Source organism: Saccharothrix sp. HUAS TT1 (assembly GCF_040744945.1).
Taxonomy (GTDB): domain Bacteria; phylum Actinomycetota; class Actinomycetes; order Mycobacteriales; family Pseudonocardiaceae; genus Actinosynnema.
In genome coordinates this window covers 4,081,627-4,139,297 of record NZ_CP160453.1, presented here as the reverse complement: position 1 = coordinate 4,139,297, position 57,671 = coordinate 4,081,627, and the positions used below count along the sequence as shown (strand labels likewise).

The following is a 57,671-nucleotide window of genomic DNA, read 5'->3' as shown; positions in this document are numbered from 1 at the left end:
CAGCAGGTCCGCCGCGGCCCGCTCGCCCATCCGGTCCAGCCGCCGCACCAGCACCGCGCTCACCACCAGCACGCCGACCAGCGCCAGCGGTTCCGCGCCGAACGGCAGCCAGCCGGTGGCGCGGTAGAGCACCGCGGCGAGGTCGATCCGCTGCGCCGTCAGCGAGTCCACCGCGCCGTACGCGGTCCGGCCGGCGTGCTCGACGTTCGCCGCGAGCACGTCCAGGAACGGCCCGACCCCGCCGTCGCGGACGACCAGCGGCACCACCACGACCAGGCTCGCCACCGCCGCGACCGCCGTGCCGACCAGCGCCACCTGCCGCGAGCCGCGCACGAACAGCAGCACCGCCAGCGGCAGGCCGAACTGCGGCTTGAGCCACGCCAGCGCCAGCGCGACCGACGCCCACTTGGGCGCGTCGTGCCGGGCCAGCAGCGCGCCCGCCGCGCCGACCGCGATCAGCGGGTTCACCTGGCCGACGTACAGCTGGGCCTTGCCGACCTGGCTGAGCACCAGCAGCGTCGCGATCACCGCCGTGCCGAGCGCCAACGGCACGTGCGGGCGCAGCCGACCCGCCGCGAGCACCGCCAGCGCGAACAGCAGCACCAGCGACGCGAGCGCGAACGCCACCGCGCCCACCCGGTAGCCGGGCAGCGCGAACGGCGCGTGCAGCAGCAGGTGGTAGGGCTGGTAGAGGTTGAAGCTCTGGCGCACCGGCCAGTGCTCGAACATCGTCGCGGGCAGGTAGGGGTCGCCGCCCGCCAGGAACTCGCGGATCGGGAAGTACAGCGCGTCCCGGAAGTCCTGCATCCGCTCCTCGGCCGCCGTCGCCGCAGTCGGGAGCGGCGCCTGCCACGAGGGCCGCAACGCGCGCCACGCCGCCACCGCGCCCACCACCGCCACCAAGGCGGCGAGCAGCCGGGTCCGGTCCTTCAACGCCGCGGTCCTCAGCACGTCACCACCGCCACCACGGTCGAGGTGGGCGGCAGCGCGCCGACCACGGTCGCCAGCTCGTCCTGCCGCGCGCCCGCCGTCGGCACGAGCGCGATCACCGCGTCGCCGTCGGCGGGCTCACCGGTCTTGTCCGGCAGCTCGGCGGCCAGCTCCTCGGCGCGCTCGGCCAGCTCCGGCGCCACCGCCACCACCCGGGCGGGCCGGGCCGACGCCTCGCACAGCACCGCCAGCCGCCGCGCCAACCCGGGGTCGTCGCCCGGCAGCACGGCCACCGGGTGCCACACGCCGCCGGCGGCGAGCGCGGCCCTGGTCCGGTCGCGGAACCTGGTCCGCCGCAGGTGGTGCGCGGCGTAGGCGACCAGCCCGGCCACCACCCCGCCGACCAGGGCCAGTCCCCATCCCAGCGGCCGGTCGGGCGCGACCCGCGTCGTCTCGGGCCGGTCCAGCAGCCGCAGCCGGGCGACCGGGGCGAGCAGGTCGGAGTCCACCACGGTCCGCGCGATCCGGGTCGCGGCCTGCGCGGCCCGGTCGGCGGTGTCGGCCCGGACCGACAGCCGGGCCAGCCCGGAGGCGGGCACCAGCTCCACCGACACGCGGCGGGCCAGGTCGTCGGTCGTGACGCCCAGCTCGTCGGCCGCGGCGCGCAGCGCCGTCGGGGTGCGCGCCACCTCCACCAGCGCGGGCAGCGACAGGGCGACGACCTCGCCGAACCCGGCCTGCGCGGTCTCGACCGGCTCGCCGGGCACCGCGAGCAGGCCGACGCGGCTCTCGTACTCGTCGCCGGTCAGCTCGACCGCGAGCACCACCGTCGACGCGACCAGCAGCGCCACGCCGACGCTCACCGGCAACGGCCGCAGCAGCACCCGCGGGTCCCAGCCCTTCAGGGTGCTCCAGGGCTTCAGGGCGCTCCAGGACTTCATGACGCTCCGATCGCGGTGCGCAGCAGTTCGTCGTAGGACCGCATCAGCAGGCGCGGGTCGTGCTCGCGCCGCACGGCCGCGCGGCCCGCCTCGGCCAGCTCCGCCCGTGCCGCGGGGTCGAGCAGCAGCGACCGCAGCGCGTCGGCCGTCGCCGCCGGGTCGCGGCGGGGCACCACCACGCCGCCACCGCCGGACAGCGCCTGCCGCACGCCGTCCACGTCGGTCGCGACCACCGGTCGGCCGGCGGCCAGCGACTCCAGCACCGCGACCGGCATGCCCTCCCAGTCGCTGGTGAGCACGGTGACGTCGGCGGCGGCCAGCAGGTCGGGCACGTCGCAGCGGTTGCCGAGGAACCGGACCCGGTGCTGGACGCCCAGTTCGGCGGCGCGCAGGCGCAGCACGTCCCGCAGGCTGCCGTCGCCCGCCAGCCACAGCACCGCGTCGCCGCCCAGCCGGGCCCACGCCTCCAGCAGCACGTCGTGCCGCTTCTGCGGTTCCAGCCGGGCCGGGCACAGCGCGACCGGCACGTCCGGCGCAACGCCGTGCACCGCGCGGACCGCGTTCCGGTTCACCCGCTCGGGCTGCGGGAACACCGCGTTCGGGATCACCACCGGGTCGTGGACGCCGGCGGCGCGCAGCCGGTCGGCGGTGGCGTCGGCGACCGCGACGACCGTGCGCGAGGTGCGCCGCAGGATGCGGGCCGCGCCGCTGTAGTCGGTCTCGGCCACGCCGTGGAAGACGGTCAGCAGCGGCAGCCGGCGCGGCAGCACGGCGAGCCGGGCGACCAGGCTGGCCGACACGTTGTGCGCCAGCACGACCTCCGGCTGGAAGCTGCGGATCGCGGCCTTGGTGGCCGTGGTGGCGCGCAGCACGCCGGTGGGCCGGCGCTGGGCCACCGGCACGGTGAACGTCGGCACGCCGAGGGCGCGCAACGCCTCCGCCCGGTGCCCGCCGCCGCTGGCCACGGCCGACTGCCAGCCGAACTGCGCGCCCGACCGGGCCATCCCGGCGACGAGGGCTTCGGCGCCGCCGGTACCCATCTCACTGATCACGTGGAGCACACGCAAGGTCGCTCGTCCTCCTCAAGCGCAGGTCGGCCGCTGCCACGACGGCGACCAGCGACCACAACGGCAGGTAGTACTGCTCGGACAGGAAGGTGGACGCCACCACGACCGCGATCAGCGCCGCCTGCACCGCGACCACGGGCAGCGGGTCGTCGGTGGCGCGGCGGACGCGTTCGCTGGTGGCGGCGGTGAGCACGAGGAGGGCGGCGAACAGCGCGAAGCCGGGCAGGCCCAGCTCGGCGGCCACCTCCAGGTACATGTTGTGCGCCACGGGGGTCTGCTCGTCGATCTCGGCGTTGTGCGAGGCGGCGGGGTACCCGGCCCGGAAACCGCCTGGGCCGACCCCGAGGGCCGGGTGGTCGGCGACCATCCGGGCGGCGGCCTGCCAGCGCAGCTCACGGGTGTCCACATTGGTCTCGGCGATGTAGACCTTCTCCCGCAGCGCGCGGTCCAGGACGGGCCCGGCGAACAACGCCACCGCTCCCCCGAGGACAACCAGCGCCACCACACCACCGACCAACGCCCTCAACGGCAACGCCCGCCGGAACAACAACCACGCCACCGCCGCGCCAAGGGCGAGCCCCCCACCCCTGGACAACGTCGCCGCCGCACCCGCCGCGAGGACCACGGTGGCGACACCGATCGCCACCGCCTCCACCCGGCGCCGACCAACCGACCCCGAGCACCACGCGGCGACAGATCCCGGCCTGCTCAAGAAAAGCGACCTCGGTCGGCGCAAGGCAGCAGATCCCGGCTGACGCGAAGCGACCGACCGCGACCAGCGCGACGCGACCGACCGCGACCGGTGTGGAGCGGCCGGACCCGACTGCTCGGGATCGGCCGGCGCCGGCTGGTGCGGAGCGGCGAACCCCGACCGGTGCAGAACGGCCGATCCTGACTCGTGCGGAGCGGTCAGACCCGGCCCGTGCGGAGCGGTCGGGCCCGGCCAGTGCGAGGAGCCGGGTCCTGGCCAACGAGAGGTGGCCGGTCCTGGCCAGTGCGAGGTGACCGGCCTCGACTGGCGTGGAGCGGTTGGTCGGGAGCGGCGGAGGGCGGTCAGGAGGGGGAGGGCGGCGACCAGGAAGTAGGCCAGGTCGTTCGGGTCCTCCAGGGGTCCGGAGGCGCGGGTGCCGCCTTCCGCCACCATGGTGTGCAGCGCCCCCGCCGCCGCCACCACCGCGCCGGCGACGGTGGCCGTGAGCACCGCCCGGATCGGCACCTCGCGCGCCACGACGTCCACCAGCACCGCCGTCACCAGCAAGAACGGCAGCCAGCGCAGCGCGTACTCGGCCGTGTGCACCCCGCCCGCGTGCACCGCGGAAGTTATCAGCAGCACGATTGCTAGCAGCGCTAGGATTCCGAGCGCTGAATGCACGACCGGCGCCCGGCGCTGCCGCACCCGCGCCACCACCCACGCACCCACCAGCAACGCGGGCGGCAGCTTGGCCAGCTGGCCGTGCGCCTGGAGCAGGTAGCCCTCCAGCGGCGCGGCGAACACCGTCGCGCACGTCAGGGCGCGCAGCAGCCAGGTCATCCGCCGCACCGCGCCAGCATCCCGGTGTCGTGCTCGCGCAACCCCGCTTCGAGCCGGGCGACGTGCGCGCCGGTGCCGACGACGTCGAAGTGCGCCCGCAGCGCGCCGAGCACCCACCCCAGGAACTCGACCTTCCGCGCGCCCGGCACCGCCATGCCGGGGAAGAACTCCATCCCGGGCGCCTCGGCCGCGCCCAGCACGTCGGTCGGGTGCAACAACAACGACGGCTGCACACCGCGCGCCCGGCACAACCGCAGCGCCGCCGTGAAGTAACCACGCGCCAAGCGCGGCGACACCTGGTGCAGTTGCAGCAAGTAGGAACCGTGGATCGGCACGCGCAGCAGCGGCATCGTGGTGACCGGCAGCTCGACCAGGCCCGTGCCGACGCGCCAGCGGTAGGCGGCGTTGGGCGCGCGGACCCGGGAGAAGCCGCCGAACAGGTCGCGGTCGCCGCCGGTCGGCGCGGTGCGGTTGTGGTAGGCGCGGGCGAGCGGGCCGATCCAGGTGGGCAGCGTGCTGGCGTCGTAGCGGTAACCGCGTTCGGCGAGCAGTTCCAGCAGGTCGTGGGTGACGCTGTAGCCGGGGCCGCGGAACCCGGTCGGCCGCGGCGCGCCGGCGGCGGTGATGGCGTCCTCGGTGCGGGCCAGCTCGGCTTCGAGCCGGTCGCGGGTGTAGCGGTGCAGCCAGGGCTCGTGGCCGTAGGAGTGGTTGGCGACCTCGTGCCCGGCGGCGGTGATGGCGGCGACGGCCCGCGCGCCGTCCTCACGCTCGACGTCCGCGCCGACGACGAACACGGTCGTGGTGAGGCCGTGCGCGCCGAACGCCTCCAGCAGCCGGGGCACGGCGGTGGGCAGGAAGCTGGGCCGGCGCTCCCACTCGGGGTCGCCGTGCGTCTTGAGGTACGCCCAGAGGTTGTCCAGGTCGAGGGAGACGCTGGCGGTGGTCATCGGGTCACCCGGTCGGCGCTCTTCACGAACCGGTCGCCGTAGCCGAGCAGCAGCACGCCGGACACGACGAGCGCGACGCCGAGCGCCACCCACCACTCGCGGCCGGGGGTGATCCGGTCGCCCAGCGCGGCGATGCCGATGACCGAGGTGAGCACGACGGTGGTGGCGTCCATGGTGGCCACGGTCGAGGTGGCCGAGCCGCGGCGCAGGGCCAGGGCGAGGTAGGACTGGCCGACCAGCGCGGCGACGACCATCAACCACGCCAGCGGGTACAGCGGCAGGCCGGTCAGCGGCTCGTCGGCCAGCGTGCGGCTGGTCATGGCGACCACGGCGAACGCCAGGCCGGCCGCCGCGGCCAGCGGCACCACGCCGCCGACCCGCCGCTGCACCAGCACGAGCGCGACCACCGGCAGTCCGAACAGGACGATGCCGAGGCCCTGCGGCACGTCGTGCGCGGTCGACGGCGTGGCCGCCGCGACCAGCAGCACCAGCCCGGTGGCCATCACCGCGAGCACCACGACCTCGATCGTGCGGACCCGCCAGCCGAGCACGGCGATGCCGAACAGCGTGGCCAGCCCGACCGCGCACGAGGAACCGGCCTGCACCAGGTAGAGCGGCAGCCGGGCGCGGGCCAGGAACGCCAGCGCGAACCCGCCGACCTGGCCCGCGAACCCCAGCAGGTACAGCCGGTCGCGGGCGAGCCTGGCGAGCAGCCCGAGCCCGCCGCCGCCCTCGTCGGCGCGCCGGGAGGCGACCGACTGGGCCACGATGCCCAGCGCGTACAGCACCGCGGACGCGGCGAGTTCGAGGTAACCAGTCACGCGACTCTTCCCCTGGAGGCACCCGGCGCGCGGCGGCGGTCGGTGTGATCCCGATATCGGAAGGGCAGCGTAGAACCCCGGTGGTCCCGACTCTTTCGAGCGATAGGCGACTACACGATCGAGGGATTCTTCTGACTACGCAACGAGTTCATCGGTCGGCGTCGGCGATCGCGAGGCCGATCCTGGTCAACTGCTCCTCGGTCAGCGGCAGGGTCGCGCGCCCCGCGCCGGTGCGGTCGAACGACGAGTCCTCCTCCCGGTACCGGAAGTCGGGGCTGCCGAAGTTCCGCAGGGTGATCGCGTAGATCGCGCCCGACGGCGTGTAGACGCGCAGCTCCTGCAACAGCGACTGGAACGGCTCGCTCGCCCGCACCGGGTAGAACTGGAGCACCGTCCGGTCCGGGCGGACCAACCGGCGCGGGGGCGCGCAGTTGCCCTCGGCGAACGCCTCGTCGTCGGCGGCCGCGACCGGGGTGGCGGCGGTGCTGCGGCCGACCTCCAAGGCGACGCTGCCGGTGCCGAGGTCGTCGGTGACGTCGATCCACTGGAGGTGCGCGTCGACCTGGTCGGGCCCCTTGGCCTTGTTCGCCGGGATCACCCGGGTGTGCGGCCCGCTCACCTGTGCGGGTGACGCGACCTGCGCGACCGCCGTCGCCCACGCGCCCATCAGGGACTCATCGGGGCGGGGCGAGAGCCAGGTGGTGAACGAGCTGCCGCTGCCCAGGTCGCACTGCGGGATCGACCGGATCTCCCGGCCGGGCGGCGGTGGCGCGGTCCACGCCGGGGTGAACGTGGCGTAGGGGGTGCGCGTCGGCAGGTCCACCACCGTCCACTCCGGACTCACGGACGCGGGCGCGGGCGCCGTCGTCACCGCCGGACCGTCGGGGTCGCCGTCGGAGTTGCCGGCGGCGGGGGGCGAGTGGGGCGCGGCGAGGTCGCCGAGCGCGACCGTGCCGAACCCGATGGCACCGACGACCGCCAGGACCCCGGCGGTCGCGCCCGCGCGGCGGGCCAGCAACCGGCGACGGCCGCGCTTCAGCACGTCCGCCAGGTCCGTGCGCGCGGCGGGCGCGGGCCCGTCCACCTCGGACTTCAACGCGCCGCTCAGCTCCTGCTCGTCTCGCCACATCACGCGCTCCCCGGTGTCACCGCGCCGCGATAGGCGTCGCGGAGCGTCTGCAAGCCTCGGGCGGTCTGGCTCTTGACCGTGCCGGTCGAGCACCGCAGCGCCTCCGCCACCTGCTCGACCGACAGGTCGTGCGCGTACCGCAGCACCAGCACGGCCCGCTGCCGCGGTGGGACGTGCTGCAGCGCGGCCAGCAGCGGCTGGCGCTCGTCGGCGCCGGCGGTGTCCGGCTCGACGGCGGACTCCGGCGGCGAGGCCACCACCTGCTCGCGCCGCCTGCCCCGGCGGCGCGAGTCGAGGAAGATCCTGGTCACGACCGTGCGCAGGTACGCCTCCGCGCTGTCGCGGCGCACCTTGGGCCAGTGGGCGTACATGCGGACGAATGCGTGCTGCGCGATCTCCTCCGCCTCAAGCCAATTCCCGCACAGCGCGTGCGCCGTGCGTCGAGCCTGGTCGAACCGGCTCGCGAAGAACTGGGCGAACTCGTCGTCGCGTCCCACCCGTCGCCCTCCCCCGATGTCCTGCGGTCACCACCACTACGCACTTGTGCCGCCGGGGGTTGCACCGGCGCCCGAGTTGCCGGATCGGCAACTTTGTTTGCCACTTGTGCCGGGTTGTCCGCACCATCGAGGCATGGAGACCGCAGAAGAGTACTGGGAGACGTTCTACCGCGACCGCGGCCAAGTCTGGACCGGCAAGGTCAACGAGCTGCTGGCCCGCGAGGTCGCGCACCTGGCGCCCGGCGCCGCGCTGGACCTCGGTTGCGGCGAGGGCGGTGACGCGCTGTGGCTGGCCGGGCGCGGCTGGCGGGTGACCGCGGTCGACGTGTCGGCGACCGCGATGGCCAGGGGCGCGGCGCAGGCCGCCGAGGCCGGGCTGGCCGACCGGATCGACTGGCAGCGGCACGACCTGGGCAGCTCGTTCCCGAGCGGGGAGTTCGACCTGGTCTCGGCGCAGTTCTTGCACTCGACGGTGGCGCCGGAGGGCGAGCGGGAGGGCATCCTGGCGCGGGCGGCGAAGGCGGTGGCGCCCGGCGGCGTGCTGCTGGTCGTCGGGCACGCCGCCGGGCCGAGCTGGGCGGACCACCAGGAGCTCGCCGACTTCCGGTTCCCGACCAACGCCGACGTGCTGGCCGCGGTCGACCCCGGCCCGGAGTGGGTGGTCGAGGTGGACGAGCTGGTCGAGCGGGAGATGACCGGACCGCACGGCGAGCACGGCACCCGCTCCGACTGCGTGCTGCGGCTGCGCCGGGGCTAGAGCCGGTCGAGCAGGTCGGTCAGGGCCCGGCCCAGCGGCAGGTCGACGCGGACGGTCGCGTGGACGTCGCCCCTGGTCTCGCCCTGGTTGACGATCAGCACGGGCGTGCCGGCGGTCGCGGCGCGGCGGACGAAGCGCAGGCCGGACATGACCGTCAGCGACGAGCCGAGCACCAGCAGCGCGTCGGCGGAGTCGACCAGGTCGTAGCACCGCTCGACGCGCGCCCGGGGCACGTTCTCGCCGAAGAACACCACGTCCGGCTTCAGCACGCCGTCGCCGCAGTCGGCGCACCCGACCAGCCGGAACGACCGCACCTCGGACTCGGGCAGGTCCACGTCGCCGTCGGGGTTGACCCGGTCGGAGGTCGCCTCGAACGAGGGGTTGGCGGCGCGGAACCGGCGGTCGAGGGCTTCCCGGGCGCTCACCGCGCCGCAGTCCAGGCACACCACCCGGTCCAGGCCGCCGTGCAGCTCGACCACGTCGGGCGTGCCGGCGGCCTGGTGCAGGCCGTCGACGTTCTGCGTGATGACGCCGGACAGGTGGCCGCGGGCGTGCAGCCGCGCCACCGCGTGGTGGCCGGTGTTGGGCGCGGCGCGGGCGATGGTCCGCCAGCCGAGGTGGCTGCGCGCCCAGTACCGCCGCCTGCCCTCGACGTCGCCCACGAACTCCTCGTAGGTCATCGGGGTGTGCTTGCGCAGGCTGCCCGCCGCGCCCCGGTAGTCCGGGATGCCGGACTCGGTGGACAGGCCGGCGCCGCTGAGCACCAGCACCCGGCCCCGGGCGAGCACCGGCGCCACCTCGTCCAGGCTGGTCGTGCGCGGCAGCGGTGCGCCGGTCGGCGTCCAGCTCAACGTCGGCCGTGTGCGCATGGCGTCCACTTTACCCGCGTCCGGCGACCTTCCGGCTGGTCAGCGGACCGGTGGACTCGCGGACGACCAGCTCGGGCGGTACGACTACGAGCCCGCGCGGCCGACGGCGCTGCCGGTGGAGGAGACCTGGGACACCCGCGCGTACCTGCGGCACGTGCCCGGTGTGTTCGAGGCGGTGCGGCTGGGCAAGGCGCTGGAGTCGTACGACCTGTTCTGGCTGGAGGACGCCACGCCCGGCGAGGTGTTCAACTCGATCCACGACCACAGGACCTGGCGGTGCACAACTTCGGCGTCCAGGAGCATGCCGCACACCGCCGACGAGCGGTCCCCTACCGCGCCGCGCGCCTGCCGGTGAACCGGCCGGCGGAAGGCACCCTGCACGACTGTGAGCGCGCCCGCGTGCTCGGCGGTCAGAGCTCGAAGGTGGCGCGGACCAGGGCGGCGTCGTAGGGGCGGTTGCCGGACTGGACCGGCATCGCGTCGGGCGGGCGCGGGCCGACCAGGGCCGCCGCCTCGGCGGGCAGGCCGATCCAGTGGTCGGTCACCGCGACGCCCAGCCGGGCGCCGGGGTCGAGGTCGCAGGTGATGTCCCGGCTCAGCGTCCCGTACAGCTCCAGCTTCGAGCCGGGCAGGTCCGCGTCGCCGAACCGGCAGCCTCGCCGCCCGTCCTCGGACAGCGTCACCTGGGTCCGCCAGGCCCGGTCGGTCGGCGTGACGCGGAACGTGACGGTCCGCGCGTCGCCGTCGGCTGACGCCACCACGGCGGCGGTCGGGGCGGGCAGGGCCAGGTCGGGCGCGTCGGCGCGCATCAGCGGCTCGTCCAGCGCCGGGTGGGTGTCGGTCAGCGTCACCCGTTCCGGGTCCTGCCCCAGCACCCGCGACGTCCACGCGTCGGGCGCGGGGTCGGCGGACAGCCAGCTCGCCTCGTTCGCGCCGGTGTCCAGCAGGTAGATCAGCGAGTCGGGGCGCGGCTCGGTCGGCGCGAAGCCGAACCGGACCAGGCCCACGGCCAGCAGCGCCACCGCGACCGCGGCCACGCCCGCCGCCGTCGGGCCGAGCCCCGGCAGCGCGCCCAGCAGCGGCAGCAGCAGCACGCCCGCCAGCGCCGCGAACACCACCGCGACCGCGCTCAGCGGCATGCCCAGCGCCACCGTCATCGTGCCGACCAGCGGTGGGTAGACCGCCGCGGCCACCAGGGCGGGCAGGAACGCCAGCCGCGTCGCCCACAGGGCGGGCAGGCCGAGCAGCAGCGTCCACTGGAACAGGAAACCGGCGCCCGGCACCACCACCGTCACCGCCGCCAGCAGCACGGCCGTCAGCACCAGCACGCCGGCCACCACCTCGGCCGACGACCACCGCCGCGCCACCCGGGCCGCCGCGACCAGCACCGCCAGCCCCAGCACCGCGAACCCGGCGACGAACCAGCCCCGCTCCGGAGGTTCGGACAGCGCCAGGAAGGCCAGTTCCGGCCGCACCGCCGCCACCAGCGCCCACGCCGCGAACGCCAGCGCGCCCGCCACGACCACCGCGCCGACCGCCACCCCGGCGACCGCGAGCACCGCCCGCCACCGCAACCGTCCACTTCGGACGCCCAGGACCAGCAGGACCGCCAGCGCGAGCACCGTCGCCGCGGCGAGCGCCACCGCGAACCACGTCGGGTAGCTCACCAGCACCCGGGAGAACAGGTCGAAGTAGACCGCGTCCGGGCCACCCGCCCGCAGGTCGCGGTCGCCCAGCTCCCGGACCAGCCCCACCATCGTCTCGCCGTGGTGCTGGAGGCTGCCCCGGTCCAGCCGCTCCACGTCGTCGTAGGGCGAGTGGTAGTCGCCGACGTGCTCGATGAAGGCGCTGTTCAGCCCCCGCGCGCCGGCCCGCTGGAACACGGTGAAGTCGCTGTAGTTCGGCATCCGCCGGTACACCTCGTAGGCGAACGAGTTCGCGATGGGCCTGCTGCTCGCCTCGCCGAACGCCGACACCAGCGGACCGTTGGCCGCGCCCGTCTCGAACATCCACACCGGCCCGCCGCTGCCGCGCGCCTCCCAGTTCAGCACCGCGCCGATCCCGTCGACGCCGTGGCGCCGCACGTACGCCTCCGCGCCGAGCGTCCCGACCTCCTCGCCGTCGGTGAACACGAACACGACGTCGTTGCGCACACCACTGGTGCTCAGCGCGCGCATCGTCTCCAGCATCGCCGCGACCGCCGCGCCGTCGTCGGCCGCTCCGGGCCCGGTCGGCACCGAGTCGTAGTGCGCGACCAGCAGCAGCGCCTTGCCGCCGCTCACCGACGGGTCCGAGCCCCGGACGCGGGCGACGACGTTGTGCGCCGTGGCGATCCTGGTCACGTCCCGCCAACCGTGCAGGACGTCGTCGGACTCCACCTCGACCTCGGCCCCGAACCCGCGGGCGGTGTCGGCGACGTAGCCGCGGACCCGCTCGTTGTCCGCCGAGCCGATGGGGTGCGGGCGCTGGGCGACCTCCCGCAGGTGCCGCTCGGCGCGGCCGGCCGCGAACCCGTCCGCCGGCGCGTCCGCCACCGGCGCGGGCGGCCGGAACGCCAGCACCGCGAGCACACCCACCGCGGCGACCACCGCGAGCAGGACCGCCACCCACACCCGCCGGACGCCCTCGATCACCCGCAGCACCCTAGTCGCGGGGAAACCCGTTCGACAGGCTTGCCGTCCGCGCGCACCATGTCCGCCATGAACGCCCTCCCCGCCGGTCACACCGCCCGGTCACCACGCCCGGACGACGCCGAGGCGATCCTCGGCCTGGTGCAGGACTACACCACGGCGGTGATCGGGTTCGCCGACTACACGCTGGAGGACATGCGGGACGAGCTGGCCCGGCCGGGGCTCGACCTGGAGCGCGACGCGTGGCTGGTGCTCGACGCGGCGGGCGCGCCGGCCGGGTACGCGACGACCGACGCCAACGGCGGCAGCGGCCTGGTCGACCTGGACGTCGTGGCGCGCGACCCGGCGCTGGCCGACTGGCTGTTCGCGCGGGCGCTCGACCGGGCCCGCGCGATGGCGCGCGAGCACGGGCTGGACGGCGTGACCACCAGCCACGGCGTGTACCGGGACGACGTGGCGCTGGCGGCGCGGGTGGCCGCGCTGGGGATGGAGGTCGCCACCACGTTCCACCGGATGCGGGTCGACCACGTCGGCGACGTGCCGCCGCCCGAGCCGGCCCCTGGGCTGGTGCTGCGGCAGGCGGTGGACGAGGACGCGCGGCGGGTCGCGCACGAGGTGTGGACCGCGTCGTTCGCCTCGCACTTCGGCTTCATGCCGACCACGTACGAGGAGTGGCACGAGAAGCAGGACCGGAAGTCGATCTTCGACTGGTCCGGGCTGTGGCTGGCGGAGCTGGACGGGCGGCCGGTGGGGTTCCTGGAGCGCACCGACCAGTTCGCGGACGAGGGCCGCGGCTACGTCGGCCACCTCGGCGTGCTCGCCGAGGCGCGGGGCCGGGGCGTGGCCAAGCACCTGCTGCGGCACGCGTTCCACCTGGACGCGGCCGACGGGCGGGTGGGCACGGTCCTGCACGTCGACTCGAACAACCGGACGCCCGCGCTCGGCCTCTACGAGTCGGTGGGCATGCGGCCGGTGCTGGTGATCGACGTGTGGCGGGGCCGGCTCGACTGACCGGCCCCGGCCGGGCCGGCACGCGCCGGCCCGGCCCTCCGCTCCCGGCTACGCCCCGTTCTGGGTGTCGATCGCCCACTGGCCGTTGACCTTGACCAGCGTGTAGACGTGCTGCTCGGACTGGGTGCCGCCGGACTTGAACGTGTACGACACCGTCGCCGACACCGTCTCCGGGCCGACGGCCTGCACGTTGCTGACGTTCACCGCGCTCATCTGGCCCCACCAGCCCTGGTAGTCGGCGAAGGTGGGCGTCCGGGACGCCTTGAAGCGGTCGGTCAGCCGGCCGTAGGCGGTTTCCAGGTTGTTCGGCAGCAGGCCGTAGTACTCGCTCAACGCCCGGTCGGCGCTGACGTCGGCGGGCGGCTGGGGCTGCTCCGGGCTCTCGGTCGTCGGTTCCGCCGTGGTGGTGGTCGTGGTCTCGGCAGCGGCGGTGGTGGTCTGCTCCTGCTCCGCGCTGGTTCGGGGCGGCTGGGCGTCGGTGGTCGGCTGCTGGGTCGTGGTGGTCACGTCCGGACCGGCCGAGGGTGAGCCGTCGTCCCGGTTGAGCAGGTAGACCACCGAGACGACGGCGATCAGGGCGACGATCGCGAGCGCGACGAGAGCCTTGCGGTCGCCTCGCTTCTCCTCGCCGGCGGGCGGCGACCCGGAGCCACCGGACCGGCCGGCCGGCGGCGGGGCGGGGTGCTCGGACCGGGCGGCGGCGGGCGGCGGGGTGGTCGTGGGCGGGCGCTCGGCCGCGGACCCGCCGGGAACCGGCGACTCGTACCGGGTCGGCGCCGGGGTGGGTGCGGGGGTGGGCGTCGGAGCCGGGGTGGGCGTCGGAGCCGGTGTCGGGGTGGGTGCGGGCTTCGGTTCGGGTTTCGGTTCGGGGTCGGGCACCGGGTCCAGCGGCGAGGCCAGGAGCGCGGTCGGGGTCGGCGGCGGCGGGACCGGGGTCGGGGCGCCGTCGAACCGCACGGTCCGCAGCATCCGCTCGGCCTCGGGCATGGTCGGCCGGGTCTCCGGGTTGGGGTCGAGCAGGCGCATCAGCACCGGCGCCAGCGGACCGGCGTTGCGCGGCGGCGGGAACCGGCCGTCGGCGACCCGGTGCAGCAGGGCGATGGTGTTGCCGTCCACGCCGAACGGCGGCGTGCCCTCGGTCGCCGCGTAGAGGGTCGCGCCCAGCGCGAACACGTCCGCCGGGAACCCGCCCGCGCCGCCCCGCGCCACCTCCGGCGCCAGGTAGGCGGGCGTGCCGACGAGCATCCCGGACGCGGTGACGGTCGCCTCGTCGGTCGCGCGCGAGGTGCCGAAGTCGGTGACCTTGACCGTGCCGAACTCGGTGACCAGCACGTTGCCCGGCTTGACGTCCCGGTGCACGACACCGGCCGTGTGCGCGGCGGACAGCCCGGCCGCCAGCTGCACGCCGAGCCGGACCACCTCTTCGGGCGACAGGGTGCCGCGCTCGGTCATCACCGTGGCCAGGCTGCGCGACGGCAGGTACTCCATGATCAGCCACGGGTGGCCGTCCTGCTCGACCACGTCGTACAGCGCGATCACGTTGGGGTGGGTCAACCGGGCCGCGATGCGCCCCTCGCGGACCGCGCGGTCGATCGACTCCTGGTCGAACCCGGTGCGGGACAGCAGTTCCTTGACCGCGACGATGCGGCGCAGCCGCTGGTCCTCGGCCCGCCACACCACCCCCATCCCACCCGCGCCGATCCTCTCGGTCAGCCGGTACCGGCCTGCGATTGTGCGGTCCTCCACCCGTGCTCCCAACGTCGCTCGCACGTCCGGCGACGGGGGTACCCGATCGGGTCAGCCCTCGAACGTGCGTTTCAGTGGTAACACTCCCACCAGCCCCTTGTCCGCTCACCACGCGGGCCGATCTTCACCTGAGTCGCGCCCCACCGGGTCACGTCCTTTGTGGACCGGGGGCGCCGGGCGGGTCGGATCAGCCGATCACCGGCGGTCAGGTGAGCCATCGCGGCTCGTCGGAGCCCCAGGTGGTCGGCGGGTGGTCCCACGTGCCGCCGAGCGGTGGGCGGGCGTGGTGGAGGAGGCCGTGCGGTGACGGGGTCTCGACCAGCCACGGTTCGGGGTCGTAGTGGCCCTCGGTCGGAGTGGCCCCGACGTCGTGCAGCAGCCAGGACGCGGTGCCGGCCAGCGACAGCCGGACGTGCCGGCCGCCCGGTTCGGCGAGACCGCGCAGCACGGCGGCGGCGAGCAGGTAGCCGGTGCCGTGGTCGAGGGCCTGCGCGGGCAGGGCGCCGGGTGTGCCGCCGGCGCCCTCGACGGCCGCGATGCCGGTGGCGGCCTGGACGAGGCTGTCGAAGCCGCGCCGGTCCGCCCACCCGCCGGTGTGGCCCCAGGCGGAGAGCTGGGCGACGACCAGGTCGGGGCGCCGGTCGCGCAGGGCGTCGGGCGACAGGCCGTGGCGGTCCAGCGCGCCCGGCCGGTAGCCGGTGACGACGACGTCGGCCCGGTCCAGCAGGTCGTCGAACGCGCGCCGGTCGTGCCGGTCGGCGAGGTCGAGCAGCGTGGAGCGCTTGCCCGGACCGGTGTCCGCGTGGACGTCGGGGTCCTCGGGCAGGTGCGGCGGGTCGACGCGCAGGACGTCGGCGCCGAGGGCGGCCAGGGTGCGGGTGGCGACCGGGCCGGCGATCACCCTGGTCAGGTCGAGGACGCGGACGCCGTCGGCCGGGCGGTCGGACGGCGGGAGGACGCGCTTCCCGGCCCCGGTCGGACGGGTCTCGACCAGCGGGCGCCTGGTCGGGTCCGGCTCGGTCGCCACGGCGACGGCCAGGCCGCCCGCCCGGTGGACGGTCTCCTGGACGTCGACGGCCCGGCGGGTCGCCAGCTCGCGCTCCAGCGACGCCCGGTCGGTGACGCCCAGGGCGTCCAGCAGGCGGGCGCGGTGGTGCGGGTAGTTGGCGTGGGTGCGGACCCAGCCGTCGGCGGTGCGCCAGAAGCCGGACAGCGGCGCGAACCCGGCGCCCCGCCGCCCGTCGACGCGCAGGTGGCGTTCGCTGACGAACGCGGTGGCGACGGCGGCTTCGTGCACGGTGACCGGTCGCACCGGGACGCCGTTGCGGATCGCGGACAGCTCGGCCGCCGCGAGCGCGCAGGCGCCGACGGTGGCGCGGGCCATCTCCCGGACGGGCAGGCGGGCGCTCAGCACCTCACCCGCCGGGGTGTAGGTCACGGTCGTCGGTCCGGGTCGGCCGCCGAGGGCCGCCCAGGCGTGCGCTGTCACCGGGTCCACGGTCGCAGTGTGCGCTCCTCCGGCCCGTCGTCGGCTATAAGGTCGATCACCATGGACTACCCGATCGCGCGCCGTCCCGGGTTCGACCCGCCGGCCGAGTTCGCGTCGTTGCGGGCGCGCGCGCCGGTGTCCCCGGTGTCGTTGCGGCACGGTCAGCAGGCGCACCTGGTGACCAGGTACGACGACGTGCGCGCGGTGCTGCGCGACCACGGGCGGTTCTCGTCGGACCCGAGCAGGCCGGGCTTCCCGCAGCTGCGGCCGGTGGTGGACCGCGAGGCCGCGCCCGGCAGCTTCCTGGTCACCGACCCGCCCGAGCACACCCGGTACCGGCGGCTGCTGACCGGCGAGTTCACCGTGCGGCGGATGACCGCGCTGCGGCCCGAGGTGGAGCGGATCGCGCGGGAGCGGCTGGCGGCGATGCGCTCGGGCCCCCGGCCCGCGGACCTGGTGACGGCGTTCGCGCTGCCCGTGCCGTCGGACGTGATCTGCCTGCTGCTCGGCGTGCCGGCGGCCGACCAGGACTTCTTCTCCACCCGCAGCCGGGCGCACCTCGACCGGTCGCTGTCGGCGGAGCGGGTGCGGGCCGCGCTGGACGAGCTGCACGGGTACCTGGCCGACCTCGTCCGGGCCCGACGGGCGGAGCCGCGCGACGACCTGGTCAGCCGGTTGGTCGCCGAGCCGGGGCTGACCGACGAGGAGGCGGTCGGGATGACCGTGCTGCTGCTCGTCGGCGGGCACGAGACGACGGCGAACTCGATCGCGCTGTCGGTGCTGGCGCTGCAGCGGGAGCGGTCGTGGTGGGAGGCGCTGGTCGCGTCGCCGGACCTGGTCGACAACGCGGTGGAGGAGCTGCTGCGCTACCTCAGCCCCGTGCACCACGGGGTGGTGCGGGCGGTGGTCGGTGAGGCGGCGGTCGGCGGGACGGTGCTCGGCGCGGGCGAGGGCGTGATCGCGTCGCTGTTCGCGGCCAACCGCGACCCGGCGGCGTTCCCCGAACCGGACCGCCTCGACCTGCGGCGGGACGCGCGGGCGCACCTCGCGTTCGGCAGCGGCGTGCACCAGTGCGTCGGGCACCTGCTGGCGCGGCTGGAGATGCGCGTGGCGCTGCGGGTGCTGCCGGCGGAACTGCCGGACCTGCGCCTGGCCGTGCCGTTCGAGGAGGTCGGGTTCAAGTTCGACGCCCCGATCTACGGCCTGCGCGCGCTGCCGGTCACCTGGTAGGCCCGAGGGCCGGGCAGGCGGGGAAGTCCCGCCCACGGGTCGCGCGACCCGTGGGCGGAGGCGTCACTCCCCCGTGCTGAACGCGGCGTCGAACGAGGCGGCGGGCGGGTCGAACAGGTGCCGCCGGATGAACCCGACCGCCTCCTCCGCGCCGCGCAGCCGGTCCATCCCGGCGTCCTCCCACTCGACCGAGATCGGCCCGCTGTAGCCGATCGCGTTCAACGCCCGGAACGACTCCTCCCACGGCACGTCGCCGTGCCCGGTGGACACGAAGTCCCAGCCGCGCCGCGGGTCGGCCCACGCCAGGTGCGAGCCGAGCCGGCCGTTGCGGCCGTCGAAGCGCTTCTTCGTGTCCTTGCAGTCCACGTGGTAGATCCGGTCGGCGAAGTCGAGGATGAACCCGACCGGGTCCAGGTCCTGCCAGACGAAGTGCGACGGGTCCCAGTTCAGCCCGAACGCGGGCCGGTTGCCCACCGCGTCCAGCGCCTTGCGGGTCGTCCAGTAGTCGTAGGCGATCTCGGACGGGTGGACTTCGTGCGCGAACCGCACGCCCACCTCGTCGAAGACGTCCAGGATCGGGTTCCAGCGCCGGGCGAAGTCGGCGTAGCCCTCGTCGATCACGGCCTGCGACACGGGCGGGAACATCGCCACGTACTTCCAGGTGGAGGACCCGGTGAAGCCGACGACGGTGTCCACGCCGAGCCGGGCCGCCGCCCGCGCCGTGTCGGCCATCTCGGCCGCCGCGCGCTCGCGCACGCCCTCCTCCGACCCGTCGCCCCAGATCCGGGACGGCAGGATCGCCTGGTGCCGGAAGTCGATCGGGTCGTCGCACACGGCCTGGCCGACGAGGTGGTTGGAGATCGTCCACACGTCCAGCCCATACTTCTCGAGCAAGGCGCGCTTCGCGGGCACGTAGTCGTCGTCCGCCAACGCCTTGTCCACCTCGAAGTGGTCGCCGGCGCAGGCGATCTCCAACCCGTCGTAGCCCCACCCGGAGGCGAGCCGGCACACCTCCTCTAACGGCAGGTCGGCCCACTGTCCGGTGAACAGCGTGACAGGTCGGCTCATCGCGTCTCTCCAATCGTGGTCCACGTCGACTGCTGCCCGGCACTCTCCTCCACCGCCGCCAGCACCCGCTGCACCCGCAACCCGTCGGCGAAGCTCGGCGCCGGGTCGACGCCCTCGCCGATGGCGGTCAGGAAGTCCGCCGCCTCGTGGGTGAACGTGTGCTCGTAGCCGATGACGTGCCCCGGCGGCCACCACGCGCCGACGTAGGGGTGGTCGGCCTCGGTCACCAGCACCCGCCGGAACCCGGCCGACGAGCCGTCGTCGGCCGAGAACACCGACAGCTCGTTCATCGACTCGAAGTCGAACGCCAGGCTGCCGCGGGTGCCGTTGACCTCCAGCCGCATCGCGTTCTTGCGCCCCAGGGCGTACCTGGTCGCCTCGAACGTGCCCAGCGCGCCGGACGAGAAGCGGGCCAGGAACACCGCCGCGTCGTCCACGGTCACCTCGCCGCGCCCGTCGCCGTCGGGCCGGGAGCGGACGAACGTCTCGGTGGTGGCGCTGACGCCGGTGATCAGGTCGCCGGTGACGTACTGGGCCGCGTCCACGATGTGCGCGCCGAGGTCGCCCAGCGCGCCGGAACCGGCCTTCTCCCGCCGCAGCCGCCACGTCATCGGCGACTCCGGGTCGGACAGCCAGTCCTGCAGGTACACCGCGCGCACGTGCCGGACCTCGCCGATCCGGCCCTCCTCCACCAGCCGGCGGGCCAGCGCGATCGCGGGCACCCGCCGGTAGTTGAACGCGACCATGGACCGGACGCCGCGCCGGGCCGCCTCCTCGGCGGCGGCCGTCATCGCCTCGGCCTCGGCCACCGTGTTGGCCAGCGGTTTCTCGCACAGCACGTGCTTGCCGGCGGCCAGCGCGGCGATGGCGATCTCGGCGTGCGTGTCGCCGGGGGTGCAGATGTCGACGAGACCGACGTCGTCCCGGGCGACCAGGGCGCGCCAGTCGGTCTCGACGGCGGACCAGCCGTACTTGGCCGCCGCCTCCTTGGTGCGGACCGCGTCACGGCCGCCGACAGCGGCCAGGCGGGGCGTCAGGGGCACGTCGAAGAACCGGTGGACGCTGCGCCAGGCGTGGGAGTGCACCGCGCCCATGAACGCGTGGCCCACCATGCCCACGCCGATCTCTTCCGTCATCAGCAGCCTTTCACAGCAGTACCTGAACCCCGCGGGGTCTGGACCCCGCGGGATCTGAACCGGGTCAGGAGTCGAAGCCGACGTCGAAGTACTGGTCGACGTTCTCCTTGGTCACCACGGCGGAGTAGGTGGTGATGGACGCGGGGATGTCGTGCTCGGCCATGTCGCCGATGCCCTTGGTCTGGCCGAGCAGCCGGGCCAGGGCGATCGCCGAGGACGACATCGACGGGCTGTAGAGCACGGTGGCCTTGACCACGCCGCTGTCGGCCTTGATCAGGTCCATCATGTTGCGCGAGCCCGCGCCGCCGACCATGACGAACTCGGTGCGGCTCGCGCTGTCGATCGCCGCCAGCACGCCGATGCCCTGGTCGTCGTCGTGGTTCCACAGCGCGTCCAGCTTCGGCGCGGACTGCAGCAGGTTGGCGGTCTGCTGCTCGCCGGACTCGGAGGTGAACGCCGCCGAGACGCGCGGGCCGACCGCGAAGCCCGCCTTCGCCAGGGCGTCCCGGAAGCCCTTGCTGCGCTCCTGCGTCAGCGGCAGCGAGTCGATGCCCGCGACCTCGCCGATGACCGGGCTGCTGATGTTCTTGGCCTTCATCTGGCTCGCGATGTACTCGCCCGCGTTGACGCCCATCCGGTAGTTGTCGCCGCCGATCCACAGCCGGTAGGCCAGCGGGGTGTCGAAGACGCGGTCGAGGTTGATGACCTGGATGCCCGCGTCCATGGCCTGCCGGCCGACCTCGGTGAGCGCCTTGCCGTCGAACGGCAGCACGACCAGCACGTCGACCTTGTCGTTGATCAGCGTCTCGACCTGGCCGATCTGCTGGTTGACGTCGTTGGTGCCCTCGGTGGCCTTGAACGTGACGTCCGAGAACCGGTCGGCCTGCGCCTTGGCGTTCTTCGTCATCGCGGCCATCCAGCCGTGGTCGGCGGCGGGCGCGGAGAAGCCGATGGTGACCTGCTTGCCCGGCTGGCTGTTCTCGCCGGAGCTGCCCGCGACGGCGTTCGGCGCGGTGTTCGCGGACTCGTTGGAGGTGCAGCCGGCCAGCACGGCGGCGGCGCCCACGGCGGTGGTGCCCCACAGGAAGCGGCGGCGGTCGAGTGAAGGCATGGCAGTACTCCCGGGCGTCGGTGATCGGGTGGGTCGGGGTGGATCGGGTGGGTCGGGTGGATCGGTGGATCTGGTTCCGGTGGGTCAGGTGGCGTGCGAGCCGCGGCGGCGGGCGGTGGTGCGCTGCAGGAGCACCGCGGCGACGATGATCACGCCCTTGGCGATGTTCTGGATGTCGGTGTCGAGGTTGTTCTGGGTGAAGATGTTGCCCACCACGGTGAAGATGAGGACGCCGATCAGCGTGCCGATCAGCGAACCGCGGCCGCCGCTGAGCAGGGTGCCGCCGATGACGACCGCGGCGATCGCGTCCAGCTCGTAGAACATGCCGTTGGTGGACGCGCCCGAGGTGGTGCGGGCGACGACCATGATCGCGGCGATGCCGCAGCACAGCCCGGCGATGCCGTACACCAGCGCGGTGTGCCGCCGGACGTCGATGCCCGCCAGCCGGGCGGCCTCGGCGTTGCCGCCGACGGCGAACGTGCGCCGGCCGAACGTGGTGCGGTTGAGCACCACCCAGCCGACCGCGAACACCGCGGCCAGCATCCAGATCAGCACCGGGACGCCGAGCAGGTCGCCGCGGAAGAACGTGCTGAACCCGGTCTCGGTGACCACCTGGGTCCGCCTGCCGGAGAGCCGTTCGGCCAGGCCCTTCGCCGACGCGTACATGGCGAGGGTGGCGATGAACGGCACGATCCTGCCGTAGGAGATCAGCACCCCGTTGACCAGGCCGCAGCCCAGCCCGACCAGCAGGCCGCACAGCACCATCACCACCGGCCCGTAGGCCTGGGTGGCGACGGTGGTCATCCACACGCCGGACAGCGCCACGATCGAGCCGACGGACAGGTCGATGCCGCCGCTGATGATCACGAACGTCATGCCGACGCTCACCACGCCGATCGCCGCGGCCAGCCGCAGCATCGTCGAGATGTTCGCCTCGGTGAGGAAGCTGTCCGGCCGGGTCGCGTACCCGACGACGCACAGCACGACCAGCACGCCGAGCAGGCCGGTCAACCTCAGGTCGAGGTTGCGCCGGCGCGGGCGCCCGCTCCCGGGTGAGGCGGTCTTCGGGTCGAGGACCCCGGTCTCGGTCACAGGACCTCCTCGGTCGCAACACCCTCGGTGACGGCGCTGCCCGCCATCACCATGTCCAGCACGGCGGACTCGGTCAGCTCGGCTGCCGCCCGGTCCGCCACCACTTCTCCGTCGCGCAGCACCAGCACCCGGTCGGCGAGGCCGAGGACTTCGGCGACCTCGCTGGACACCAGCACCACGGCCACGCCGGCCGCGGCCAGTTCGTGGACGACCCGGTACAGCTCGGCGCGCGCGCCGACGTCCACGCCGCGGGTCGGCTCGTCCAGCAGGAGCACCTTGCAGCCCCGGATCAGCCAGCGCGCCACCACGGCCTTCTGCTGGTTGCCGCCGGAGAACTCGGAGACGAGCCGCCTCGGGTCGGCGGGCCGCAGGTCGAGCCGTTCCAGGGTGGCCCTGGAGTCGTTCAGCTCACGTGCCCGGTCCACGAAACCGGCCCGGCTGTAGGCGGCCAGGCTGGACAGGGTCACGTTGTGCGCGACCGACAGGTCCAGCAGCAGGCCCTGCGCCTTGCGCTCCTCCGGGGCCAGGCCGATGCCCGCCTTGACGGCCGCGACGACGCTGCCCGGCCGGACCGGCTTCCCGTCGACCGCGATGTGCCCGGCGTCCGGCTTCCGCGCGCCGAACACGGTCTCCAGGATCTCGCTGCGACCCGCGCCGACCAGGCCCGCGATGCCCAGCACCTCCCCGGCGTGCACGTGGAAGCCGACGTCGCGGAACTCGCCCGCACGGGTGAGGCCGGTGACGGTCAGCACCTCGCGCGTGGTGTCCACGGTCGAGGCGTCGCGGTGCGGGAAGACCGTCTCGACCTTGCGGCCGGACATCAGGTCGACCAGCTCGGAGGTGGGGGTGTCGGCGGGGAGGTTCGCGGCGACCGTGCGGCCGTCCTTGAGGACGGTGACCCGGCTGCCGATGCGGCGGATCTCTTCGAGGCGGTGCGAGATGTAGAGGACTGCGACACCGTCCCTGGTCAGCTCGCCGACGATGCGGAACAGGTTGTCCACCTCGTCGGCGGCCAGGGCGGCGGTCGGCTCGTCCATCACGATCAGCCGGGCGTCGTGGACCAGGGCGCGGGCCATCGAGACCAGCTGCTGCCCGGCGGCGGACAGCAGGCCCACCTCGCGGTCGGGGCTGATCTCCGGGTGGCCGAGGCGCGCCATCAGCGCCTGGGCGCGGTCGCGGGCCGACCGGCGGCGAGTGAAGCCGAACCGGGTGGGCTCGTGGCCGAGGAACACGTTCTCCGCCACCGAGACGTCCGGGACGAGGTCCAGCTCCTGGTACATGGTGGCGATGCCGAGCCGCAGCGCCGCCACCGGCGACGGGAGCGCGGTCGGCGCGCCCCGCCAGGTGATCTCGCCCTCGTCCGGCTGGTGCGCGCCGGCCAGCACCTTGATCAGGGTCGACTTGCCCGCGCCGTTCTGGCCGAGCAGGCAGTGCACCTCGCCCTCGGCGACCTCCAGGTCGACGCCGTCCAGGGCGCGCACGCCGGGGAAGGTCTTGCCGATGCCCGTCATCCTGAGCAGGGTCATGCCGAGGCCCCTTCTGTCGGTGCGCTGCCGTCCCTCACGGGCACGACGGTCGGGTCGTCCGGCACGCGGCGCTGCGCCACCGGCGCCGCGCCCCTCCCGCCCGCCGCGAACCCGAGCGTGGAGGCCGCGATCCGGGTCCGCTCCTCGCGCCGGGGCGCGACCAGCCGGTCCTGGAGGACCGCGAAGCAGCCGCCGAGGACGATCTTCTGCGGGTTGAGCGGGGAGGCCAGGACGGCGAGGCCGGACACCGACGCGGCGGACGTGCGGTGCGGCGCGTCGCGGGTGCGCGCGTCACCGCGTTCGGCGCGGGTGCGCGGGATCGACATCCGCTCGCCGGCGCCCGGCTCCGGGTCGTGCACCCGGTCGTGGCGCGGCGCGCAGGCGTGCAGGAACGCGTCCAGCCCCACCCGGGTCTCCCAGCAGCCGCGTCGGCCGCAGGCGCAGCGGGTGGCGCCGAGCGGGACGTGCCCGATCTCGCCCGCGTGGTTGCGCGCGCCGCGCGCCAGGGCGCCGCTGGCGATGACGCCGGCCGTCACGCTGTGGTCGCCGGTCAGGTGGACGAGGTGGTCGACCGGGTCGGCGTCGTGCTCGGCGCAGGCGGCGAGGTTGGCGGCGTTGTCGACGTCGAGCCGGCGGATCGGCAGCCCGGTCCGCGCCGCCGGGCCGTCCACCGCGGAGACGTCGCGCCGGCGCAGCCGGTCGGCGGTGGCGGTGCCGGTCGCGCGGTCGGCTCGGTCGGGGACGGCGACCGCGACACCCGCCCGGCCGGCCGTCGGCACGTCCCTCGGCACCCGGCCGGTCAGGTCGGCGAGCTGGTCGGGGACGTGCTCGGGCGCGGTGGTGTCGCAGCTGGTCCGGCGGCGCAGGCGCACCTCGCCGGTCAGGTCGGTGACCGTCGCGCCGAGGTGGCCGGGCCGCACCTCCAACCCGATGCCGCAGACGGCGCCGGCGCGGAGCCGGACCGGTTGGCCCGGCCTGCCGCGGGTGGTCGTGGCGCCGGCGGTTTCGGTCAGATCGCGCCGTTCGAGATTGGCCAGGAGGGGCGCGACGGTGGCCTCGGAGAGGCCCGAGCCGGTGGCCGGCTGGGCGCGCGAGAGCGGGCCCCGGGTGCGGAGGGTGCGCAGCAGCAGGGCGAGGTTGTCCTCGCGGCTGCCTTCGGTCTGCGCCCGCATCGGTGCTCCGACTTCGTTGGTGAGTCGATCGAACGAGGTGGTCCAGCTCACGTTCGGGGGTGAGTTGCGGCCGATCCTGACAGTTGGGCGTGCGGCATGACAAGAACTTCGGCGGACTTTTGTCGGTTCGTTGCAAAAGTCGGCCGTCTTTTGACAGAAGCTCGGCATTGCTTTCGCGAATACCAGGGCGTGCGAAATGCCCGGCCGGTAACGCGGTGTGCACGACCTGCCGGTCGGCCGAGGAACGGGCTGAGGTCAGCCGGCCGGGGAGAAGGCGCGGTCCGTCCCGGACCAGGCCGCGCCCGTCACGCCGGCCAGCTCGCCCAGCTCGGAGAGCACGATCGGCAGGTTGCCCGTCGCCAGCGGCAGGGAGCGGCGGTAGACCGCGCTGCGGACCTCGGCCAGCAGGGAGTGGCCCAGGCGGGAGACGCCGCCGCCGATCACGACCATGCCCGGGTTGAGGAAGCTGACCAGCGACGCGACCACGTGGCCCAGCCGCCGGCCGCCCTCGCGGACCAGGTTGGCGGCGGCGAAGTCGCCCGCGGCGGCGGCCGCGCCCACGTCCTCGGCGGAGAGGACGCCCTTGGCGTCCAGGGCGGTGGAGAGGGCGACGGAACGGCCGCTGCGGGCCAGGGTGGTGGCGTCCCGGGCCAGCGCCGAACCGCCGAAGTACGCCTCCAGGCAGCCGACCTCGCCGCACGCGCACGCCGGGCCGAAGTCGTCCAGCTTGATGTGCCCGATGTCGCCCGCCGTGCCGGCCACGCCGCGGTAGACCCGCCCGCCGAGCACTATCCCGCACCCGATGCCGGTGCCGACCTTGACGAAGATCAGGTCCTCCAGGGACCTCGCCACACCGGCGTGCCGCTCGCCCAGCGCCATCGCGTTCACGTCGTTGTCCACCGTCACCGGGCAGCCCCAGCGGCCGGCCAGCTCGTCGCGCACGGGGTAGCGGTCCCAGCCCGGCATGATCGGCGGCGCGACCGGCATGCCGTCGCGGAAGCTCACCGGCCCCGGCAGGCCGATGCCCGCGCCGACGAGCCGGCCCGACGCCTTGGCGTAGACGACGTCGGCCAGCTCGGCGACCCGGCTCAGCACCTCCGCCGGGCCGCTGCGCACGTCGCACTCCTCGCTGCGGCTCTCCAGCACCTCGCACCGGCCGTCGGTGACCGCGACCGTCACCGAGGTCGCGCCCACGTCCACCCCGAGCACGCGCAGGTCGTCGGCCAGGTGGACGAGCGTCGACCGCCGCCCGCCCCGGCTCGCGGCCGGTCCGCCGACCTGCACCAGGCCGACGTCGACCAGCCTGGCCAGCTCGGCGGTCAGCTTGGCCCGGGGCAGCTCCAGCCGCTCGCCCAGCGCCACCCGGGACATCGCGCCCTCGTCGCGCAGCAGCGCCAGCAGCTCCGACTGCCTGCCGGAGACCACCCGCGGCTGCTGGCCGCTGCCCGTCGCGCTCATGGTGACAACTTACGGCCACCGGCCCTCCGGGTGTGCGGCCGTCGGGGCCGGGCGGTGGCGGTCCCCACCGGGGATCTTCACTCGGTCGGGTGAGACACTGCGACTCCACCGCAGTCAAGGGGGACACGATGCTCTCTCCGGCCACGAACGTGCTGCACATGCACCAGAAAGTCACCTTGATGGTGAACCGCTACGAGGTCTTCGAGGACCACGGCGGTGAGCCCGGTCAGCTCGTCGCGTTCGTCGAGCAGAAGCGGATGGCGTTCAAGGAGCAGGTGACGATCTACACCGACGCCGGCCGGAACCAGGTGCTCGCGGGCTTCCGGGCGCGCAGGGTGATCGACCTCGGCAGCGGCTACGACGTGGTCGACGGCAACGGCCAGTCCATCGGCCACTTCCGCAAGGACTTCGGCCGGTCGCTGACGAACTCGACCTGGCACCTCGACCAGCCGGGCGCGCCGACGGCCACCGGCAGCGAGCGCAACGCGGGCCTGGCGATCCTGCGCCGGCTGTGGGGCTTCCTGCCGTTCGTGAACAACATCCCGTTCCCGTTCCGCTACCACTTCGACTTCACCCGCGGCGGGCAGCCGGTGTTCAGCGTGGACAAGAAGACCTGGGTCCGCGACCACTACCTGATCCGGATCACCGACCCGCACGTCGACCGCCGCGTGGTGATCGCGCAGGCCGTCGCGGTGGACGCGCTCCAGTCCCGGTAGCGCGGCAGGAGGCCCGGCGCGAGCGCCGGGCCTCCCCCGTCACGCTGCGGTCAGCCGACCCGGCAGGTCAGGCTGGGCCACGTCCAGTTGCCGCCGTGCTGGACGGTGAAGCCGAACACGTTGCCGTTGCCGTTGGGCCGCGCGGTCATCACCCGACCGCTGGAGTCCCACGTCGGGCTGGTGTTCCAGGTGGCGATGACCTTCTGCGGCGAGCTGAACGCCACCGTCACCACCCAGTCGTCGGAGCCTGAGACGGTCACCTGGCCGTTGAAGCGGTCGCTCCACTTCGAGCCCTCCGCGTAACTGGCGGTGCAGCTGTCACCGCCGGGCGGGTTGGTGGTGGTCGTGGTGGTCGTCGTCGGGGTGGTCGGGTCGGTCGACGGCGAGCCGCTGTTGAGGGCGTTCAGCGTCGAGGTGTACGCGGCCTTCTTGTTGCCGCTGTTGTCGAACAGCAGCGGTGTGCCCGAGGCGCGCCAGGAGTCGCTGTCGCGGATGCCCCAGACGGTGATGCCGGTGCAGCGGGCGACGGCGAGGCAGGCCTTGACCACGCGCTCGTAGTTCTGCGCCTGGGTCGAGCCCGAGCCCTCGATGTCCAGCTCGGTGATCTGCACGTCCACGCCGAGGTTGGCGAAGTTCTGCAGGGTCGTCTGGTAGTTGCCCGGCACGGGGCTCTGGCTGTTGAAGTGCGACTGCAGGCCGACGCAGTCGATGGGCACGCCGCGGGACTTGAAGTCCTGCACCATCCGGTAGACCGCCTGGGTCTTGGCGTGCGTCCAGTCATCGGTGTTGTAGTCGTTGTAGCAGAGCTTCGCGCCCGGGTCGGCGGCGCGGGCGGCGCGGAACGCGGCCTCGATCCAGTCGTTGCCGGTGCGCTGCAGGTTCGAGTCGCGACGCGCGCCGGAGCTGCCGTCCTGGAACGCCTCGTTCACCACGTCCCACGAGTGGATCTTGTCCCGGTAGTGGGTCGCGACCTGGGTGACGTGGTTGAGCATCGCGTTGCGCAGCGCGGTGCCGGACATGTTCTGCATCCAGCCCGGCTGCTGCGAGTGCCACGCCAGCGTGTGCCCGCGGACCCGCTTGCCCTGACTGGTGGCCTGGTTGACGATCCGGTCGCCGTTGGCGTAGTTGAACTGGTTCTGGTTCGGCTCGGTCGCGTCGATCTTCATCTCGTTCTCGGCGGTGACCATGTCGAACTCGCGGTTCAGGATGCCGACGTAGGTGGAATCGCCGAGCTTGTTCGCGGCGACCGCCGTGCCGAAGTAGCGGCCGGTCCGGTTCGCCGCCGCGGCCAGCGTGGCGCCGGGGCCGGGCGGCTGCGTCGTCGTGGTGGTGGTCGTCGTGGTGGTGTCGGTAGTTGTAGTGGTGGTGTTGCCCGGCCCGTCGGTGAGGGTGGGGGTGGTCCAGTCGCGCCATTGGGAGAGGTTGCCGGTGGCTTTGCTGTGCATGGTGACGCCGCCGGTGAAGGTGCCGGTGTTGCGCAGGAATTTGCCGATGGCCTGTTGGAGGGGGGCGCGCCATTCGGTGCGGTTGGCGCAGTGGTTTCCGTCGGTGACGTTGGAGTGGTAGAGCAGGTTGTTCTGGGCGCCCAGGGCTTTGTAGACCTCGGCGCCGCCCAGTGCGGCCACGGATGCCGATCGCGGGCCGAGGTTGGCGATGTGGGGGTTGTCCATGACGAACAGGCCGCGTGGAGCCACCATGGCGACCAGGGAGTGGGTGTCGAGGGGCAGGCCGTTGGGGTTGGCGGTGTAGGAGCCGAAGGCGTCGCCGAACCAGGGCTGTTCGCCGTAGGCGCTGGACAGGGTCTGGCCGCCTTCGGCGTTGACGCCGCGGTAGATGGGCAGGCCGGCGGTGCCGGACTCGATCGGCATGGTCAGGGCGACGCGCTGGTCGAACACGCCGGCGGCGAAGGCGCCCTTGCCGAAGCGGGAGCAGCCGGTGACGCCGATGTCGGCGCGCAGGATGTCGCCGCCGTGGGCCTGGATGACGTCGATGATCCGGGACACGCCCCAGGCCCAGGCCATGAGCAGGCCGGTGCCGCTGGTGTTGCCGTAGAGGGTGTAGAACGCGCCCTGCTTGTTGTTGCGCGGGGTGCCCTCGCGGCCGACCGAGTAGGGGTCGAAGCTGATGGTGGCCGCGCCCGAGGCGCGGATCGTGGCGACGTCGCCGCCGAACCCGCCGTAGACGATCACCGCCGGGAACGGGCCGGTGCCCGAGGGCAGGGTGACCTCGGCGGAGAAGCTGGCGCTGCGGCCGTTGTGCGAGACGTTGACCGTGACGCGGCTGCTGGTCACGCTGCCGGTGACGGTGGTGGGCTTGGCCGGCTTGTCGCCGTAGACGTAGCGCTCGGCGGTCTCCCGGATCTCCGCCCGCCGGCACCGCCAGTCGGACTTGGACGTGATGCGCTGCCCGTTGAGCCTGGTGAACGGGTCGGGCAACCGCGAGGTGGACGGGAACGACCCCAGCAACGTCACCGGGCAGTCCGCCCCGTCGTCCTCCACCCCGGCCGACGCCACGACATCCCCGACGGCATCGACGGCGGCGGCGGTCGTGGACCGCGCCACCGCCGTCAACGTCCCGGCCAGCGCCAACGCCGCCACCGCGAACACGACCACCGCCGAGCGAACTCTCAAGCGGCCTGAACTGTTGATCACCAGGGCTCTCCTTTGAGACAGGGTGCGGAGACGGCGACACCGATCGACGGAAACGGCCTAAAGTTTCGAACCGTTGAACGAAAGATGTCAATGCACCAGACGCCAATTGCGCCTTCACCGGTCTCACTTGGAGCTAGTGCTAGGCCAGAAGGAGGAGGTTGCACCCGGTCTACCTGGATCGAGTCAGCGCGCCCGGCGTTCAGCACCAGGCTCCCCAGAGCCGAAAGTTTCGATCAGCGGTGCTCCACCCGGAGCCGCCCGCGGTCACCACGCCGCGGGCGCGGTGCGGACTCGGGCAGTGCTGCACGAGTCCGCACCGCGCGACCAGACCGACGCGGGCGCTGGTTGCTCAACGGCACCGCGCCGAGACGGGCCAGACCGCGTGCGCGGTCCCCGTCGTGTCCGTTGCGCACCCGGGCACGGCACACCGGGACTACCCCTTGATCCGGATCCCAACACCCGATCGGGGACTCGGGTATCGACGCCGTATTCCAAGCCGGGATCGGGTCGTTCACCCTGGCTAACCCTGTTGGCGGCCGACTACTGCGGAGAGCGCACGCGCCGTGCGCGCCTCCGGGTGGAACTCGTCACCGGATCGTGTACCTAGTGCTGCGGTGCGGTCACGTGTGGACTGGCCTGAGTGGCGGCGAAGGGGTGCACACCATGATCGACACGGCAGCGGTGGCGGCGTTGAAGTTCCAGGGCGACCCGATGGCCGACGCCGTGATCGCCGACCTCGTCGCCACCGGCCGGGTCGGCGAGGTGAACCGGGTGCTGGCGCACTTCCGCGCCAACGACCAGCCCATCCCGGACGAGCTGCCGGACGTGGTGCGCGAGTTCCTGGTGGCCACCGACGACCCGCCGGGGTGGGCGGACCCGGACCGCGTCGCGCGGGCGTACGACTTCTTCGTGGACGACGGCGTGCACGTCGCCTCGGTGCTGTCCTTCGGCGCGATGGTGAACTGCTACGCCCAGCCGCGCACCTCGCGGGTGCTGACCCTGACCCACGGCCTCAACCAGCCGCACCGGCGGCTGTCGGAGACCTCGCAGTTCGTGATGAACATGATGAGCCGCGACGCGTTCGGCCCGGCCGGCGCGTTCGTGCCGACCATCCAGAAGACCCGGCTGATCCACGCCGCCGTGCGCCACTTCCTCACCGCCTCCGGCCGGTGGGACTTCGAGGCCGACGGCACGCCGATCTGCCAGCAGGACATGGTCGGCGGGCTGCTGATCTTCTCCGTGCAGGTGATCGAGGGGATGCGGCGCATCGGCATCTCCGTCACCGAGGAGGAGGCCGCCGACTACTACTACGTCTGGCGCGTCACCGGGGCCATGCTCGGCATCCCCGTCGAGGCGCTGCCCGAATCCCTCGACGGCGCCCGCGAGCTGAGCGCCGCCCTGGTCGAGGCGACCTACGGCCCGTCGCCCGAGGGCGTGGCGCTGACCCGGCACCTGCTCGCCCTCTACGAGCGGCTGGTGCCCGGCAGGGTGTTCGACGGCATCGTCGCCGCCATGGTCCGCCAGGTCGTCAACCCCGAGGTGGCCGACTGGATGGAGGTGCCGCGGGCGCGCGGCTGGACCGGCCTGGTGCGCACCGGCGCGCGACTGGTCCGCACCCTGGAGCGGGCGGAGGACAACAGCGCCCTGGCCAACACCATCCTGGACAAGGCGGGCGCGATGCTGCTCGGCGGCAGCGTCCGCAACCTCACCAACGGGCAGTCCACCACCCTGACCATCCCCTCCGACCTGCGGGAGCGGTGGGGCGGGACGTGCCCGGCGCACGTCGCGGCGGACCGGTCGGACGGCTAGGGCCCGCAGAGCCGGCCGGTCCGGCCGTGGGCTCGGTGATCCGGCGGGTGCGGCAGGGCGCGTCCGGCTGAGCGAGTCCCTGGAGATCGGCCGAAGGGGCGGACTTGCGGGCAGCGGTGGCGCGGCACCGCCGGGCGGTCGTCAGCGCGATGTCGTCGGGCACCACGGGGCGCGGTGGAGGTCGACGTCCGCGCGGTTCGGGTAGTCGCCGCACGACGCCAGCACCGCGGGCGGCTCGCCGTCGGCGACCCGCAGCACGGCCGTGAACTTGTCGATCGGGACCTGGCCGCCGGCGAAGTCGATCACACCGCTCTCCCCCGACAACGCCCGCGGCCCGCCGATGTCGCTCATCTCCTTCCAGACGTGCCCCGGCGACACCGGGATCGGGCCGAGCTGGATCATCGCGTGCACGAACAGGTACAGGGCGTCGTAGGTCAGCGCGGCGTGCCCGTCCAGCGACGGGTTCGCGTCGCCCTCGCACTGCTCCGGCACGAGGTCGCGCAGCGTCTGGTGCATTTCGGTGGCCGCCTGGCAGCCCTGCGCGCCGATCGCGAACGACACGTACTCGAACGGGATCTCCGGGTGCTGGCCGCGCAGCGTGTCGTCGGCGGCGTAGCGGGCGATGTCGTCACCGGCGACCAGGACCGGCGGGTCGCTCTTGCACCCGGCGCTGACGCCGTCCAGCAGCTTGCCGAAGTCGGCGGGCCGGCCCGCGAAGAACACCACCTCGTCGTCGCCGACGTCGCACAGCGCCTGCCCGAGCCGCCTGGCGCCGGAGCCCTGCCCGCCCGAGACCGGCTGGTAGGGCTCCTCGCGCACCCGGAAGCCCTGCTCGCCGAACCGCGCCGCCACGTCGGCCCGCAGGTTGGCCGCGTAGAAGTCCTGCTCGTCGTCGGAGTGCACGATCACCACTCCGGCCCGGTCCGGGTGGGCCGCGCGCACGTGCCGCGCCGCGACCCGCGCCTGCCGGTCGTTGGTCGGCGAGACCTGGAAGTACATCCGGGACGCGGTGGGCATCGCGTCGTCCGACAGCGTCGCGGCGACCACCGGCAGGCCGATCCCGCCCAGCTCGGTGATGGTGTTCCGGGTCGGCGTGCTGCTCAGCGCCATGCCGAGCACGCCGACGATGCTCCTGTCCCGCTCCACCATCGCGCGCAGCTTCCCGGCGAGCGCGCCGCCGTGCTGCATGGCCGAACCGGCGTTGCTGAGCAGCACCCGGATCAGCGGCTCGTCGGCGTCGGTGCGGTCGAGCAGCCTGGCCTGCCTGGCCGCCACGCCGACCAGCCGCGCGGTGTTGCTGGCCAGCACGTCCCGGGCCGCGCCCATCGCCGACACGTACACGACGGTCGCGTACGGGCGGTGCGGGTCGCGCGCGTGCGCCTCCAGCACCCGCCGGTTCTGGTCCACGATCAGCTGCTGGACCCGGTTGAAGCGCTCCAGGTCCTCGCCGTCGGCCTGGCCGAACAGCGGGACGAGGCCGGTGGTGACGCCGACGCAGTCGTCGTCGTGCCGTTCCAGGGTGTGCGCGTCGGGGTTGTCCCGGTCGAGGCCGCAGTGCTGGTGCCGCCACAGGTCGTTCGCGGCGACGATGCCGCGCACGTGCCGGTAGCCGACCGTGGCCACCGACGCGAGCAGCACGAACGCCACGATCATGAGCACGGACGTGCGCGACCACACCGGGGCGGGCCGCACGGACAGCGTGGCCGTCGGCGGCACGTCGCCGCGCACGATCGTGACGTCGGGCACCCGCAGCGGCAGGAACCAGGCGGTGGGGCGGCGGGCGCGGCTGTCGGTGGCCAGCCTGCGGGCCCACGTCTCGTAGGCGTGGCTCGCCTGGCTCACCGGCGTCGGCTCGCGCTCGGCGGCGGTCTCCGCGTCCGGCGGCACCTTGGCGCTGCCGCTGATGATCACCAGCGGGTCGAACGCGCCGGTGTCGTTGCGGACGTCGTTGACGACCTTGAGCAGGGAGTAGCCGCCGTTGTCGCGGCGGATGCCGTCCAGCAGCACCACCGGGTACACCGTGCGGCGGGCCGACCTGATCCGCCACCACGACCGGCGGTAGGTGCGGCGCACGTCCTCCAGGAACGCGTTGACCAGCAGCTTGACCAGCTGGCCGGTGTCCTCGCGCGGCTCGGCGCTCCGGCCGGGCACCAGCGCCGACGTCAGCCGCTCGGCGAAGCCCATGAACGTGCCCGGGTCGTGCGGCGCGAGGTAGGGCTGGCGCAGCAGCCACCGGTACTCGCTGCCCGGCACCAGCCCGCGCAGCTTGGACCGGAACAGGAAGGACGGCACCAGCCGGACCACCAGCCGCACCCACCACGGCGCGGTCTCGGTGGCGGTGTCCAGCACTTCCCGGGGCATCAGGTCGTCACCGCTGTGCCGCCGCAGGTCGCGCTCCCGCAGCCGGGTCAGCAGGGTCGCGGCCGACTCCGGGTCCGCGCCGTCGAGGCGCTGGTTCATCAGCCAGTAGACCAGCTCGAACCGGCGGAACCCGTGCCGCCCGTAGCGGCCGTTGACGTCGGAGGACAGCTCGCGGGCGACGCTCACCAGCACCGAGCCGACCGCCTCCAGCGCGGACGGCTCGGGCACGCCCGCGTCCGGCTCCGGGTCGGGGAAGCGGTGGTGGGCGTGCGGCACCCGGCCGGGGTGCGCGCCGCGCAGGTGCGCCTGGAGGGCGCCGAGCAGGCCGTCAGCCGCTCGGCCGCGGACCAGGCAGACCAGCGGCATCCCCCGGTCGCCGCCCGTCCGCGCGCCCGAACGGCGGCCGGGCAGCTCGCCGAACCTCGGCCGCTCCGTGAGGTCCTGCAACAGCTTGACCAGCTCGTCCACTACCTCGACCGACGAAACCCGTTCCCCCGCACCCCGTTCGACCACCGGACTCCTCGCGCCCCACCAGCCCCGTCGCACCCCGCCGGCGTGACGCGGGGGTTCGACCCTAGCCGCGGCGGATCACCGACCTCGGGCGTTTCGACAGCGTTCCCCCGGTCGATGCAGGCCGTTGCCGTTTTGACACCGGAGTAATCCCCTGCGCGACGGACAGTGACGACGATACCGAGGAAACGTGACGAGGGTCACCGATTGCGGTCCATTCCTTGCCTCGCCAAAACACGAACGGTTACGTTCTCGGCCGCAGATCACGGTTCCATCACCGAAGGGACACGGGCCCGACATCCCCCGGAACGGCCCACGTCCGCCTGGATCCCCCGCCAGGTCCGGTGACGGAGTTCCCCGACCGCAGGAGGCTGCACCCTTGGCTCGGCACGTCCGTCACAAGAACAAACCCGGGCAGACCACGTTCCGGGTGCCGCCGCCCCCGCCCGGCTACCAGGGCGCGCACCGGGCCGAAGCGGAGAAGGTGCTCCCCCGCCGCATCGCCAGCGTGGCGGTGGCCGTCGGCATCGTGTCCGGCTCGGGAGCCGCCGCCTACGCGATGAGCGGGTCGTTCAGCCCGATGGCGGGCGGCGCGGACCTCGGCGGCGTGCCGGACGACACCATCCGCACCGGCAAGGTCGAGACGGTGCACGCGGTGGACCTCGGTTCGGAGACCGCCCGGATCATCCGCCAGGAGCAGCTGGCCGCGCTGCACACGTTCAACCAGGCCAGCGGCGTGGCGCAGGACGGGTACGCGGCCCGCAAGGCGGCCGAGGAGCAGGCGGCCCGGGAGGCGTGGGAAGCCGCGGAGGCGCGCAAGCCGCCGAAGCAGCGCGAGATCGAGGGCTGGATCCGCGAGGCGATCAAGGTCCTCGCCGCCAACGGCACCCCGATCACCGAGGACAGCCTGGACGAGATCTACACGATCATCATCAAGGAGTCCAACGGCAACCCCAACGCCGTCAACACCTGGGACTCCAACGCCGCCCGCGGCACACCCTCCAAGGGTGTCATGCAGTGCATCGACCCGACGTTCCAGGCGTACAAGATCCCCGGCTACGACGACATCTACGCGCCGGTCGACAACATCATCGCGGGCGTCCGCTACACCTACGCGCGCTACGGCGGCTTCGGCGGCCACCCCGGCCTCGCCGGGATCAACGCGGGCACCGGCTACGTCGGTTACTAGTCCAGCCCTCGATCGACGTCCCGCGCCGAGCCGGGGTCCCCCGCGTTGGGGACCCCGGCTCGCGCCCGCCTCACCCCAGGCGGAAGTCGGCCACCCGGATCGCCGACGGCGTGGTGCCGCTGGAGCGCACCTGGTACTGGAACGACAGCACCCCGTCCACCGCCACCCGCGACGTGTCCACGTTGACCTCGCCGAACGCGTTCATCGACGGCTGGTCGAACACCAGTGTCCAGTCGGTCCACCCGGCGGCCCGGCTCGCCGAGACGATCCGACCGCGCGGCATCACCAGGTAGGCGTTGTCGGCGCGGTCGAACACCAGCTTGGTCCGCTGGGTGCTGCCCGGCGGCACCGGGACCTCGCGCTTGGTCCACGTGCCGTTCGCGTTGCGCACGACGTGGAACGTGCGGCCGTACTGGGTGCGCTGCTGGGCGTAGTTCGAGACGCACTGGGTGAACCGGCCGGGCACGTAGCTGATCACCACGTGCGGCGTGCCGGTGGAGTCGGCGCCCTGGGCCTCCTGGTTCATCAGGCCGTGGTTCGGGTCGAGCGGGTCGGCGACCAGGCCGGGCGAGCCGACCGACACCCGCGTGCCGCCGGTGGTCCCGACGACGGCGCCGGCCGCGTTGCGCCAGGTCCGGCCGCGGTCGTCGCTGTAGACGTACCCGGTGTCGTGGTTGGTCAGGCCGCCGGGGTCGCACAGCACGCCCGCGTTGCCCTCGCGCCAGGTGAACGCGGCGTGCAGCCGGCCGCGCCGGTCGTAGGTCAGGCCGTGCAGGTACATGTTGCGGGTCGTGGACACGACGCCGTTCGGACCGGTGTGGTTCCCGGTCGCCGACGACCACGCGCCCAGCTTCCGCCACGTGCCGCCGGTGTACTCGGCCAGCTCGTTCACGCCGTTGCCGGACCCGCCGGTGCGGTAGCTGAACTGCAGCGCGCCCTCGGGCGTGACGACGAACTGCGGGTACGTCATGTTGCCCAGCTCGACGCCGCCCAAGGTCCGCTGCACGGTCCCGAACAGCGACGGCGACCACGGGTGCGAACCCGGCTGCGACGCCAGTCCCGCGACGGACTTCGAGTAGTGCAGCCGCGTGTTGTGGGTGTCCATCGCGACGTGCAGCACGCCGTCCTGGGGCGAGATGCCCAGTGAGATCACGTTGTGCGAGTCGTTGGCGCTGAGCCGGTGCGGCAGCACCGCCTTCTGCCAGCTGCCGCCCAGCGCCCGCCGGGCGACGACGGCGTTGCGGCTGGACGTGTACCAGGCCGCGTACTGGTGGCCGTTGTAGGTGATCAGGGCGTCCTGGAACGAGTTGTTGTTGACCAGGCCGTCGTACGACACGAAGTACAGCGCGGACGGGTCGAGCTGCGTGTCGGACAGCAGCGTCACGCCGGGGGCGGCGTGCGCGGCGACGGGGTGCACCAGGGAGAGGGCCAGCACGGCGGCGGCCACGACCGGCGTCTTCACCGGACCACCCCTTCGACCTCGAACGTCTGCACCGCGCCGGCGGCGAACGGCGCCCGGAGGGCCTTGCCGGCGACCCGCAGGTCCTGCCGCCTGGTGTACCGGTCGCCGGGGCCGGAGGTGAGCGTCGACCACCGGGTCACCACGCCGTCGGGCGCCTGGCCGAACCGGGACAGGTCGAACGTCAGCGTCTGCGCCGAACCGGTGTTGGCCGCGACGACCACCAACCGGCGCGCGGCCGGGTCGTGCGCGGCGACGGCGTAGTCGACGCCGGTGCCGAGGATCGTCATGCCGGGCCGGATGTGCCGGGTGAACTGGGCCAGCACGTACAGCTTCGTCTCCACCGCGCCCGGCTGGCCGGAGCCGCCGTCGTAGCGGATCGCGCCCCAGCCCGCGGTCGGGTCCATCACCTGCCAGTAGCACCACGCGGTCGGCTTGAGCCAGCGGAAGTCCATCAGCAGGCAGCGGGCCGTCTGCAGGCCCGAGCCGTCGCCGTCGCCGTGCTCGGAGTTCCACAGCGCCTTGCCCGACGCGCGCACGTCGTTGCCGAGCAGGTCGCGCCGACCGCCGAGGCCCTGGTAGCCGTGCACGTTGACCTGCCGCACCCGGCCCTTGGTGGTCTGGTCGAAGCTGTTCCAGGTGGTGCGGGCCAGGTCGTAGGACGTCTCGTCGGAGGCGGAGATCCCGGTGCCGGTCAGGCCGAGGCGGTCCAGCTCGGCGCGCAGGTGGCCGATGACGCCGCGCTGGGTGGTGGCGTCGACGTGGCAGCCCTCCTGGGTGCCGTTGGCGTGCCAGTAGGCGGAGGACGGCTCGTTGAACGCGTCCACGGTCCGGAAGTCGACGCCCCACTGGTCGCGGGCGCGGCGGGCGGTGACGGCCAGGTGCAGGGCGTGCTGGCGGTGGTTCCACGGCTGGAGGTTGTTGTCACTGGCGTTGGCCGCGCCCGAGGGGTTGTGGTTGTTGCACATCCACCACATCGGGGAGTTGGCGAACAGCTCGCTCATCGCGCCGCGCCGGGTCGCCTTGACCAGGGCGGCGCGCTGCTTGGCGTCGGCGTTCCAGTTCCAGGCGGAGGAGGCCGGGTCCTCGTTGGTCCAGTCCTGCCAGAAGCCCTCGACCTGCTTGAAGCGCGGGATGTTCGGCGAGGCGACCATGCGCTCGCCGCCGACGGCGTTCCAGCTGGAGGCGCCGAGGTTGTAGCGGGCGATGTTCAGGCCGAGGCCGGGCAGGGCCGCGCCGGCGTAGGTGACGGTGTTCGTGGTGAAGAACAGGTCGGCGAAGTCGTCGCGGTCGCCGAACACGGTGCTCCACCACGCCAGCGAGGTGCCCCAGCCCTCCCACGTGCCCTGGCCGGCGGCGGGGTCGACGCCGACGGTCGCGTCGGCCGCGGCCACGCCGGCGCCCAGCGCGCCGCCCGCGACCGTCGCGCCGGCCGCGGCGAGCAGGGCCCGGCGGCTGAGCTGTCCCGGTGATCGCATGGGGAACTCCTAGTCAGGTGTGGGGTTCGGGCGACGGCGGGCGGTCGGGGGGAGCTGCTGTCGTTCCCCCGCTGGAGTGCTGAACAGCACTCCAGTCCGTGGCATAGTCCGAGGTCAACGAATCGAACAGGAACGATCACAGTCGATCGGGACCGAAATGCGACTGGCGGCGCAGCGGCGTGAACTGATCCTCGCGGCGGTGAGGGCCCAACGGGTGGTCCGGCTCGCGGACCTGGTGGACCAGCTCGGTGTCACGGCGGTGACGGTCCGCCGCGACGTGACCGCGCTGGCCGACCAGGGCCTGGTCTTCCGCGTGCACGGCGGCATCACCGTGCCCGGCCACGGCGACCCGCCGCCGACGTCGGCGCGCACCGCCCACCTGCTCGTGGGCATGGTGGCGCCGTCCGAGGACTACTACTGGCCGGCCGTGATCCAGGGCGCGCAGGCCGCCGTCGCCGCCTCGGGCGGGCGGTTGGCGCTGCGCACGTCCTCCTACGACGCCGCCGAGGACCGCCGCCAGGTGGTGAAGCTGCTCGAACGGGGCGTGCGGACCCTGCTGGTCGCGCCCAGCACCACCGGACCCGCCGGGCTGGACCTGGTGCGGTGGCTGAGCGGGTTGAGCGTGCCGGTCGTGCTGATCGAGCGGATGCCGCCGCCCGAGCTGCCGGCGATCGGGCTGGACGCCGCCGTCACCGACCACGCCTCGGGCGCGGGCCTCGCCGTCCGGCACCTGGCGGCGCTCGGGCACCGCGGTGTCGGGCTGGTGCTGTCGCGGCGCAGCCCGCACCAGGCGGCGATCCGGGCCGGGTGGTCGGCGGCGGTGTCCTCGCTGGACATGCCGGTGGACGGGACGCCCGCGGTGGAGGTGCCGCCGTACGGGTCGCCGGGGTGGGCGTCGGCCTGCGACGAGGTGCTGGACCGGTGCGCGCGGGCCGGGGTGCGGGCGTTGCTGGTGCACGCCGACCGCGAGGCCATCGGCCTGCTGGACCGGGCCCGCGACCGCGGTCTGGACGTGCCCGGCGACCTGGCGGTGGTGTCCTACGACGACGAGGTCGCCGCCGCCTCCGACCCGCCGCTGACCGCCGTCCGGCCGCAGAAGCACCGGCTCGGCGCGCTGGCCGCCCAGCTCGCCCTGGCACGGGCCGCCGACCCGCTCGACCGGCCCGCGCACCGCGTCGCCCTGTGGCCGAGCCTGACCGTCCGCGAGTCCTGCGGCGCGTCCCGGAACTGCCCGGAGTAGGCGCGCAACCGCCTGACGGCCGCACCGCTGCCGCCGTTCAGCGACTGAACGAATGATTGCCCGCCGATCGACACCGCACCACGATGGGCACCGGACGCAGAGGAGGCCGCGGTGGGCCGGTATCGGTTGCACGTCAACGGCGAGCGGCGCGAGGTGGACCTGCCCGCCGACACGCCGCTGCTGTGGGCGTTGCGGGAACAGCTGGGCCTGCTCGGCCCCAAGTACGGCTGCGGCGTCGGCGCGTGCGGCGCGTGCACGTCCCTGCTGGACGGCCGGGCGGCGCGGCCGTGCGTGACGACCGTGGCCGAGTCCCAGGGCAGGCGGGTCACCACCATCGAGGGCCTGTCCGACGACGGCGACCACCCGGTGCAGCGCGCCTGGCTGGAGCTGGACGTCGCGCAGTGCGGCTACTGCCAGCCCGGCCAGATCATGTCGGCGGTCGCGCTGCTCGCGGCCAACCCGGACCCGGACGACGCGGAGATCGACGCCGCGCTGCGGGACAACGTGTGCCGGTGCGGGACGTACGCGCGGGTGCGCGCGGCGGTCCGGCGGGCGGCCGAGATCGAGCGGGGTGACCGGTGAGCGTCAGCAGGCGCGCGTTCCTGGGCGGCGCGCTCGTGGTGTCCGTGCCGGTGGTCCTGCCCGGCCTGGCCGGGGCGACGCCGGCGGAGTTCGCGCCCAACGTCTTCGTCCGGCTGGACGGGCGTGGCCGGATCACCGCGACCGCGCCGAAGCCGGACTCCGGGCAGGGCGTGCGCACGCTGGTCGCGCTGCTGGTCGCCGAGGAGCTGATGGTCGAGCCGGACGACGTCCGGGTGGACCAGGCGCCCGGCGACACGGCCCGGTTCGGGTCGCAGGGCGTCGGCAACTCGTTCTCCGCCCGGCAGCTCCACGAGCCGCTGCGCCGGGCCGCGGCGACGGCCCGCTGCCTGCTGGTGGCGGCGGCCGCGCGGCGCTGGGGCGTGCCGGTCGAGGAGTGCTCGGCGCGGGACGGCGCGGTCCACCACGGCCGCCGCGTGCTGCGGTACGGGAGCCTGGTGCGCGACGCGGCGGCGCTGGACCCGGCGACCGTGCCGGTCGAGCTGACCCCGCCCGCGCGGTGGCGGCTGCTGGGCCGCACCGGGTCCGGCCGGGTGGACGCGAAGGCGATCGTGACCGGCAAAGCCCGGTACGGCATCGACACCCGGCCGCCCGGCTCGCTGGTGGCGGTCGTGCTGCGACCGCAGTGGATCGGCGCGGTGGTCGACTCGGTGCACGACGGCGCGGCGCTCGCCGTGCCCGGCGTGGTCGCGGTGACGGCGCTGGACCCGGCGACGTCCGGCCAGGGCGGTGTCGCGGTGATCGCCCGGTCGACCCCGGAGGCGTTGCGCGGGCGGGCGGCGCTGCGCGTGACGTGGCGCGGCGGCACGCCGACCGCGGACAGCAGGCAGTGGCTCGCGGAGCTGGAGGCCGCGCTGCCCGCCGCGCCGGCCGCGCCCGGCCCGGTGGCGTTCGAGGCCACCTACCGGCTGCCCCTGCTGGCGCACGCGCCGATGGAGCCGATGAACTCCACCGCGCACCTCACCGACACCGGCCTGACCGTGTGGACGCCCACCCAGGACCCCGGTTCGCTGCGGTCGACCCTGGCCCGGCAGTTCGGGCTGGACCCGGCGACCGTGCGGGTGGAGGCGACGCTGACCGGCGGCGCGTTCGGCCGCCGGATCGAGCCGGACCCGGTGCTGGAGGCCGTCGCCTGCTCGCGGGTGGCGAAGGCGCCGGTGAGCGTGCTGTGGACGCGGGACGACGACATGCGGCACGACTCGTACCGGCCGATGTCGGTGCACCGGCTGTCCGCCGTGGTCGACGCCTCCGGCGTGCCGACGTGGCGGGCGCACGCCGTCGCGACCTGGCCGCTGAGCGTCCTGCCGTTCTTCAACAACCCCGCCATCGTCAAGGCCAGCGGCGACCACTTCCCGTACGGGGTGGCCGGTCAGGTGGACGTGGTGCTGCGGAACGCGCCACTGCGGACCGGCTTCTGGCGCGCGGTCTACGCCGGGCACTTCCAGTACGCCGAGGAGTGCTTCCTGAGCGAGCTGGGGCACCGCGCCGGGCTCGACCAGGTCGACCTGCGGCGGCGGCTGCTGCCCGCCGACTCGCGGCTGCGCCGGGCGTTGGACGCGGCGGCGGCGCGGGCGGGCGCGACGCCGTCCGGCGCGACCCGCGCGGTGGCGTGCCACGACGACTATGGGTCGGTGATCGCGGTCATCGCGGACGCCGTCGACGGCCGGGTCCGCCGGGTCACCGCGGCCGTGGACGTCGGCCCGGCGCTGCACCCGTCCGGTGTGCGGGCGCAGGTCGAGGGCGGCGTGATGGACGCGGTGTCGACCGTGTCCGGCGCGCAGATCACCGTGCGGGACGGCCGGGTCGTGCAGTCGTCGTTCCGCGACTACGCGTGGGCGCGCATCGACCAGGCGCCGGACGTCGACGTGGTGATCGTGCCGTCGGACGCGCCGGTCGGCGGGCTGGGCGAGCTGGCCTACCCGCCCGCGGCGGCGGCCGTCGCGGTCGCCACCGGGCGGCCGGTCACCGGGATGCCGGTCGGGGTCGAGGTGGGCTGAGCCGGAGGTCGGGCAGCCGCTCAGGGTCCGACGTGGACGTGCGACGCCCACAGCTCGGGTGACGACGGGTTGGCCGCGCGCACGCCGCGCACCGCCGCGTGGAGGGCCGACGCCGGGTCGGCCCCCGCGGCGAGGGCGGTGTAGAAGTCGGTGGCCAGCGTCATGGCGACCTGGTCGCGCACCTCCCACAGCGTGCCGACGACGTGCCGGAACCCGGCCATCCGGCACGCGCCCGCGATGTGCAGCGCCTCGTCGTCCAGGTCTTCGTGGGCGATGTTGGTCGCGCAGGCGGACAGGTAGGCGAGCTCGGCGTCATCCAGTCGCAGGCGGGCGATGTCGGCCACCGTGAGGGGGTGGGTGGCGTGGTCGGCGAGCACGAGGTGACCGGCTTCGGTGCCGTCCGCGGCGCTCACGGCGTGGCAGGCGAAGTGGACCACGTCGTGCCGGGGCAGGGCGTCGAGCACGGCGGCGCGCACCGCCTCGGTGTCGGTGAGGACCTTGGTGCGCGGGAAGAGGCGGGCGACGGCGGCGGCTTCGTCGCGCACGCCGGGCAGGTTCGAGTAGCCGGGGGTCGTGGGCATCGCCACGACGAGCGGGACCGGGCCGGCTGCCGGGGGCCGGGCGGTCGGCAGGTCGGCCGGGCTGCGCGCGATCGGCGGGTCGGCCAAGCTCTGGGCGGTCGGCAGGTCGGCTGCCGGGGTTCGGGTGGTCGGCGGATCGGCCGGGCTGCGTGCGACCGGCGGGTCGGTCGAGTCGCGCGCGGTCGGTGGGTCGATCAGGCTGCGCACCGTCGGCGCGTAGGACGGGATCACCCGGTCCGGCACGTGGTCGTCGGGTGAGTCGCGGCGGCCCGCCGCGTGCAGCGGCAGCCGGACCAGCGGGCCCGTCGGCACCCACCACAGCCGGGTGTCGGGCGGCAGCGGGCCGAGGGTGTCCAGGACCGGCTCGGCGACCGCGTGCCACAGCCAGTCCAGCGTCTCGTCGATCGTCCGCCGCGCCTCCTCCTGCACGTCCGGCGGCAGGAACGGGTGGCCGACCCGGACCGCGGCGGAGTGGAAGGCGTCGGCCCGGCGCGCGGTGTCCGCGAGGTTCAGCAGCGGCAGCGGCGCCGCCACGACCCGGCCGCCGGTCAGCAGCAGGGCGTCGCAGCGCAGGCCGCTCACGTTGACCACCACCACCGGCCCGCGGTCGGCCACCGCGGCGACCAGGTCGGCGGCCTCCGGCGGGCGCAGGAACCGCTCGAACCCCGGCTGCCGGCGGATCGCCTCCAGCAGCCGGTCCCACTCCTCGGCCAGCGCGTGCCGGTCCTCGCCCGACAGCGCCGGCCCGGGCGCGGGGGTGAAGTTGACGTCCTCCGGGCGGTCCAGCGCGGACCGCAGCTCCTCGAACCGGCGGGCCAGGTCCGGGTCCAACCCCGGTGGCGCGGCCCGCGGGTCGAGCGCCCGGCCGAGCAGCACGCCGCGGCCGTGCTCCAGCAACCGCAGGGCGTGCGCCGGGTCCCGCCGGGCGATCGCGCACGCCGCCGCGTCCCGCGCCAGGCCGGTGACCGCGGCCAGCTGCCGCTCCCGGTCCGCGCGGGTCACCTTGTCCGGCGCCAGCCTCGGCAGCAGGTCGACGGCGAGTTCGAACGGCGCCGCGACCTCCGCCCAGTCCGCGCCGCCCGCCAGCGCCGTGGTGGCCCACCGCCAACCGGCCGCGACCCGCGCGTGCGCCGGCGCGACCGGGTCCTCGGCCACCTCCCGGTAGCCCGCGACCGACTCGGCGCCCGCCGCCGCGTCCCGCTCGACCACCGCCTTGAAGCCCAGCGCCGCCGCCAGGCCGAGCACCGCGCCCGACCGCAGCACGTGACCGCGCGGCACCGCCGCCACGGCTTCCCGCGCGGCCCGGATCGCGCCGTTCAACGCGGCGCGCTCGGCCCTGGACCGCCCGGTCCGCACGTCGGCGCCGGCCCGGCGCGGGTCGACGTCGCGCAGCCCGGACACCCGCATCAGCTCCAGCCGCCTGATCCCGGACCGGGTGAACAGCCGCTCGGCGCGGTTGGGGTGGCCGGCGGGCGTGTCCCGCACCGCGGCCTCGATCAGCTCGTCGGCCTCCGCCAGGTCGACCGGGCGGTCGGCCGCCTGGTAGCGGTTCAGCAGGACGAGCGCGAGGTTCGACTGGAACCTGGCGCGCAGCGGGTGGCCGCGCGGCGTCGCCACCAGCGCCGCCCGCGCCCGCTCGGCCGCCTCGTCCAGCAGCGCCACGTCGCGCGTCGAGCGGTACCGCAACCGCAGCGCCTCGGCCAGGTTGGCGCGGGTCGCGGCGAGGACGTCGCCCTCCGGGGCGGACGCCAGGGCCTCCCGGTACACGTCGACGGCCTCCGCCAGCGCGGAGGAGTCGTCGTGCTCCAGGTGGTGGGCGATCAGCGCGTCGGCGAGGTTGTTCAGGCGACCCGTCCGCGCCGGGTTGCCCGGCGACGTCGCGGCGAGGGACCGCCGGACCAGCGCCGTCGACTCGGCCAGGTCCTCCGGGTCCCCGGTCCGCCGCCACCGCAGCCGCAGCACGCCGGCGAGGTTGGCGCGGAACGCCGGGTGGGCCGGGGTCTCCTCGGCCGGGTACAGCGCCAGCGCCTCGCGGAACAGCCCGACGGCCTGGTCCAGGTCCGCGGCCGCGCCCGTCCGCTCGTAGCGCGACCACAGCGAGATGCCGAGGCCGTTCGCGGCGGCGCTGCGCAGGTCGACGTTGCGCGCCAGGGCGAGCACCTGCTCGAACACCGCGATGGCGTGCTCCAGGTGCTCCACCCGGCCGCTGCGCTCGTACGCCGCGTGGTGGTCCTCGGCCTGGGTGGTGGCGGTGTGCAGGAGGTGGTGGGCGGGCGACCCCCACGCGTCCGGGATCGCGTTCACCGACCTCGCCCGGCGCCCGGGTCGGTCGGCCGGTCCGGCTCCCGCTCCAACCGCGCCGCCAGCGCCTCGCCCAGCGGCCCGCCCGCGCGCCGGAACCACCGCGCGGCCTCGGCGTTGCGGCCCTGGCTCATCAGGTACGTGGCCAGGTTGGCCATCGCGTCGTCGTTCCCGGCCTCGGCGGCCTTGCGGAACCACTCGGCGGCCTCGGCGTGCCGCCCGTCCAGCTTCAGCGTCACGCCGAGCCGGTTCATCTCGGCGGGCGACCCGCCGGCCGCCGCCTGCCGCGCGGCGGTCACCGACGGCATTTGCCGCACCGTCACCTCGGGACCGCGGAAGACCTCGTCACCCGGCGGCTCCGCGCGCCGCCGCCACCAACGGAACCTCACGGGTCCTCCTCACCGACCGCGACCCGGACCGCGACTCCCACCGCGACCCGGACCGCGATCCGATTGCGGGAACGTCCAGGTTCCCGCAATCGGATCACGGTGACAACCACGTCGGCGCGCGCGTCAGATGAAGCGCCAGAGGTGGTCGGCGGTGCCGTTGTCGTCCCACTGCACGACCAGCCCGCCGTCGGCGGTGGACATGTCCTGCACGCCCAGCACCAAGCCGCTGGCGGCGTTGACCAGCCGGTACCCCGCGCTGCCCGACACGTTCCAGTAGACGGTGTAGTTGTGGTTGTGCGCGTCGTAGAACGGCCCCAGGGCGACCGCGGAACCGTTGGCGGAGGCGGTGAACGCCAGCGCCGTGGTGCTGGTGCGGGTGATCGACGCGGGGTCCAGCGCCGGCAGCGCGCTCAGCGCGGTGTTGCCGTAGTTTCCCGACAGCACCATCGGGCCGTACGTGATCGCCGAGACGCCCGGGTTGTCGTTGGCGGCGCGCATGACCACCCGCATCGGCAGCCGGACCGCGACCCGGTCGCCGGAGGTCCACGACCGGGTCAGCGAGGCGTAGCTGCCCGGCGTGGTGGCGATGTCCTGCACGGCGCCGTTGACGCTGATCGTCGCGCCGGCGCTCCAGGAAGGGATGCGCACGCGCATGGTCCACGACCCGGCCACGCTGCCCGTGACGGTCAGGGTGGTCGTGTCGCTCACCGGGTAGGTGGTGGTCTGGGTGACCGTGATCCCCCGCTGCGACCAGTTCAGCACCGACGGCGTGAACAGGTTGACCGTCAACGTGGCCCCGTTGTGGAAGTAGATCGAGTCCGCCGGCTTGGTGTTGGTCTCGATCCCGGTGCCCTGGCAGCACCAGAACGTGCCGTAGTCGGTGCTGAAGCTGCCGCCGCCGACCACCGGCCCGGCCTGCCCGCGCCGCCCGCCCGGGTTGAGCGCGGTGAAGTAGCAGACGTGGCCGTGCGCGGAGGCCGGGTCCTGCTGGCCGATCAGGTGGTTGAGCAGCGCCTGCTCGTAGTAGTCGAAGTAGGCCGCGTTGTCCGGGTTGAGCACCCACAGCTCGCGCGTCAGCTTGAGCATGTTGTAGGTGTTGCACGCCTCGGCCGTGTCCGCCCTGAGGAACGACGCGATGGCGTTGGGCGCTCGGAAGTGCTCGGCCTGGCTGTTGCCGCCGATGACGTAGGTGTGCGCGTTGACGGTCATGGCCCACGCGTTGGCGGCGATGTCGCGGTAACGGGTGGCACCGGTGGCCTTGTACTCACGCGTCGCCGCCAGGGGGTCGAACACGGCCGCGTGGTCGAACCGCTGCGCGACCGTGAGCCACCGCGCGTCGCCGGTCTGCTGGCACAGGTCGGTCAGCACGGCGTTCATCCCGCCGAACTCGGTGCGCAGCGTGGTCTGCATCTGGCTGTAGGACAACCGGCCGGTGCGCCAGTCCACCCACCCCGCGAACCGCAGCAGCACGTCACGGGCCTGCGTGCTGCCGATCAACCGCCACACGTCCAGCAGCCCGGCGAGCGTCTTGTGCAGGCAGTAGTACGGCACGCCCTTGCGCGTGCCCTGCTCCACGGTGGTGAAGTCGGATTCGGGGAAGCCGGACAGGTAACCGGTGTTGAACCCGGCTGCCGCCTTGTTCGCCTGGCACTTCGCCAGCTCCGCGACCATGTGGTTGGCCTTGTCGCGGCACGTGGTGTCGCCCAGCACCGCCCACGCCTGCGCCCACGCGGTCAGGAAGTGGCCCTGGCTGTGGGTGCGGAACTCGAAGTTCGGCGCCTCCCAACCACCCAGTGCCGCCGCACCTCCGGTCGACAGCCTGTGGTTGGCCCGGAAGTTGTAGAGCAACCGGTCCACGTCGACGAACCGCAGGTAGGACAGGGTCCGGTTCTGGTTGTCCAGCCACCGGCCCGCAGCAAGCCGCGTCGGCTCAGGTGTGAGGACATGGGGGCTCCAGGATTCGTGGAGGGGGGGAAGCGCCCGCGTGAACCGGGTCGGCGGCCGGTGGGAGGAGCGAGTGCCGGGCACCGTAACGCAGGGTTTTCGCCGAGGACAAGTCTTGCGGCCACTTTCTTGTTAGCGATAACATGGCTAGCCACAAGGAGTTCGCTCGGCATCGAAACGGGTGCCCGCGAACCTCTTGTTCACTGCTGTTAGCGCTAACAATTCAATGCTGAACGCCCGGCCAACGAAGATCGGAGCGGACCATGCGGCCACGCGCGCGCGTCGGCGCGGTGCTGTCACTCGTGACGGCCGCCGTGCTCGTCACCCCGGCCGGACCGGCCTCCGCCGACCCGCTGCCGACCGGCGCGCGGTCGCTGGAGTCGGTCAACTTCCCCGGCCGCTACGTCCGGCACGCCGACTACCTGGGCCGGGTGGACCCGGTGACGTCGGGCAGTTCGGCGCAGGTGAAGCAGGACGCGACGGTCACCGTCGTCAACGGGCTGGCGTCGCCGTCGTGCTACTCGTTCCAGGCGGCCAACGGCCAGTTCTTCCGGCACCGCGACTGGCGGGTGCGGCTGGAGGCGAACACCGGCGACGCGACGTTCCGCGCGGACGCGACCTTCTGCGCCACCACCGGATCGGTGTCCGGCTCGGTGTCGCTGACCCCGTTCAACCGCCCCGACCGGCGGCTGCGGCACCGGAACTACGAGCTGTGGGTGGACGCCTACCAGGACACGGCGGCGTTCCGCGCCGACAGCTCCTTCCGGCTCACCGCGCCGTGGACGCCGAAGACCACGAGGGGGCCGGTGATCCCGGGGCTGTTCGCCGACCCGCACATCGCGAACTTCAACGGCCGCTACTACCTCTACCCCACCACCGACGGCTACGCGGGCTGGGCCGGCGCCTACTACAAGGCGTTCTCCTCCACCGACCTGGTGAACTGGACCGACCACGGCGTGGTCCTCGACCACGGTCCGGACGTGTCGTGGGCGGACAACTCCGCGTGGGCGCCGGCGGTGGTGGCCAAGAACGGCCGCTACTACCTGTACTTCAGCGGCGGCGCGGCGTCCGGCGACACGGGCAAGCACCTGGGCGTCGCCGTCTCCGACTCGCCGACCGGGCCGTTCCGCGACGCCCTCGGCAGGCCGCTGGTCCGGGCGGGCGCCTACTCCGGTCAGGCGATCGACCCTATGGTGTTCACCGACGACAACGGCCAGTCCTACCTCTACTGGGGCAACGGCGCCGCCTACGTCGTGCCGCTGAACGCCGACATGGTCTCGTTCGACCCCGCGGCGGTGCGCACCATCACCCCGAGCGGCTACCGCGAAGCCTCGTTCGTGTTCAAGCGCAACGGCACCTACTACTTCATGTGGTCGGAGAACGACACGCGTGACGAGGACTACCGGGTCGCCTACGCCACCGGGCCGTCCCCGCTCGGCCCGTGGACCAAGCGCGCGGTCGTGCTGCAGAAGCGGCTGGAGCTGGGGATCAAGGGCACCGGCCACCACTCGGTGGTGAAGGCGCCGAACAGCGACACCTGGCACGTGGCCTACCACCGCTTCGCCGTGCCCGCCGGCAACGGCACCAACCGCGAGGTCGCGATCGACCGGATGGCGTTCAACGCCGACGGCGCCATCGCGCCGATCGTCCCCACCCTGTGATCAAGGGAGATCACCCGTGTCCCGAGCACTGACGAGAGCAGGCGCGCTGGTCGCCGCCGTGGCCCTGCTGTTCACCTCCTGGTCGGCGACCACCGGCCGCCGGGCCGAGGCGCTGGAGCCGTTCACCGGTTACCTGATGGCCCACTTCACCGGCGAGCACTCGAACGGCGAGCAGATCCACCTGGCGCACAGCCGCGACGGCCTGCGGTGGACGGACCTGAACAACGGCGCGCCCGTGCTGCTGTCGACCGTCGGCACGCGCGGCGTCCGGGACCCGGCGCTGGTCCGCTCCCCCGCCGGCGACCGGTACTGGATCATCGCCACCGACCTGCGCATCGCCAGTGGCACCTCGTGGAGCGACGCCGCCAACAACGGCAGCAAGTCGTTGGTGGTGTGGGAGTCGACCGACCTGGTGAACTGGTCCGCGCCGCGCCTGCTGAACGTCGCGGGCGGCATCTCCGGCGCGGGCAACGCCTGGGCGCCCGAGGCGATCCACAACCCGGCCACCGGCGACTACGTCGTCTACTGGGCCACCAACGCCACCCTGAACGGCGTCAAGAAGCACCGCATCTACTACGTGCGCACCACCGACTTCCGCACGGTCACCTCGCCGGTGCTGTACATCGACCGCGGAGCCGGTCAGGGCATCATCGACACCCAGATCGTCGAGTCGCCGAGCGGCGTCGGCGGCTACCGGTACTACCGCGCGTCGGCCGACGGCCACATCACCGTCGAGGGCAGCAACTCCGTGCTCGGCTCGTGGACCACCATCGGCAACCTCTCGCACATGGGCATCTCCAACGGCGCCACCGGCGGCAACGTGGTCGAGGGCCCGATGTGGACGCAGTTCAACGGGCGCAACGAGTGGGCGCTGTGGCTGGACCAGTACGCGACCGGTCGCGGGTACATGCCGATCACGTCCACGAACCTGGGCAGCACGCGCAACTTCACCACCCGCACCGACTACTCCCTGGGCGGCACGCGCAAGCGGCACGGCTCGATCCTGAACCTGACCGCCGCCGAGGAGGGCCGGGTGCTGGCCAGGTGGGGCAGCACGGCGCCGGTCAACCGGATCCAGTCCTACAACTTCCAGGACCGCTACGTCCGGCACAGCGACTACGACGTGCGGATCGACGCGAACGTGAGCCCGGCGCAGGACGCGCAGTTCCGGGTGGTGCCCGGCCTGGCCGGGTCCGGCACGGTGTCGTTCCAGTCGGTCAACTTCCCCGGCCACTACCTGCGGCACTACGCGTTCGACTTCGTGCTGGCGGCCGACGACGGCACGTCGGCGTTCAAGTCCGACGCCACGTTCCGCCAGGTGGCCGGGCTGGCGTCGTCGTCCTGGTCGTCCTTCCAGTCCCACAACTACCCCGACCGCTACCTCCGGCACCGGGACAACCTGCTCAAGCTCGACCCGATCACCGACGCGACGGGTCGGGCCGACGCCACGTTCCGGTTGACCGGCTGAATCCCCCCGGTGGGCGGGGCCGCCTCCTGTCCCGCCCACCGGTGGCTCACCCGGGGTGCCTGCCGAGCACGTCGGCGGCGTGCACCGCCTCCAGCGACAGCGTCTTGTACCCGACCTCCTCGAACAGCACGGTGAGCCGGTCGGCCTCGCTCTGCACCACCGTCCCGGCGCCGAACTCGGCGTGGTGCACCCGGGACTGGGCCGGGTACTCGGGGTTGGCCGACACCCCGGTGCCCGCCTCGCCCCGCTCGCACGTGTCGCAGTTGCCGCAGGCGCGTTCCAGCACCTCGCCGAAGTAGCCGAGCAGGTGCTGGCGGCGGCACGCCCTGGTCTCCGCGTACGCCCGCAGCACCTCGATCCGGGACCGGTCCAGCCGGCCGAGCCGTTCGGCCTCCTCGGCCGCCAGGTCGGCGGCCCGCCGCGGCTCGGCGGTCAGCCGGAACCGCGCCTTCGCCGCCCGCACCGCGCCGACCCGCTCCAGCAGGTTCACCCCGGAGGTGACCTTGCGGCGGGACTGCCCGACCTCCCGGGCCAGCTCGGTGACGCGCAGCCCGGGGTGCTCGCCGACGAACGCCGCCAGCTCCGCCAGCGCGTCCCGGTCGACGTGCCGGGACTGCAGGAACCGCTGCAGCCCCAGGTCCTGCGGCCGGTAGAACAGCACCGCCTGAGCGGGTTCGCCGTCCCGGCCCGCCCGGCCGATCTCCTGGTAGTAGGCGTCGAGCGAGCCGGGCGCGGACGCGTGCGCGACGAACCGGACGTCCGGCTTGTCGATGCCCATGCCGAACGCCGAGGTGGCCACGACCACGTCGATCCGGCCGCCCATGAAGTCGTCCTGCACGCGCTCCCGGTCGGCGGCCTTCATCCCGGCGTGGAACGGCTCCGCGTTCGAGCCGCGCTCGCGCAGCTCCTCGGCGTAGCGGCGGGCGTCCCCGCGGGTCGCCACGTAGACCAGCCCGGGCTTGGGCGCTTCGCGGACCCAGTCCAGCACCGCGCGCCGCTTGTCGTCGTCCTCGACGAACATCCGCACGTCCAGTGACAGGTTCGGCCGGTCGAACCCGATGGCCACCACGACCGGGTCGCGCATCTCCAGCCGGCCGATGACGTCCTCGCGGACGGTGGCGCCCGCCGTGGCGGTGAGGGCGAGCACGGGCGGCCGGCCGATCCGGTCCACCGCCGCGCCCAGCCGCAGGTAGTCGGGCCGGAAGTCGTGGCCCCACGCGGACACGCAGTGCGCCTCGTCCACGACGAACAGGGCGGGCTTGCCGAGCCGGTCGAGCACGTCGGGCTTGGCCAGCTGCTCGGGCGCGACGAACAGGTAGCGCACCTCGCCGCGCTCCACGGCCTCCCACACGGCGTTGTTGTCCACTTCGGACTGCGCCGAGTTGACCAGGGCGGCGGCGGGCGCGCCGCTCCCGCGCAGCGCGGCGACCTGGTCGCGCTGCAGGGCGATCAGCGGCGACACCACGACGACCAGGCCGTCCAGCAGCACGCCGGGCACCTGGTAGACCGCCGACTTGCCCGCGCCGGTGGGCAGCACGACGAACACGTCCCGCCCGGCCAGCACCTGCTCCATGGCGTCGATCTGCTCGTCGCGCAGCTCCGGCCACCCGAAGACGTCCGCCGCCGCCGTGCGCAAGCGCTCGCGCACCGCTCGCGCGGCGCTCACCGCGCCACCCGCTCGCGCGAGAGGAGCCGGCCGACCACGACCAGCACCGCGCCCAGCACCAGGAACCCGAGGTCGTAGGCGAGTTCGTGCGGCCCGGTGCGGACGTGGTGCACGCCGAGGACGAGGTGGTCGACCACCCCTTCGACCAGGTTGAACACACCCCACCCGGCCACCACGCCGCCCCACAGCACCCGGCCGGGCACCGGGCCCGAGCGGTTGAGCAGGGCCACGCCGGTGAGCACCAGCAGCAGGCACAGCAGGTGGAACAGCCCGTCGCCGATCATGTTCCGGTGCAGGTCGTCCGGGTACCACCCGGACAGCATGTGGTGCCAGCCGAGGAGCTGGTGGATGACGATGCCGTCCACGAACCCACCGATCCCCAGGCCGAGCACGAGCGCCGATCGCGCGCCTCTCGTCATGGCCCCGGAGTTGCCCCGCCGGCCGGGCTCAAACGCCGAGCGCGCCCGACGAACCCGGCGCGGGCGGCCGACGTGCCCACCGGGTTGGCGCAGCCCGGTCCCGGTCCCCGGACCAAATCCCGGTTTGTCAGATTATTGCGTGACTCTGCTCACTTCTTGCATGCTGGTGTCGTCCCTCCAACGAAGGAGCGTGCCGTGCCCCTGTCACGCAGGACGTTCATCGGGTCGGCCCTGGCCGCCTCCGCCCTGGCCACCACGTCCACCCCGGCCCACGCCGCGAGCCCGCCGGGCGACGTGGTCGGCAAGATCACCGTCGGCTACCAGGGCTGGTTCGCGGCCCGGGGCGACAACTCCCCGATCAACGGCTGGTGGCACTGGAGCGACAACTGGGGCCAGCCGCCGTCGCCGGGCAACCACGCGCTGATGTCGTGGCCCGACATGACCGACTACGCCGCCAAGTACCCGACGGCGTTCGGCGCGCTCGGCAACGGTCAGCCGGCCACCGTCTTCTCGAACCACGACTACCAGACCGTGGACGTGCACTTCCGGTGGATGCGCGAGTACGGCTGCGACACCGCCGCCCTGCAGCGGTTCAACCCGACCGGCGGCGAGGGCCCGATCCGCGACGCCGTCACCGCCCACGTCCGGCGGGCCGCCGAGGCGCACGGCGTGAAGTTCTACATCATGTACGACGTCACGAACTGGACGAACTTCCAGTCGGAGATCAAGGCCGACTGGATCGACAAGATGCGCGCGTACACGTCGTCGCCCATGTACGCGCGGCAGAACGGCAAGCCGGTCGTGTGCATCTGGGGCTTCGGCTTCAACGACCCCGGCCGACCTTTCACGCCGCAGCAGTGCCAGGAGGTCGTCGACTGGTTCAAGGGCCAGGGCGTGTACCTGATCGGCGGCGTGCCCACGCACTGGCGGCGTGAGGTCGAGGACTCGCGGCCGGGGTTCGGCGGCGTCTACCGCAGCTTCCACATGATCTCGCCGTGGATGGTCGGCCGGATCGGGAACGTCGCCGACGCGGACCACTTCCACACCAACGTCAACTCACCGGACCAGGCCGAGTGCAACCGGCTGGGCATCGACTACCAGCCGTGCGTGCTGCCCGGCGACCTGTCCCGGCGGCACCGGGCGCACGGCGACTTCATGTGGCGGCAGTTCTACAACATGGTGCGGCTGGGCGTTCAGGGCATCTACATCTCGATGTTCGACGAGTACAACGAGGCCAACCAGATCGCCAAGACGCCGGAGACGCAGGCCGGGATACCGGTCGGCTCCGGGTTCCTGGCGCTGGACGAGGACGGCACGCGCTGCTCGTCGGACTACTACCTGCGGCTCACCGGCGACGGCGGCCGGATGCTCAAGGGGCAGCTCGCGCTGACCGCCGTCCGGCCGACCAAGCCGATGCCGGACGGCCCGCCGCCCGTCGACCAGGACCTGGCGGCGGGCCGGCCGACCGCGCAGAGCAGCCAGACCCAGGGCTACGGCAGCCACCTGGCGGTCGACGCGGACCCGCACAGCTACTGGGAGAGCGCCAACAACGCGTTCCCGCAGTGGGTGCAGGTCGACCTGGGCGCGGTCACCACGCCGCGCCGGGTGGTGCTGAGCCTGCCGCCGAACCCGGCCTGGGGCAGGCGCACGCAGACGATCGCGGTGGAGGCGGCGGAGGGGTCGACGTTCGGCGTCGTGGTGGGGGCGGCGGGGTACGCGTTCGACCCGGCGACGGGCAACTCGGTCACGATCACCCTGCCGGCCGGGGTGCGGGCCAGGCACCTGAGGCTGCGGTTCACCGGCAACACGGGCTGGCCGGCCGGGCAGCTGGCCCGGTGGCAGGTGTTCGCCTGACGGTCCCGGTCGGGGAGCGCCCGCCGACGGCGCTCCCCGACCGCCCACCCGGCTCTGGGAGCGCTCCCAATGTAGGCTGCGGCCCATGGTGAGCGTTCTGGTCACGGGATCGTCGGACGGTATCGGTCGGGAGACGGCGGCGGCGCTCGTCGGGCTCGGGCACCGGGTGGTGCTGCACGCGCGCAACGCGCGGCGGGCCGAGGAAGCGCTGGCCGCCGTGCCGGGCGCGGCCGACGCGGTGGTCGGCGACCTCTCGTCGCTGGCGCAGACCCGCGAGCTGGCGGCGGCCGCGGGCGGGTTCGACGTGGTGATCCACAACGCCGGGCTGGGCGGCGGCCTGCCCGAGCGGACCGTCACCGAGGACGGCCTGGAGCTGCTGTTCCAGGTCAACGTCCTCGCGCCCTACCTGCTGACCGCCCTGATGCCCCGGCCCCGCCGGCTGGTCTACCTGACCTCGGGCCTGGAGTCGCAGGGCGTCGCGGACCTGGACGACCTCCAGCACGAGCGCGGCCCGTGGCACGGCATGCAGGCGTACTCGGACTCCAAGCTGCTCGACGTGGTGCTGGCGTTCGCGGTGGCCCGCCGCCACCCGGACCTGCTCAGCAACGCCGTCGACCCGGGCTGGATCAAGACCCGGATGGGCGGCCCGAACGCCACCGACGAGCTGCCGACCGGCGCGGACACCCAGGTGTGGCTCGCCACCTCCGACGAACCCGCCGCCACCGTGACCGGCCGCTACTTCAAGTGGCGCGAGGAGCTGCGGGCCAACCCGGCCGCCTACGACGTCGACGTGCAGGACCGCCTGCTCGACGCGTGCGCGGAGATCACCGGCGTCAAGCTGGGCTGACCGCCCCCCCGCGAACGGCATCAGCGTCGGGTTCACCGACCCCTTCGTCACAGTGCGTGGCCGGCGTGCCGCGGTGTTGCCCCATTCGGGCCTCCGGTCGTCGCCCGCGACCCGCTGACCTCTACTGTTGCCGTGGTCGCAGGCGACCGCATCGGGTTGAAACAGCCAGCCCGCCACCGTTGACATGGGCGTTTCAAGGGAGCGACCGATGGAGCAGGAAGTCGTGGCGGCCTCGGCGGAGGCCGTCGAGGAGCAGGGCGTGCCGGTGCTGCGCGTCTCGGGCGAGGTCGACATGGGCACCACCGATGCGGTGCGCCAGGAGATGCTGGTGTGGCTGGACACCACGCGCTCCACGTCGGTGATCGACCTGTCCGGGGTGACGTTCCTGGCCTCCAGCGGCCTGGCGCTGCTGGTGGAGGCCGCGCAGCACTCCCAGCGCCGCGGCACCGCCTTCATCCTGGTGGCCGGCCATCGCGCCGCCCTCAGGCCGCTGCGGGCCACCAGCATGGACAAGCTGTTCACGATCCACCCCGACCTGGATCAGGCCGTCGCCGCGGCGCGGAACGCCACGGCGACCGCTGTCCCGTCCGGCTCGTCGCCTGAAGTGACGGGCGCCACTGATTAGGGAACCCGCGATCGGGTAACCGGTCGGGAACCGTCAGCACGCGTGCTCGCACGGTAGGACCGTCGTCCCTGGGGGCCGGTCCGGGCCGGGCCGGTCGGAAGGTTGATCACACAGCCTCCGTTCCAGGTCCGGCCTTCCCCGTTTCCGGCCCCTCCTCACGACCGCGCTACCGGTCCCGGCCTGCCGGGGTGGGCTGTCGGGTCGCGCGGGGTGTGCCCACGAGGTGGCGGCTCAGGTCGCCGCGCAGCGTGGACACCGCGTCGAGCACGTAGTTCTGCCGCACCCGCCACGGGCCGCGGTCGCCCTGGCGCGGGAACGCGTCGATCGCCCGCTGGATGTAGCCGGACGCGAGGTCGAGCAGCGGTCGGCGGGCCAGCTCGCGGTCCGGCACCGGCACGACGGACGCGTGACCGCGCCGGTCCATGTGGCCGAGCACCCGGCACACCAGCCGTGAGGTCAGGTCGGCCCGCAACGTCCACGACGCGTTCGTGTACCCGACGCACACCGCGAAGTTGGGCAGCCCGGTGATCATCGCGCCGCGCCAGATGAACTGCTCGGACAGCTCCACCCGCCGCCCGTCCACGCTCGGCTCGATGCCGCCGAACGCCAGCAGCCGCAGGCCGGTGGCCGTCACCACGACGTCCGCCGCCAGCTCGCGACCCGACTTCAGCCGCACGCCGCCGGGCGTGAACGAGTCGACGTGGTCGGTGACGACCGACGCGCGCCCGGCCCTGATCGCCTGGAAGAGGTCGGCGTCCGGGATCGCGCACAGCCGCTGGTCCCACGGGTCGTAGGTGGGCGTGAAGTGCTCGCGGACCACGGCCTCGTCCTTGAGCGCCTTGGTCGACAGCCCGGTGAGCACCTTGCGCGCCGCCTTGGGCCAACGCCGGCAGAACTGGTAGAACGCCAGGCCGAACAGGATGTTCTTGGTCCGGATCAGCCGGTGCGCGGCGGCGGCGGGCAGCAGCTCGCGGACCTTGTCGGCGAGCTTGTCCCGGCCGGGCACCACGCCGACCCACGTCGGCGAGCGCTGGAGCATGGTGACGTGCGCGGCGGTCCGGGCCATGGTCGGCACGATCGTCACCGCGGTCGCGCCGCTGCCGATCACCACCACCCGCTTGCCCGCGTGGTCCAGGTCGGCCGGCCAGAACTGCGGCCGCACGACGTCGCCGCGGAACGACCCGATGCCCGGGAACACCGGGTCGTGGCCCTGGCCGTAGTCGTAGTAACCCGCGCACGAGTAGAGGAAGTCGCAGGTCATCGTGCTCTCGGTGACCGCGCCGTCCTCGTCCCGGCGGCTGGTCGTCAACGTCCAGCGCGCCGTCGCGGTGGAGAAGTCGGCGGCGAGCACCTTGGTCCGGTAGCGGACCAGCCGGTCGATGCCGAACTCCGCGGCGGTGGCCCGGATGTAGTTCAGGATCGTCGGGCCGTCGGCGATCGACTTCGCCTCGCGCCACGGCTTGAACGGGTAGCCGAGGGTGAACATGTCCGAGTCGGACCGGATGCCCGGGTAGCGGAAGAGGTCCCACGTGCCGCCCATCGCGTCACGGGCTTCGAGGATCGCGACGGACTTGCCGGGGCACTCGGTGAGCAGCCGGTAGGCCGCGCCGACGCCGGACAGCCCGGCGCCCACGATCACGACGTCGACGTGCTCGGGACTGGTCATGGCCCCAGTGTGCTGGAGCGCCCGGCGCGGGCCTTGACCGGGGACGACAAGTATTTGACCCTGTACGACATGTCGGTAGTCC

The 57,671-nt window shown here is 73.7% G+C and carries 44 protein-coding genes and 1 pseudogene (2 of these 45 only partly in view); 16 read left to right on the top strand and 29 right to left on the bottom strand.

The window, feature by feature from the left end:
- From AB0F89_RS20195 to AB0F89_RS20160, 8 genes are all read right to left on the bottom strand, one after another.
- Window positions 1-951, bottom strand: partial view of a glycosyltransferase family 87 protein gene (locus AB0F89_RS20195; RefSeq protein WP_367138418.1) — the 5' portion only. The gene continues 318 nt to the left of window position 1, outside the view; 951 of the gene's 1,269 nt are visible here — the first part of the coding sequence; it begins with the start codon at window positions 949-951; its stop codon lies off the left edge, out of view.
- Complete coding sequence (locus tag AB0F89_RS20190; protein WP_367138416.1) at window positions 945-1,871, bottom strand: hypothetical protein; 927 nt, start codon at window positions 1,869-1,871, stop codon at window positions 945-947. Before AB0F89_RS20190 ends, AB0F89_RS20195 begins: the two co-directional genes overlap by 7 nt.
- Entirely contained in the window at window positions 1,868-2,911 is a 1,044-nt protein-coding gene (locus AB0F89_RS20185) for a glycosyltransferase (RefSeq protein ID WP_367138414.1), read from the bottom strand. Before AB0F89_RS20185 ends, AB0F89_RS20190 begins: the two co-directional genes overlap by 4 nt.
- Window position 2,912: 1 nt before the next feature.
- Entirely contained in the window at window positions 2,913-4,469 is a 1,557-nt protein-coding gene (locus AB0F89_RS20180) for an O-antigen ligase family protein (protein WP_367138412.1), read from the bottom strand.
- On the bottom strand, window positions 4,466-5,416 hold the full coding sequence (locus AB0F89_RS20175; protein ID WP_367138410.1) for a polysaccharide deacetylase family protein: 951 nt from the start codon (window positions 5,414-5,416) through the stop codon (window positions 4,466-4,468). Before AB0F89_RS20175 ends, AB0F89_RS20180 begins: the two co-directional genes overlap by 4 nt.
- Window positions 5,413-6,237, bottom strand: coding sequence for a hypothetical protein (locus AB0F89_RS20170; RefSeq protein ID WP_367138408.1), 825 nt, complete (start codon window positions 6,235-6,237; stop codon window positions 5,413-5,415). The genes AB0F89_RS20175 and AB0F89_RS20170 overlap by 4 nt, the downstream gene beginning before the upstream one ends.
- Window positions 6,238-6,385: 148 nt before the next feature.
- Window positions 6,386-7,366, bottom strand: a complete 981-nt coding sequence (locus AB0F89_RS20165) for a hypothetical protein (protein ID WP_367138407.1) — start codon at window positions 7,364-7,366, stop codon at window positions 6,386-6,388.
- Window positions 7,366-7,863, bottom strand: coding sequence for a SigE family RNA polymerase sigma factor (locus AB0F89_RS20160; RefSeq protein WP_367138405.1), 498 nt, complete (start codon window positions 7,861-7,863; stop codon window positions 7,366-7,368). Before AB0F89_RS20160 ends, AB0F89_RS20165 begins: the two co-directional genes overlap by 1 nt.
- 133 nt (window positions 7,864-7,996) lie before the next feature.
- Between AB0F89_RS20160 and AB0F89_RS20155 the strand changes: the two genes are divergently transcribed.
- Window positions 7,997-8,620: a class I SAM-dependent methyltransferase gene (locus AB0F89_RS20155; protein WP_367138403.1), complete on the top strand. Its 624-nt coding sequence runs from the start codon at window positions 7,997-7,999 to the stop codon at window positions 8,618-8,620.
- Here the strand turns inward: AB0F89_RS20155 and AB0F89_RS20150 are convergent.
- The gene (locus AB0F89_RS20150; RefSeq protein ID WP_367138402.1) at window positions 8,617-9,489 is read right to left on the bottom strand and encodes an NAD-dependent protein deacetylase; all 873 of its coding nucleotides are present in this window, start codon (window positions 9,487-9,489) and stop codon (window positions 8,617-8,619) included. The genes AB0F89_RS20155 and AB0F89_RS20150 overlap by 4 nt on opposite strands.
- On the opposite strand from AB0F89_RS20150, the gene AB0F89_RS20145 reads away from it, so the two are divergent.
- On the top strand, window positions 9,488-9,844 hold the full coding sequence (locus AB0F89_RS20145; RefSeq protein ID WP_367138400.1) for a hypothetical protein: 357 nt from the start codon (window positions 9,488-9,490) through the stop codon (window positions 9,842-9,844). The two genes, AB0F89_RS20150 and AB0F89_RS20145, sit on opposite strands and share 2 nt — an antisense overlap.
- 55 nt (window positions 9,845-9,899) lie before the next feature.
- Here AB0F89_RS20145 and AB0F89_RS20140 read toward each other — a convergent pair whose 3' ends face one another.
- On the bottom strand, window positions 9,900-12,122 hold the full coding sequence (locus tag AB0F89_RS20140) for a M20/M25/M40 family metallo-hydrolase (RefSeq protein ID WP_367138398.1): 2,223 nt from the start codon (window positions 12,120-12,122) through the stop codon (window positions 9,900-9,902).
- A gap of 66 nt (window positions 12,123-12,188) precedes the next feature.
- Here AB0F89_RS20140 and AB0F89_RS20135 point away from each other — a divergent pair, with 66 nt between their 5' ends.
- On the top strand, window positions 12,189-13,130 hold the full coding sequence (locus AB0F89_RS20135; RefSeq protein ID WP_367138396.1) for a GNAT family N-acetyltransferase: 942 nt from the start codon (window positions 12,189-12,191) through the stop codon (window positions 13,128-13,130).
- Window positions 13,131-13,178: 48 nt separating this feature from the next.
- On the opposite strand, the gene AB0F89_RS20130 is transcribed toward AB0F89_RS20135, so the two are convergent.
- Window positions 13,179-14,876, bottom strand: coding sequence for a serine/threonine-protein kinase (locus tag AB0F89_RS20130; RefSeq protein WP_367138394.1), 1,698 nt, complete (start codon window positions 14,874-14,876; stop codon window positions 13,179-13,181).
- 205 nt (window positions 14,877-15,081) lie between these two features.
- Window positions 15,082-16,374 carry a CoA transferase gene (locus AB0F89_RS20125; protein ID WP_367138392.1) on the bottom strand — a complete coding sequence of 431 codons (1,293 nt, stop codon included), beginning with the start codon at window positions 16,372-16,374 and terminating at the stop codon, window positions 15,082-15,084.
- 51 nt (window positions 16,375-16,425) lie between these two features.
- Between AB0F89_RS20125 and AB0F89_RS20120 the strand changes: the two genes are divergently transcribed.
- The gene (locus AB0F89_RS20120) at window positions 16,426-17,595 is read left to right on the top strand and encodes a cytochrome P450 (protein ID WP_367138390.1); all 1,170 of its coding nucleotides are present in this window, start codon (window positions 16,426-16,428) and stop codon (window positions 17,593-17,595) included.
- Window positions 17,596-17,658: 63 nt separating this feature from the next.
- On the opposite strand, the gene AB0F89_RS20115 is transcribed toward AB0F89_RS20120, so the two are convergent.
- The 7 genes from AB0F89_RS20115 to AB0F89_RS20085 form a co-directional block, all read right to left on the bottom strand.
- Window positions 17,659-18,663, bottom strand: coding sequence for a sugar phosphate isomerase/epimerase family protein (locus tag AB0F89_RS20115; protein ID WP_367138388.1), 1,005 nt, complete (start codon window positions 18,661-18,663; stop codon window positions 17,659-17,661).
- Complete coding sequence (locus tag AB0F89_RS20110; protein WP_367138386.1) at window positions 18,660-19,799, bottom strand: Gfo/Idh/MocA family protein; 1,140 nt, start codon at window positions 19,797-19,799, stop codon at window positions 18,660-18,662. Before AB0F89_RS20110 ends, AB0F89_RS20115 begins: the two co-directional genes overlap by 4 nt.
- A 64-nt stretch (window positions 19,800-19,863) precedes the next feature.
- The gene (locus AB0F89_RS20105; RefSeq protein ID WP_367138384.1) at window positions 19,864-20,910 is read right to left on the bottom strand and encodes a substrate-binding domain-containing protein; all 1,047 of its coding nucleotides are present in this window, start codon (window positions 20,908-20,910) and stop codon (window positions 19,864-19,866) included.
- An 84-nt stretch (window positions 20,911-20,994) separates the two neighbouring features.
- Complete coding sequence (locus AB0F89_RS20100; protein WP_367138936.1) at window positions 20,995-21,927, bottom strand: ABC transporter permease; 933 nt, start codon at window positions 21,925-21,927, stop codon at window positions 20,995-20,997.
- Window positions 21,928-21,998: 71 nt separating this feature from the next.
- On the bottom strand, window positions 21,999-23,528 hold the full coding sequence (locus tag AB0F89_RS20095; protein ID WP_367138382.1) for a sugar ABC transporter ATP-binding protein: 1,530 nt from the start codon (window positions 23,526-23,528) through the stop codon (window positions 21,999-22,001).
- On the bottom strand, window positions 23,525-24,700 hold the full coding sequence (locus tag AB0F89_RS20090) for an ROK family protein (RefSeq protein WP_367138380.1): 1,176 nt from the start codon (window positions 24,698-24,700) through the stop codon (window positions 23,525-23,527). Before AB0F89_RS20090 ends, AB0F89_RS20095 begins: the two co-directional genes overlap by 4 nt.
- A gap of 255 nt (window positions 24,701-24,955) precedes the next feature.
- Window positions 24,956-26,158 (bottom strand): ROK family protein, encoded by a 1,203-nt coding sequence (locus tag AB0F89_RS20085; protein ID WP_367138378.1) that lies wholly within the window; start codon window positions 26,156-26,158, stop codon window positions 24,956-24,958.
- A 128-nt stretch (window positions 26,159-26,286) separates the two neighbouring features.
- On the opposite strand from AB0F89_RS20085, the gene AB0F89_RS20080 reads away from it, so the two are divergent.
- Window positions 26,287-26,874 (top strand): hypothetical protein, encoded by a 588-nt coding sequence (locus tag AB0F89_RS20080; protein ID WP_367138377.1) that lies wholly within the window; start codon window positions 26,287-26,289, stop codon window positions 26,872-26,874.
- Window positions 26,875-26,924: 50 nt separating this feature from the next.
- Here AB0F89_RS20080 and AB0F89_RS20075 read toward each other — a convergent pair.
- Window positions 26,925-28,172: pseudogene (locus tag AB0F89_RS20075) on the bottom strand (endo-1,4-beta-xylanase); the annotation flags it as partial.
- Window positions 28,173-30,188: 2,016 nt separating this feature from the next.
- Here AB0F89_RS20075 and AB0F89_RS20070 point away from each other — a divergent pair.
- Window positions 30,189-31,334 carry an oxygenase MpaB family protein gene (locus AB0F89_RS20070; RefSeq protein ID WP_367138375.1) on the top strand — a complete coding sequence of 382 codons (1,146 nt, stop codon included), beginning with the start codon at window positions 30,189-30,191 and terminating at the stop codon, window positions 31,332-31,334.
- 141 nt (window positions 31,335-31,475) lie between these two features.
- On the opposite strand, the gene AB0F89_RS20065 is transcribed toward AB0F89_RS20070, so the two are convergent.
- Window positions 31,476-34,208 carry a hypothetical protein gene (locus tag AB0F89_RS20065; protein ID WP_367138373.1) on the bottom strand — a complete coding sequence of 911 codons (2,733 nt, stop codon included), beginning with the start codon at window positions 34,206-34,208 and terminating at the stop codon, window positions 31,476-31,478.
- Window positions 34,209-34,584: 376 nt separating this feature from the next.
- Here AB0F89_RS20065 and AB0F89_RS20060 point away from each other — a divergent pair, with 376 nt between their 5' ends.
- Window positions 34,585-35,394 carry a transglycosylase SLT domain-containing protein gene (locus AB0F89_RS20060; protein WP_367138371.1) on the top strand — a complete coding sequence of 270 codons (810 nt, stop codon included), beginning with the start codon at window positions 34,585-34,587 and terminating at the stop codon, window positions 35,392-35,394.
- A gap of 70 nt (window positions 35,395-35,464) precedes the next feature.
- Here the strand turns inward: AB0F89_RS20060 and AB0F89_RS20055 are convergent, their stop codons facing one another.
- Entirely contained in the window at window positions 35,465-36,856 is a 1,392-nt protein-coding gene (locus tag AB0F89_RS20055; RefSeq protein ID WP_367138369.1) for a BNR repeat-containing protein, read from the bottom strand.
- A complete protein-coding gene (locus AB0F89_RS20050; protein WP_367138367.1) occupies window positions 36,853-38,331 on the bottom strand; it encodes a hypothetical protein in 1,479 nt (492 codons plus the stop codon). The genes AB0F89_RS20055 and AB0F89_RS20050 overlap by 4 nt, the downstream gene beginning before the upstream one ends.
- 157 nt (window positions 38,332-38,488) lie before the next feature.
- On the opposite strand from AB0F89_RS20050, the gene AB0F89_RS20045 reads away from it, so the two are divergent.
- The 3 genes from AB0F89_RS20045 to AB0F89_RS20035 all read left to right on the top strand — a co-directional run bounded on the left by AB0F89_RS20045 (window position 38,489) and on the right by AB0F89_RS20035 (window position 42,168).
- Window positions 38,489-39,571 (top strand): substrate-binding domain-containing protein, encoded by a 1,083-nt coding sequence (locus AB0F89_RS20045; RefSeq protein ID WP_367138365.1) that lies wholly within the window; start codon window positions 38,489-38,491, stop codon window positions 39,569-39,571.
- Between the two features lie 111 nt (window positions 39,572-39,682).
- Entirely contained in the window at window positions 39,683-40,153 is a 471-nt protein-coding gene (locus tag AB0F89_RS20040; RefSeq protein WP_367138364.1) for a (2Fe-2S)-binding protein, read from the top strand.
- On the top strand, window positions 40,150-42,168 hold the full coding sequence (locus tag AB0F89_RS20035; RefSeq protein ID WP_367138362.1) for a molybdopterin cofactor-binding domain-containing protein: 2,019 nt from the start codon (window positions 40,150-40,152) through the stop codon (window positions 42,166-42,168). Before AB0F89_RS20040 ends, AB0F89_RS20035 begins: the two co-directional genes overlap by 4 nt.
- Before the next feature lie 20 nt (window positions 42,169-42,188).
- Here AB0F89_RS20035 and AB0F89_RS20030 read toward each other — a convergent pair whose 3' ends face one another.
- The 3 genes from AB0F89_RS20030 to AB0F89_RS20020 all read right to left on the bottom strand — a co-directional run bounded on the left by AB0F89_RS20030 (window position 42,189) and on the right by AB0F89_RS20020 (window position 47,467).
- Window positions 42,189-45,053, bottom strand: coding sequence for a CHAT domain-containing protein (locus AB0F89_RS20030; RefSeq protein WP_367138360.1), 2,865 nt, complete (start codon window positions 45,051-45,053; stop codon window positions 42,189-42,191).
- Window positions 45,050-45,439: a tetratricopeptide repeat protein gene (locus AB0F89_RS20025; protein WP_367138358.1), complete on the bottom strand. Its 390-nt coding sequence runs from the start codon at window positions 45,437-45,439 to the stop codon at window positions 45,050-45,052. Before AB0F89_RS20025 ends, AB0F89_RS20030 begins: the two co-directional genes overlap by 4 nt.
- 123 nt (window positions 45,440-45,562) lie before the next feature.
- Window positions 45,563-47,467: a beta-L-arabinofuranosidase domain-containing protein gene (locus AB0F89_RS20020; RefSeq protein WP_367138356.1), complete on the bottom strand. Its 1,905-nt coding sequence runs from the start codon at window positions 47,465-47,467 to the stop codon at window positions 45,563-45,565.
- A gap of 179 nt (window positions 47,468-47,646) precedes the next feature.
- Between AB0F89_RS20020 and AB0F89_RS20015 the strand changes: the two genes are divergently transcribed.
- Window positions 47,647-49,044 carry a family 43 glycosylhydrolase gene (locus AB0F89_RS20015; RefSeq protein ID WP_367138354.1) on the top strand — a complete coding sequence of 466 codons (1,398 nt, stop codon included), beginning with the start codon at window positions 47,647-47,649 and terminating at the stop codon, window positions 49,042-49,044.
- Window positions 49,045-49,060: 16 nt separating this feature from the next.
- Complete coding sequence (locus AB0F89_RS20010) at window positions 49,061-50,512, top strand: glycoside hydrolase family 43 protein (RefSeq protein ID WP_367138352.1); 1,452 nt, start codon at window positions 49,061-49,063, stop codon at window positions 50,510-50,512.
- Window positions 50,513-50,558: 46 nt separating this feature from the next.
- On the opposite strand, the gene AB0F89_RS20005 is transcribed toward AB0F89_RS20010, so the two are convergent.
- Both AB0F89_RS20005 and AB0F89_RS20000 read right to left on the bottom strand, forming a co-directional pair.
- Window positions 50,559-52,178, bottom strand: coding sequence for an ATP-dependent DNA helicase RecQ (locus AB0F89_RS20005; protein WP_367138350.1), 1,620 nt, complete (start codon window positions 52,176-52,178; stop codon window positions 50,559-50,561).
- Complete coding sequence (locus AB0F89_RS20000) at window positions 52,175-52,597, bottom strand: DUF2243 domain-containing protein (protein ID WP_367138348.1); 423 nt, start codon at window positions 52,595-52,597, stop codon at window positions 52,175-52,177. The genes AB0F89_RS20005 and AB0F89_RS20000 overlap by 4 nt, the downstream gene beginning before the upstream one ends.
- A 195-nt stretch (window positions 52,598-52,792) precedes the next feature.
- Between AB0F89_RS20000 and AB0F89_RS19995 the strand changes: the two genes are divergently transcribed.
- The 3 genes from AB0F89_RS19995 (at window position 52,793) to AB0F89_RS19985 (ending at window position 55,923) form a co-directional block, all read left to right on the top strand.
- The gene (locus tag AB0F89_RS19995; protein ID WP_367138346.1) at window positions 52,793-54,451 is read left to right on the top strand and encodes a discoidin domain-containing protein; all 1,659 of its coding nucleotides are present in this window, start codon (window positions 52,793-52,795) and stop codon (window positions 54,449-54,451) included.
- A gap of 85 nt (window positions 54,452-54,536) precedes the next feature.
- On the top strand, window positions 54,537-55,298 hold the full coding sequence (locus tag AB0F89_RS19990) for an SDR family NAD(P)-dependent oxidoreductase (protein WP_367138344.1): 762 nt from the start codon (window positions 54,537-54,539) through the stop codon (window positions 55,296-55,298).
- A 208-nt stretch (window positions 55,299-55,506) separates the two neighbouring features.
- A complete protein-coding gene (locus AB0F89_RS19985; RefSeq protein ID WP_367138342.1) occupies window positions 55,507-55,923 on the top strand; it encodes an STAS domain-containing protein in 417 nt (138 codons plus the stop codon).
- Between the two features lie 166 nt (window positions 55,924-56,089).
- On the opposite strand, the gene AB0F89_RS19980 is transcribed toward AB0F89_RS19985, so the two are convergent.
- Entirely contained in the window at window positions 56,090-57,589 is a 1,500-nt protein-coding gene (locus AB0F89_RS19980) for a flavin-containing monooxygenase (RefSeq protein ID WP_367138340.1), read from the bottom strand.
- A 69-nt stretch (window positions 57,590-57,658) separates the two neighbouring features.
- Between AB0F89_RS19980 and AB0F89_RS19975 the strand changes: the two genes are divergently transcribed.
- Window positions 57,659-57,671, top strand: partial view of an AraC family transcriptional regulator ligand-binding domain-containing protein gene (locus AB0F89_RS19975; protein WP_367138338.1) — the start only. 986 nt of this gene lie beyond the right edge of the window; 13 of the gene's 999 nt are visible here — the first part of the coding sequence; it begins with the start codon at window positions 57,659-57,661; its stop codon lies beyond the right edge, outside the window.

Excerpts from the sequence above, each read along its gene's own strand:
- AB0F89_RS20185 (WP_367138414.1), bottom strand. The coding sequence starts at position 2,911 with ATGGGTACCGGCGGCGCCGAAGCCCTCGTCGCCGGGATGGCCCGGTCG.
- AB0F89_RS20000 (WP_367138348.1), bottom strand. The coding sequence starts at position 52,597 with ATGACGAGAGGCGCGCGATCGGCGCTCGTGCTCGGCCTGGGGATCGGT.
- AB0F89_RS20175 (WP_367138410.1), bottom strand. The coding sequence starts at position 5,416 with ATGACCACCGCCAGCGTCTCCCTCGACCTGGACAACCTCTGGGCGTAC.
- AB0F89_RS20015 (WP_367138354.1), top strand. The coding sequence starts at position 47,647 with ATGCGGCCACGCGCGCGCGTCGGCGCGGTGCTGTCACTCGTGACGGCC.
- AB0F89_RS20095 (WP_367138382.1), bottom strand. The coding sequence starts at position 23,528 with ATGACCCTGCTCAGGATGACGGGCATCGGCAAGACCTTCCCCGGCGTG.
- AB0F89_RS20120 (WP_367138390.1), top strand. The coding sequence starts at position 16,426 with ATGGACTACCCGATCGCGCGCCGTCCCGGGTTCGACCCGCCGGCCGAG.
- AB0F89_RS20190 (WP_367138416.1), bottom strand. The coding sequence starts at position 1,871 with ATGAAGTCCTGGAGCGCCCTGAAGCCCTGGAGCACCCTGAAGGGCTGG.
- AB0F89_RS20150 (WP_367138402.1), bottom strand. The coding sequence starts at position 9,489 with ATGCGCACACGGCCGACGTTGAGCTGGACGCCGACCGGCGCACCGCTG.
- AB0F89_RS20115 (WP_367138388.1), bottom strand. The coding sequence starts at position 18,663 with ATGAGCCGACCTGTCACGCTGTTCACCGGACAGTGGGCCGACCTGCCG.
- AB0F89_RS20080 (WP_367138377.1), top strand. The coding sequence starts at position 26,287 with ATGCTCTCTCCGGCCACGAACGTGCTGCACATGCACCAGAAAGTCACC.
- AB0F89_RS20135 (WP_367138396.1), top strand. The coding sequence starts at position 12,189 with ATGAACGCCCTCCCCGCCGGTCACACCGCCCGGTCACCACGCCCGGAC.
- AB0F89_RS20105 (WP_367138384.1), bottom strand. The coding sequence starts at position 20,910 with ATGCCTTCACTCGACCGCCGCCGCTTCCTGTGGGGCACCACCGCCGTG.
- AB0F89_RS20145 (WP_367138400.1), top strand. The coding sequence starts at position 9,488 with ATGGCGTCCACTTTACCCGCGTCCGGCGACCTTCCGGCTGGTCAGCGG.
- AB0F89_RS19985 (WP_367138342.1), top strand. The coding sequence starts at position 55,507 with ATGGAGCAGGAAGTCGTGGCGGCCTCGGCGGAGGCCGTCGAGGAGCAG.
- AB0F89_RS20165 (WP_367138407.1), bottom strand. The coding sequence starts at position 7,366 with ATGTGGCGAGACGAGCAGGAGCTGAGCGGCGCGTTGAAGTCCGAGGTG.
- AB0F89_RS20180 (WP_367138412.1), bottom strand. The coding sequence starts at position 4,469 with ATGACCTGGCTGCTGCGCGCCCTGACGTGCGCGACGGTGTTCGCCGCG.
- AB0F89_RS20090 (WP_367138380.1), bottom strand. The coding sequence starts at position 24,700 with ATGCGGGCGCAGACCGAAGGCAGCCGCGAGGACAACCTCGCCCTGCTG.
- AB0F89_RS20050 (WP_367138367.1), bottom strand. The coding sequence starts at position 38,331 with ATGCGATCACCGGGACAGCTCAGCCGCCGGGCCCTGCTCGCCGCGGCC.
- AB0F89_RS20085 (WP_367138378.1), bottom strand. The coding sequence starts at position 26,158 with ATGAGCGCGACGGGCAGCGGCCAGCAGCCGCGGGTGGTCTCCGGCAGG.
- AB0F89_RS20070 (WP_367138375.1), top strand. The coding sequence starts at position 30,189 with ATGATCGACACGGCAGCGGTGGCGGCGTTGAAGTTCCAGGGCGACCCG.
- AB0F89_RS20110 (WP_367138386.1), bottom strand. The coding sequence starts at position 19,799 with ATGACGGAAGAGATCGGCGTGGGCATGGTGGGCCACGCGTTCATGGGC.
- AB0F89_RS20045 (WP_367138365.1), top strand. The coding sequence starts at position 38,489 with ATGCGACTGGCGGCGCAGCGGCGTGAACTGATCCTCGCGGCGGTGAGG.
- AB0F89_RS20155 (WP_367138403.1), top strand. The coding sequence starts at position 7,997 with ATGGAGACCGCAGAAGAGTACTGGGAGACGTTCTACCGCGACCGCGGC.
- AB0F89_RS19990 (WP_367138344.1), top strand. The coding sequence starts at position 54,537 with ATGGTGAGCGTTCTGGTCACGGGATCGTCGGACGGTATCGGTCGGGAG.
- AB0F89_RS19980 (WP_367138340.1), bottom strand. The coding sequence starts at position 57,589 with ATGACCAGTCCCGAGCACGTCGACGTCGTGATCGTGGGCGCCGGGCTG.